Origin of the sequence: Flavobacterium sp. 40-81, assembly GCF_001898245.1 — a bacterium.
In the GTDB taxonomy this organism is placed as follows: Bacteria; Bacteroidota; Bacteroidia; order Flavobacteriales; family Flavobacteriaceae; genus Flavobacterium; species Flavobacterium inviolabile.
The window spans coordinates 115343-173013 of record NZ_MKTM01000005.1 but is presented as its reverse complement, the minus strand read 5'-3'; the positions used below and the strand labels follow the sequence as shown (position 1 = coordinate 173013).

Annotated in this window: 49 protein-coding genes and 2 tRNA genes (2 of these 51 running past the window's edge); 20 read left to right on the top strand and 31 right to left on the bottom strand. The window is 40.5% G+C overall.

Annotated elements, in window-relative coordinates:
• The 3 genes from BGO42_RS01190 to BGO42_RS01180 all read left to right on the top strand — a co-directional run.
• Positions 1-32: the end of a hypothetical protein gene (locus tag BGO42_RS01190; protein ID WP_273245002.1), read on the top strand. The gene continues 145 nt to the left of window position 1, outside the view; 32 of the gene's 177 nt are visible here — the last part of the coding sequence; the start codon falls outside the window, past its left edge; its stop codon occupies positions 30-32.
• A 20-nt stretch (positions 33-52) separates the two neighbouring features.
• Positions 53-1309, top strand: a complete 1257-nt coding sequence (locus BGO42_RS01185) for a hemolysin family protein (RefSeq protein ID WP_273245004.1) — start codon at positions 53-55, stop codon at positions 1307-1309.
• 112 nt (positions 1310-1421) lie between these two features.
• Entirely contained in the window at positions 1422-3521 is a 2100-nt protein-coding gene (locus tag BGO42_RS01180; RefSeq protein WP_177730094.1) for a peptidylprolyl isomerase, read from the top strand.
• A 60-nt stretch (positions 3522-3581) separates the two neighbouring features.
• Here the strand turns inward: BGO42_RS01180 and BGO42_RS01175 are convergent, their stop codons facing one another.
• Positions 3582-4499: a GYDIA family GHMP kinase gene (locus tag BGO42_RS01175; protein ID WP_273245006.1), complete on the bottom strand. Its 918-nt coding sequence runs from the start codon at positions 4497-4499 to the stop codon at positions 3582-3584.
• 5 nt (positions 4500-4504) lie between these two features.
• A complete protein-coding gene (locus BGO42_RS01170) occupies positions 4505-5821 on the bottom strand; it encodes a hydroxymethylglutaryl-CoA reductase, degradative (protein ID WP_273245007.1) in 1317 nt (438 codons plus the stop codon).
• A 209-nt stretch (positions 5822-6030) separates the two neighbouring features.
• Between BGO42_RS01170 and BGO42_RS01165 the strand changes: the two genes are divergently transcribed.
• From BGO42_RS01165 to BGO42_RS01135, 7 genes are read left to right on the top strand one after another with little or no spacing between them, the layout of a single operon-like run.
• Positions 6031-8202 (top strand): S9 family peptidase, encoded by a 2172-nt coding sequence (locus BGO42_RS01165; RefSeq protein ID WP_273245009.1) that lies wholly within the window; start codon positions 6031-6033, stop codon positions 8200-8202.
• Positions 8203-8237: 35 nt separating this feature from the next.
• Positions 8238-9914 (top strand): peptide MFS transporter, encoded by a 1677-nt coding sequence (locus BGO42_RS01160; protein WP_273245011.1) that lies wholly within the window; start codon positions 8238-8240, stop codon positions 9912-9914.
• Positions 9915-9937: 23 nt separating this feature from the next.
• On the top strand, positions 9938-11596 hold the full coding sequence (locus BGO42_RS01155; RefSeq protein WP_273245013.1) for a peptide MFS transporter: 1659 nt from the start codon (positions 9938-9940) through the stop codon (positions 11594-11596).
• Between the two features lie 3 nt (positions 11597-11599).
• Positions 11600-13111 carry a peptide MFS transporter gene (locus BGO42_RS01150; protein ID WP_177730088.1) on the top strand — a complete coding sequence of 504 codons (1512 nt, stop codon included), beginning with the start codon at positions 11600-11602 and terminating at the stop codon, positions 13109-13111.
• Positions 13112-13135: 24 nt separating this feature from the next.
• Positions 13136-14905, top strand: coding sequence for a peptide MFS transporter (locus BGO42_RS01145; protein WP_273245014.1), 1770 nt, complete (start codon positions 13136-13138; stop codon positions 14903-14905).
• A gap of 15 nt (positions 14906-14920) precedes the next feature.
• The gene (locus BGO42_RS01140; RefSeq protein ID WP_273245016.1) at positions 14921-15394 is read left to right on the top strand and encodes a thioredoxin family protein; all 474 of its coding nucleotides are present in this window, start codon (positions 14921-14923) and stop codon (positions 15392-15394) included.
• Positions 15395-15402: 8 nt separating this feature from the next.
• Positions 15403-15861 carry a thioredoxin family protein gene (locus BGO42_RS01135; RefSeq protein WP_177730085.1) on the top strand — a complete coding sequence of 153 codons (459 nt, stop codon included), beginning with the start codon at positions 15403-15405 and terminating at the stop codon, positions 15859-15861.
• Here the strand turns inward: BGO42_RS01135 and BGO42_RS01130 are convergent.
• The 5 genes from BGO42_RS01130 to surE are packed head-to-tail and all read right to left on the bottom strand — an operon-like array spanning position 15858 to position 20836.
• Entirely contained in the window at positions 15858-17888 is a 2031-nt protein-coding gene (locus BGO42_RS01130) for a ComEC/Rec2 family competence protein (RefSeq protein WP_273245018.1), read from the bottom strand. The two genes, BGO42_RS01135 and BGO42_RS01130, sit on opposite strands and share 4 nt — an antisense overlap.
• Before the next feature lie 42 nt (positions 17889-17930).
• Entirely contained in the window at positions 17931-18593 is a 663-nt protein-coding gene (locus tag BGO42_RS01125; RefSeq protein ID WP_273245020.1) for a C40 family peptidase, read from the bottom strand.
• Positions 18594-18637: 44 nt separating this feature from the next.
• Complete coding sequence (lpxB, locus tag BGO42_RS01120; protein WP_273245022.1) at positions 18638-19750, bottom strand: lipid-A-disaccharide synthase; 1113 nt, start codon at positions 19748-19750, stop codon at positions 18638-18640.
• Between the two features lie 23 nt (positions 19751-19773).
• Complete coding sequence (locus tag BGO42_RS01115; protein ID WP_246297018.1) at positions 19774-20049, bottom strand: hypothetical protein; 276 nt, start codon at positions 20047-20049, stop codon at positions 19774-19776.
• A 10-nt stretch (positions 20050-20059) separates the two neighbouring features.
• Entirely contained in the window at positions 20060-20836 is a 777-nt protein-coding gene (surE, locus tag BGO42_RS01110) for a 5'/3'-nucleotidase SurE (protein ID WP_177730081.1), read from the bottom strand.
• 186 nt (positions 20837-21022) lie between these two features.
• Here surE and BGO42_RS01105 point away from each other — a divergent pair, with 186 nt between their 5' ends.
• Together BGO42_RS01105 and BGO42_RS01100 are read left to right on the top strand one after the other, a co-directional pair.
• A complete protein-coding gene (locus BGO42_RS01105) occupies positions 21023-23236 on the top strand; it encodes a carboxy terminal-processing peptidase (RefSeq protein WP_177730080.1) in 2214 nt (737 codons plus the stop codon).
• On the top strand, positions 23236-24345 hold the full coding sequence (locus tag BGO42_RS01100) for an ABC transporter permease (protein ID WP_273245025.1): 1110 nt from the start codon (positions 23236-23238) through the stop codon (positions 24343-24345). Before BGO42_RS01105 ends, BGO42_RS01100 begins: the two co-directional genes overlap by 1 nt.
• A gap of 41 nt (positions 24346-24386) precedes the next feature.
• Here BGO42_RS01100 and BGO42_RS01095 read toward each other — a convergent pair whose 3' ends face one another.
• A complete protein-coding gene (locus BGO42_RS01095) occupies positions 24387-24905 on the bottom strand; it encodes a hypothetical protein (protein WP_273245027.1) in 519 nt (172 codons plus the stop codon).
• A gap of 92 nt (positions 24906-24997) precedes the next feature.
• On the opposite strand from BGO42_RS01095, the gene BGO42_RS01090 reads away from it, so the two are divergent.
• The gene (locus tag BGO42_RS01090) at positions 24998-25816 is read left to right on the top strand and encodes a DNA/RNA non-specific endonuclease (protein ID WP_273245029.1); all 819 of its coding nucleotides are present in this window, start codon (positions 24998-25000) and stop codon (positions 25814-25816) included.
• Here BGO42_RS01090 and rodA read toward each other — a convergent pair whose 3' ends face one another.
• Genes rodA through purH form a run of 6 tightly spaced genes read right to left on the bottom strand, consistent with a single transcriptional unit; the run spans position 25817 to position 32878 of the window.
• Complete coding sequence (gene rodA, locus BGO42_RS01085; RefSeq protein ID WP_177730076.1) at positions 25817-27073, bottom strand: rod shape-determining protein RodA; 1257 nt, start codon at positions 27071-27073, stop codon at positions 25817-25819.
• Positions 27073-28935, bottom strand: a complete 1863-nt coding sequence (mrdA, locus tag BGO42_RS01080; protein WP_273245032.1) for a penicillin-binding protein 2 — start codon at positions 28933-28935, stop codon at positions 27073-27075. The genes rodA and mrdA overlap by 1 nt, the downstream gene beginning before the upstream one ends.
• Positions 28932-29438: a rod shape-determining protein MreD gene (locus tag BGO42_RS01075; RefSeq protein WP_177730074.1), complete on the bottom strand. Its 507-nt coding sequence runs from the start codon at positions 29436-29438 to the stop codon at positions 28932-28934. Before BGO42_RS01075 ends, mrdA begins: the two co-directional genes overlap by 4 nt.
• Positions 29431-30258, bottom strand: coding sequence for a rod shape-determining protein MreC (gene mreC, locus BGO42_RS01070; protein ID WP_273245035.1), 828 nt, complete (start codon positions 30256-30258; stop codon positions 29431-29433). Before mreC ends, BGO42_RS01075 begins: the two co-directional genes overlap by 8 nt.
• An 11-nt stretch (positions 30259-30269) precedes the next feature.
• The gene (locus BGO42_RS01065) at positions 30270-31298 is read right to left on the bottom strand and encodes a rod shape-determining protein (protein WP_177730072.1); all 1029 of its coding nucleotides are present in this window, start codon (positions 31296-31298) and stop codon (positions 30270-30272) included.
• A 53-nt stretch (positions 31299-31351) separates the two neighbouring features.
• Positions 31352-32878: a bifunctional phosphoribosylaminoimidazolecarboxamide formyltransferase/IMP cyclohydrolase gene (purH, locus tag BGO42_RS01060; RefSeq protein ID WP_177730071.1), complete on the bottom strand. Its 1527-nt coding sequence runs from the start codon at positions 32876-32878 to the stop codon at positions 31352-31354.
• Positions 32879-33187: 309 nt separating this feature from the next.
• Here purH and BGO42_RS01055 point away from each other — a divergent pair, with 309 nt between their 5' ends.
• A complete protein-coding gene (locus BGO42_RS01055; protein WP_177730070.1) occupies positions 33188-34438 on the top strand; it encodes an ABC transporter permease in 1251 nt (416 codons plus the stop codon).
• A 67-nt stretch (positions 34439-34505) separates the two neighbouring features.
• Here BGO42_RS01055 and fabD read toward each other — a convergent pair whose 3' ends face one another.
• The 7 genes from fabD to BGO42_RS01020 all read right to left on the bottom strand — a co-directional run bounded on the left by fabD (position 34506) and on the right by BGO42_RS01020 (position 41383).
• Positions 34506-35381, bottom strand: a complete 876-nt coding sequence (gene fabD, locus BGO42_RS01050) for an ACP S-malonyltransferase (RefSeq protein ID WP_177730069.1) — start codon at positions 35379-35381, stop codon at positions 34506-34508.
• Positions 35382-35552: 171 nt separating this feature from the next.
• Entirely contained in the window at positions 35553-36083 is a 531-nt protein-coding gene (locus tag BGO42_RS01045; RefSeq protein ID WP_273245038.1) for a YceI family protein, read from the bottom strand.
• Between the two features lie 48 nt (positions 36084-36131).
• Positions 36132-36854, bottom strand: a complete 723-nt coding sequence (locus BGO42_RS01040) for a pirin family protein (protein ID WP_218618744.1) — start codon at positions 36852-36854, stop codon at positions 36132-36134.
• Positions 36855-37119: 265 nt separating this feature from the next.
• Complete coding sequence (locus BGO42_RS01035; protein ID WP_273245041.1) at positions 37120-37695, bottom strand: Crp/Fnr family transcriptional regulator; 576 nt, start codon at positions 37693-37695, stop codon at positions 37120-37122.
• A 3-nt stretch (positions 37696-37698) separates the two neighbouring features.
• Positions 37699-38865, bottom strand: coding sequence for a formate-dependent phosphoribosylglycinamide formyltransferase (purT, locus tag BGO42_RS01030; protein WP_273245043.1), 1167 nt, complete (start codon positions 38863-38865; stop codon positions 37699-37701).
• A 177-nt stretch (positions 38866-39042) separates the two neighbouring features.
• The gene (locus tag BGO42_RS01025) at positions 39043-40245 is read right to left on the bottom strand and encodes a pyridoxal phosphate-dependent aminotransferase (protein WP_177730064.1); all 1203 of its coding nucleotides are present in this window, start codon (positions 40243-40245) and stop codon (positions 39043-39045) included.
• Positions 40246-40288: 43 nt separating this feature from the next.
• A complete protein-coding gene (locus BGO42_RS01020; RefSeq protein WP_273245045.1) occupies positions 40289-41383 on the bottom strand; it encodes a fatty acid desaturase family protein in 1095 nt (364 codons plus the stop codon).
• A 116-nt stretch (positions 41384-41499) separates the two neighbouring features.
• On the opposite strand from BGO42_RS01020, the gene rsmG reads away from it, so the two are divergent.
• Positions 41500-42129, top strand: coding sequence for a 16S rRNA (guanine(527)-N(7))-methyltransferase RsmG (gene rsmG / locus BGO42_RS01015; protein ID WP_177730062.1), 630 nt, complete (start codon positions 41500-41502; stop codon positions 42127-42129).
• A 56-nt stretch (positions 42130-42185) separates the two neighbouring features.
• Here rsmG and pruA read toward each other — a convergent pair whose 3' ends face one another.
• The 5 genes from pruA to map all read right to left on the bottom strand — a co-directional run bounded on the left by pruA (position 42186) and on the right by map (position 47371).
• On the bottom strand, positions 42186-43811 hold the full coding sequence (gene pruA, locus BGO42_RS01010; RefSeq protein WP_273245047.1) for an L-glutamate gamma-semialdehyde dehydrogenase: 1626 nt from the start codon (positions 43809-43811) through the stop codon (positions 42186-42188).
• Between the two features lie 104 nt (positions 43812-43915).
• Complete coding sequence (gene apaG, locus BGO42_RS01005) at positions 43916-44302, bottom strand: Co2+/Mg2+ efflux facilitator ApaG/CorD (protein ID WP_177730060.1); 387 nt, start codon at positions 44300-44302, stop codon at positions 43916-43918.
• A gap of 78 nt (positions 44303-44380) precedes the next feature.
• A complete protein-coding gene (locus tag BGO42_RS01000) occupies positions 44381-45646 on the bottom strand; it encodes a type IX secretion system plug protein (RefSeq protein ID WP_273245049.1) in 1266 nt (421 codons plus the stop codon).
• A 79-nt stretch (positions 45647-45725) separates the two neighbouring features.
• Positions 45726-46490 carry a class I SAM-dependent methyltransferase gene (locus BGO42_RS00995; RefSeq protein WP_177730058.1) on the bottom strand — a complete coding sequence of 255 codons (765 nt, stop codon included), beginning with the start codon at positions 46488-46490 and terminating at the stop codon, positions 45726-45728.
• 62 nt (positions 46491-46552) lie between these two features.
• Entirely contained in the window at positions 46553-47371 is an 819-nt protein-coding gene (gene map / locus BGO42_RS00990; RefSeq protein WP_177730057.1) for a type I methionyl aminopeptidase, read from the bottom strand.
• Between the two features lie 125 nt (positions 47372-47496).
• Between map and BGO42_RS00985 the strand changes: the two genes are divergently transcribed.
• Positions 47497-48771 carry an acetyl-CoA hydrolase/transferase family protein gene (locus BGO42_RS00985; protein WP_177730056.1) on the top strand — a complete coding sequence of 425 codons (1275 nt, stop codon included), beginning with the start codon at positions 47497-47499 and terminating at the stop codon, positions 48769-48771.
• Between the two features lie 34 nt (positions 48772-48805).
• On the opposite strand, the gene gpmI is transcribed toward BGO42_RS00985, so the two are convergent.
• Positions 48806-50338 carry a 2,3-bisphosphoglycerate-independent phosphoglycerate mutase gene (gene gpmI, locus BGO42_RS00980; RefSeq protein ID WP_273245053.1) on the bottom strand — a complete coding sequence of 511 codons (1533 nt, stop codon included), beginning with the start codon at positions 50336-50338 and terminating at the stop codon, positions 48806-48808.
• A complete protein-coding gene (locus BGO42_RS00975; protein WP_273245055.1) occupies positions 50335-52764 on the bottom strand; it encodes a DUF5916 domain-containing protein in 2430 nt (809 codons plus the stop codon). The genes gpmI and BGO42_RS00975 overlap by 4 nt, the downstream gene beginning before the upstream one ends.
• 201 nt (positions 52765-52965) lie before the next feature.
• On the opposite strand from BGO42_RS00975, the gene BGO42_RS00970 reads away from it, so the two are divergent.
• On the top strand, positions 52966-53676 hold the full coding sequence (locus tag BGO42_RS00970; RefSeq protein ID WP_177736116.1) for a murein L,D-transpeptidase catalytic domain family protein: 711 nt from the start codon (positions 52966-52968) through the stop codon (positions 53674-53676).
• On the opposite strand, the gene BGO42_RS00965 is transcribed toward BGO42_RS00970, so the two are convergent.
• On the bottom strand, positions 53665-55257 hold the full coding sequence (locus BGO42_RS00965; protein WP_273245057.1) for a L,D-transpeptidase family protein: 1593 nt from the start codon (positions 55255-55257) through the stop codon (positions 53665-53667). The two genes, BGO42_RS00970 and BGO42_RS00965, sit on opposite strands and share 12 nt — an antisense overlap.
• 46 nt (positions 55258-55303) lie before the next feature.
• Positions 55304-55759, bottom strand: a complete 456-nt coding sequence (locus BGO42_RS00960) for a GNAT family N-acetyltransferase (protein ID WP_273245059.1) — start codon at positions 55757-55759, stop codon at positions 55304-55306.
• Positions 55760-55929: 170 nt separating this feature from the next.
• Here BGO42_RS00960 and BGO42_RS00955 point away from each other — a divergent pair.
• Both BGO42_RS00955 and BGO42_RS00950 read left to right on the top strand, forming a co-directional pair.
• A tRNA-Gly gene (locus BGO42_RS00955) sits at positions 55930-56005 on the top strand.
• Positions 56006-56037: 32 nt separating this feature from the next.
• Positions 56038-56113, top strand: a tRNA-Gly gene (locus BGO42_RS00950).
• A 43-nt stretch (positions 56114-56156) separates the two neighbouring features.
• Here the strand turns inward: BGO42_RS00950 and pepE are convergent.
• Positions 56157-56864: a dipeptidase PepE gene (gene pepE / locus BGO42_RS00945; RefSeq protein WP_273245061.1), complete on the bottom strand. Its 708-nt coding sequence runs from the start codon at positions 56862-56864 to the stop codon at positions 56157-56159.
• Positions 56865-57030: 166 nt separating this feature from the next.
• Between pepE and BGO42_RS00940 the strand changes: the two genes are divergently transcribed.
• Positions 57031-57671, top strand: the 5' portion of a protein-coding gene (locus BGO42_RS00940; protein WP_177730050.1) for a carboxypeptidase-like regulatory domain-containing protein. It continues 106 nt past the right edge of the window; 641 of the gene's 747 nt are visible here — the first part of the coding sequence; the start codon lies at positions 57031-57033; its stop codon lies off the right edge, out of view.

Below are 57671 nucleotides of genomic sequence, written 5' to 3'. Positions count from 1 at the left end.
GACGCCATTTCTCCGATAAAATGAAAAGGTAGTACCCCCAAAAAACAAGTATATGGAAATTGCGATAATCATAAGCTGTTTAATACTTTCCGCCTTCTTTTCTGGAATGGAAATCGCTTATATCGCTTCCAATAAAGTCTATCTGAGCATTGAGAAAAAACAAAATACCTTTTTCTCGAAAATACTGTCCAGACTAACCGAAAAACCGTCCCGATTCATCGCCTCGATGCTGTTGGGCAAGAGCATTGTTTTTTCTATTTATGGTTATTTTTCCAGTGCACTTGTGGTTCAGCTGCTGCGGGAGCAGGGCGTGGCATTCACTCCTTTTGTAATGCTCATAATGCAGGTGGTGATTGCAACACTGCTGATTTTGCTGACTTCCAGTTTTTTGCCCAAAGTGATCTTTCAGATTTACCCGAATACCTTAATAAAAGTACTGGCATTGCCGGCCTATGGATTTTACCTGCTTTTTTCCGGGATTTCAAAAATTATTGTCGGCATAGCCGATAAAGTAATCGTTTGTGTTTTTAAGCTGGAAAGCGATAAAGAACAGCTGTCTTTTAATAAAGGCGAACTGGGGACCTATATCAGCGAGCAGATGAATGCGGCCGAAAATCAGGAGGAAATAGATACCGAAATACAGATATTTCAGAATGCCCTCGAATTTTCCGATTTAAAAGTCCGTGATATTATGACGCCCAGAACGGAGATTTCGGCAGTAGAAATTGAAGACCCTGTTAGCGAATTAAGGGAATTGTTTATTGAAACCGGATATTCCAAGATCGTGGTCTATAACGATACCCTGGACAATGTGGTCGGATATGTGCACTCTTTTGAACTGTTTAAAAAACCGGTGGATATTAAAACCGTCATGATCCCGATAGAATATGTGCCGGAAACGGTTTTAATAAAGGAAGTTCTGGATATACTGACCAAGAAACGGAAAAGTATGGCGGTTGTAATGGACGAATATGGCGGCACGTCGGGTATCGTTACCGTGGAGGATATCATTGAGGAGCTTTTTGGTGAAATCGAAGACGAGCACGATCTGGAAGAATTGATCGAAGAAAAAAGAAAAGATAATTCCTATTTATTTTCGGCCCGGTTAAACGTAGAATACGTTAATCAGAAATACAGTCTGAAAATTCCGGAGAGCGATTCCTATGTTACCCTGGGAGGCTTTATCGTGCACGCTACAAAGGAAATCCCGCAGGAAGGACAGGAATTGAACCTGCACAATTTTAAAATACTGATTCGGGAAGCATCCAATAAAAAAATTGAACTAATTGAGGTTCGCATCCGGGAATAAAGAAATATCCCAATAAAAAAGTAAAAATAATTGAAAATATAGCGACACATCTTTTATTATTAAATAGATAATTGTATTTTCGCCCACTGAATAAAAAAAATAATCATATAAGATGGCAGTTTTATCAAAAATTAGACAACGTTCGATTCTTTTAATTGGGGTTATCGGATTTTGTTTGTTAGCATTCGTAGTTGGTGACGTTATCAACAGCGGAGGGTTTAGACAAAGTTCACGCAACGTGGGGAGTGTTAATGGAGTAGATATCTCAGCTCAGGAATTTTTGCAGAAAGTAGCAATGGCCGAAAAAAACGGTCAGGGAATTACGAATACGCAAGCTTCAAACGGAGTTTGGGATCAGGAAGTTAAGCAAATCCTTCTAGGTGCTGAATTTGAAAAATTAGGATTGAAAATCGGAAAAGACCAAATGGTTAATGTTATCAAACAAAACCCGAATTTCGCACAGGATCCAAGATTCTTAAATGCTGCCGGTCAATTTGATAATAATAAATTCAACGAATTCGTAGCGAGCATCCGTTCGTCTCAGCCGGATCAGTGGAAAAACTGGTTGGATTATGAGAAACAATTGGAGCAGATGGCAACCGAGCAAATGTACTATACCATGATCAAAGCTGGTCTTGTAGTTACTAAAAATGACGGTAAAGAAGCTTACGGAAGAGAAAATAACAAAGTTAACTTTGATTATGTAGCCGTTCCTTATACAACAATCAATGACGATCAGGTGAAAGTTTCTGATACTGAAATCATGGATTATGTTAAGAAAAACAGCAAAAAATATAAATCAGACTTTTCTCGTGAAGTAGAGTATGTTTTCTTTGAAAACAAACCTTCAAAAGAAGATGAGGCTGAAATGAAAACAACAATTACCGGATTATTATCAGGTAAAGTGGTTTACAATGAAAAAACAGGTACTAACGATACCTTACCTGGATTCAAAGGTGCTAAAAACGTAGAAGAGTTTGTAAATGCAAATTCGGATGTAAAATTCGATTCTTCTTATGTAGCTAAAAAAGACCTTCCTTTAGAAAACCAGGAGCAATTATTCAACCTTCCGGTTGGAGAAGTTTTCGGACCATACATTCATGACGGTTACTACTGTCTTTCTAAAATGATGGGAAGAAAAGGAAATGCTACGGCAAAAGCAAGCCACATTTTAGTAGGATTTGCTGGTAAAATGCCAGGTATTACAAGAACTAAAGAAGAAGCAAAAGCAAAAGCAGAAGACTTGTTAAAACAAGCTTTGGCTAATCCTGCAAACTTTGCAATGTTGGCGATGACCAATACAGATGATCCGGGTTCTAAACAAACAGGTGGTGAGTATGACAACATCAGACCGGGACAAATGGTAAAAACATTCAACGATTTCGTTTTCAACAACCCGGTTGGAAAAATCGGATTGGTTGAAACAGAATACGGATATCACGTTATCAAAATTACCGATAAATATGATGCGGTTCGTTTAGCGACAATTGCACAAAAAATCGAGCCGTCTGAGGCAACTGCTGATGCGATTTACGTAAAAGCTACAAAATTAGAAGCAGAAGCTGCTGATAAAGATTTTGACAAAGTAGCTAAAGAAATGGGATTGGCGGTAGTACCGGCTATGAACGTTAAAGCTACAGACGAAAGCTTACCGGGAATTCAAAATCAAAGACAAATCGTACTTTGGGCTTTCAATAAAGATACTAAAGAAGGTGCGGTTAAGAAATTTGACAACCTGGAAGGACACATCATTGCGAAATTGAAAACTAAAAACGAAACAGGTTTCATTGGTTTAGAAGAAGCAAAACAAGTGGTAGCGCCAATCTTAAGAAACCAGAAAAAAGCAGAATTGATCAAAGCTAAAATGACAGGTTCTACTTTAGAAGCTGTAGCTCAGAAATCGGGCGCAACTGTTGGACTGGCTACTAATGTAACACTTGATAACCCAAGTATTCCAAATATCGGTCAGGAGCCAAAAGTTGTTGGTACGGCATTTGGATTAGGAAACGGTAAAACGTCAAAATTAATTGAAGGACAAATGGCTGTTTTCATGATCAGAACAAAAGATGTAGTAAAAGCTCCGGCTTTACCAAACTACTCTTCTTATATCACTAAGATCAAGACACAAACACAGGGAGCTTCTACTTACAGAGTTACTGCTGCACTTAAAGCTGCTGCAAAAATCGAAGACGAAAGAGCGAATCTGCAATAGTCAAATAAGCATATATAAAAAAGGCATCCATTCGGATGCCTTTTTTTATGGTTTGTTTTTTTATAAAATCATTTCAGAATAAGGAATGATAACCGGAAAACCTTTGTCTTTAAAATACTCTTCCGGATTGTTTTTGGAAACCGCCAGCACAAAATCGCCGCCCCAGGCGCCAAGACTTTTAAGGATACCTTTAAAATCATAGAAGAAACGTTCTTTTACCGTTTCCATTTCTAAAATATCACTCAGCAGGATCTCGTGTTTTTCAAGCAGCGTTCCAAATTGCTGCAAATCGTTAGTGGCGGCTATAGCCGTTGTAATAGCGTCAATTTTAGGGATCATCGTGTCAATCCGGTGCTGTTTGTTGTAATAGCTCATGATAGCCGATTTACTGCTTTGCTTGTGGTTGAGATACACAAAGTACAGGTTACCGGTAAGGTCCGGATTAAAATCCAGCGCGGTAACGACCGGCGCTTTATCGGAATCCAGCCGGTATAAAATAGGCGTATTGTGCTGTGCACAGGCAATATCGTATCCGCTTCCGCCAAAACTGGCTTCCAGCAGCTTGTAAGCGTCAATGTTGAGCCATTGGGCAATATTGTTAATCAGGGTTGAAGAAGTGCCTAATCCCCACAAACGCGGAAATGTAAGCGTAGTGGTAATGGTATAGCCGTTTGCATCGTTCAGGAAATCCGGATTCAGGATGTTCGCTTCATGCAGTATGTCAATAAGCGTGTTTTTAATACCTGCTTCTGTATCGGCATGCTCTTTCCGGATAATGCTTTCAAATGAAATATCATCTTCAAACCACACGCTCGAATCGTTGTCGTAGCTTTTCCAGGAAATCGTTTGCTTTTTACCTTCTTCAATTTGAAGGTACTGCCCGAATTTTGTAGGCAAAGCAATGGCTGTTGCGCCATCGAGCACCATATATTCTGCGGTGAGCAAAAGCTTTCCGTTACTGTAAAAAGTTTTTTTCAAAGTAATTATGATCTTAGTTGTGCTAAATAATCCACTACGGCAGAATGACTAACCGTATGGTGCTCAAAATGAGCGACTACGTTTTGACGTTCTGCTTCGGTAGCATTAAACTGGTTTAAAATATTCATCAGGTGCATTTTCATGTGCCCCTGTTGGATTCCGGTAGTTGTTAAGGAACGCAAAGCGGCAAAATTTTGTGCCAGCCCGGCAACCGCTACCACCTGCATTAGTTCTTCGGCAGTAGGATTTCCTAATAATTCCAGCGCTACCTTTACTAGCGGATGTAATCCGGTTAAACCGCCAACGGTTCCCAAAGCCAGTGGAATTTCCATCCAGAAGGTAAAAATCCCGTTTTCAACTTTGGCATGCGAAAGACTGCTGTATTTTCCGTTTCGGGAAGCATACGCATGAACGCCGGCTTCCACTGCACGGAAATCGTTTCCTGTGGCAATTACAACCGCATCAATACCATTCATGATCCCTTTATTGTGGGTAACTGCACGGTAAGGCTCGATTTCGGCGATCTGTACGGCACGGATAAACTTTTCGGCAAACTCTTCCTGCGAAATGTGTTTGTCTTCTTTCAGATCCGAAACCGGGCAGGACACTTCGGCACGAACAATGCAGTTCGGTACGTAATTGGACAAGATGCTCATCACAACCTGAAGCTGTTTTTCGGTTTCCGAAAATAAAGCATACGTTAGCGCTTCTTCTTTTAAGGTTTTGGCAAACTGTTCCAGGCAGGAGTTGATAAAATTGGCTCCCATGCTGTCTTTGGTGTTAAAAGTAGCATGCAGCTGGAAATAATGTTCCAGTTCGGCTGTTTTGTCGCGCAGGACGATGTCTAAAATTCCGCCGCCCCGTTTTTGCATGTTTTTGGTAATGCTTTCGGTGTCGGAAAAGAATTTTGGTTTGATATACTGAAAGAAAGTTTTCAGTTTTTGGGTGTCACCTTTATAGATAAAATGAACCTGGCCTATTTTTTCGGTGTTCAATACCGTAGTTTTAAAACCACCGCGGTTGGACCAGAATTTTGCTGCTTTTGCAGCGGCAGCCACAACAGAACTCTCCTCGATGGCCATCGGGATCGTTGTGTTTTTCCCGTTAATCAGGAAATTTGGCGCCACGCCCAGCGGAAGATAAAAATTGGAAATGGTATTCTCGATAAATTCATCGTGAAGCTTTTGTAAAGCAGCATCGGAATTCCAATATTGGGTAATGATCTGTTTCGCATGTTCAGGATTGGCAAAATGGGTATTGGCAATCCAGTTTATTTTTTCGTCTTTCGATAACTTCGAAAATCCAGCAATAGCTTTCGTCATTTTTTCTTCTTCTTGAATTCTACTGCAAAGATATGATTTCGATAATGCAATTGAAGATAATTTTTAGAAGGCTTTTTTGAAGGAAATATAATTGTAAAATCTTAAAATATAGCACTCAAAATGGAATTGAAATTTTGCTTTTAACACAATAAGTTATGGCTAATTGATAAATTTTCACTAAAATTGGAAGTTTTTTACCATTTGACAAAATGAAACACTTTAAAAAATCGTTATTTTTGTTGTTACTGACTTCATTATCAGTAGTTGCTCAGCAAAAAATCACCTTAGAAGAGATTTGGGGTGGGGCTTTCAGGACGCAGGGAATGACTGCTTTAGAAGCCATGAAGAATACTAATCAGTATACTGTACTTAATTTTGACCGGAGTACAAAATCATCACAAATAGATTTGTATGATTTTGCGACTTTAAATAAAGTTGCGACATTAATTGATTCTAAAGACTTCAAAGAATTACAGGGAATTGACAGCTATACGTTCAATGCCGACGAAAAGAAAATTTTAATTGCAAACAATTCCGATCAGATTTTTCGTCATTCCTTCGTAGCAGATTATTTTATCTACGACACTGCTGCAAAAACACTAACCAAACTTGCCGATTATAAAGTACAGGAGCCTACTTTCTCTCCGGACGGAACTAAAATCGGATATGCTTACGGAAATAACCTGTATGTATATGACCTGGCAACTAAAAAACACACTCAGATCACAAAAGACGGAAAGAAAAATCATATCATCAACGGTATTACGGATTGGGTATATGAAGAAGAATTTTCTTTTGTACGTGCTTTCGACTGGAATGCCGGAAGTGATAAAATCGGATTTATCCGTTTTGATGAAACAGAGGTTCCGGAATTCTCGATGGATATGTACAACCAGGGATTATACCCAACGCAGGATGTTTTTAAATATCCGAAAGCAGGAGAGAAGAATGCCGTGGTTTCCTTACACATCTACGATGTAAAATCGGGAACAACTAAAAAAGTGAACTTAGATAACTATAACGATTTCTATATTGCCCGTATCAAATGGACCAATGAGGCCAATACGTTAAGTGCTCAGGTACTGAACAGACACCAGAACAATCTGGATCTTTTGTTTGTTGACGGAAATTCGGCAACGGCAAAAGTGGTGTTGAATGAGAAAGACAAAGCCTATGTGGATGTAACGGACAATTTAACGTTCTTAAAAGACAACAGTTTTATCTGGACAAGCGAAAAAGACGGATTCAACCAGATTTATCACTACGCTAAAACCGGAAAACTGATTAACCAGATAACCAAAGGAAACTGGGAAGTAACCAACTACTACGGATTTAATGAAAAAACCGGAACCATTTTCTACCAGTCTACAGAAAACGGGTCGATTAACAGAGACGTTTACAGTGTTAAACTAACCGGAAAAGACAAAAAGCGTTTAACGGAACTAACCGGAACAAACAGCGCTACTTTCAGCCCGAACTTCGAATACTTCATCAACTCTTTTTCGAGTGCTAAAAACGCGCCGAAACACACACTGCACGAAACAAAAACCGGTAAGCTTGTTAAAACGATCGTATCCAACGAAGCTTTGGAAAGCAAACTGGCGAAATATGATTTGCCAACAAAAGAATTTTTTGTTTTAACAACAGAAAAAGGAAACCAGCTGAATGCCTGGATAATCAAACCAAAAGACTTTGACCCGAATAAAAAATATCCGGTATTCATGTACCAGTATTCTGGACCGGGTTCCCAGCAGGTAAACAACGACTGGAACGGAACGGATGATTATTGGTTTATGATGTTAACCCAGCAAGGCTATATCGTGGCTTGTGTGGACGGACGCGGAACCGGTTTTAAAGGAGCAGAATTTAAAAAATGCACCTACAAAGAACTGGGTAAATTTGAAGTAGAAGATCAGATTGATGCTGCAAAAGTAATTGGAAACTATGCTTATGTAGACAAAACCAGAATCGGTATTTTTGGATGGAGCTACGGTGGATTCATGTCGTCCAACTGTATTTTTCAGGGAAGTGATACTTTCAAAATGGCTATTGCCGTTGCACCGGTTACCAGCTGGAGATATTATGACAGTGTTTATACAGAAAGATATATGCAGACGCCTCAGGAGAATGCCTCAGGATATGACAACAATTCACCTATTAACCATGTGAGCAAACTAAAAGGAAACTTCCTTTTGGTTCACGGAACTGCCGATGATAATGTGCATGTGCAAAATACCATGAAAATGGTAGAAGCTTTGGTACAGGCAAACAAACAATTTGACTGGGCAATTTATCCGGATAAAAATCACGGTATCTACGGTGGAAAAACACGTTTGCAGTTGTACACTAAAATGACCAACTTTATCAAAGAAAAGTTATAATATAAAACCAAACCAAAAAACCAAAAACAATACAAATGAGCGAAAAGACAGTAAAACAAGGACATCCAAAAGGACTTTGGGTATTATTCGGAACCGAAATGTGGGAGCGGTTCAACTTCTATGGAATGAGAGCATTGTTAACCTTATTCCTGGTTAACTCGTTAATGATGAAAGAAGAGGAAGCTTCCTTAATTTATGGTGGATTTCTTGGTTTATGCTATCTGACACCAATGTTGGGCGGTTTTATCTCCGACAGATTTTTAGGAAACAGAAACTGTATCATGCTGGGCGGGTCTTTAATGGCTATCGGACAGTTATTGCTTTTTACCAGTGCAACCGTATTCCCGTCTAACTTAGAGTTGGCAAAAACATTGATGTATGCTGCATTAGGTGTTATTATTTTCGGTAACGGATTCTTCAAACCGAATATTTCCAGTATGGTGGGAAGTTTGTATCCAAAAGAAGAAAAAAGCAAATTGGATACGGCTTTTACGATTTTCTACATGGGAATCAACATCGGAGCATTTTTAGGGCAATTTATCTGTCCTATTGTTGGTGACGTTAAGGATGCAGGCGGAATGCGGGATATCCATGCGTTTAAATGGGGATTCCTTGCGGCTGCATTAGCAATGACAATTGGTACCGCAGTATTCTTCTTCCTTAAAAACAAATATGTGGTAACGCCGGAAGGAAAACCGTTAGGAGGATTGCCTTCAGGACATAATTCGGCTGACTTTGAAGAAGGAGAAGCACAAAAAGCAGAATTCTCTTCCCTGTCATTAATCATTGCCGTTATTGCATTTGTAGGATTAGGATTTTTCTTCCATTATGTATTTGGACAAAACGTAATTTACTCGTTAATCTATTCCAGTGGTTTAACATTGGCAGGATTGATTTTATCGGATAAATCATTAACTAAAATTGAAAGAGACAGAATTTTAGTAATCTATATTGTTTCTTTCTTCGTGATCTTCTTCTGGGCTGCTTTCGAACAGGCAGGTTCTTCGTTAACCTTTATTGCCGATAACCAGACCGACAGAAACTTCTTCGGATGGCAGATGCCGCCGTCAATGGTGCAGATCTTCAACGGTTTATTCGTGGTGATGCTTGCAGTACCATTCAGTATTCTATGGGATAAATTAAGAGCAAAAGGAAATGAGCCGATTTCGCCAATGAAACAGGCTTTCGGATTAATGCTGATCGCAGTGAGTTATTTTATCATTGCTTACAATGTAAAAGATTTAGGAAACAGCGGATTGTTAGCCATCAAATGGTTAATCTTATTATACCTGATCCAGACGTGTGGGGAATTGTGTTTATCACCAATCGGACTATCATTGGTAGGGAAATTATCGCCAAAACGTTTTGCATCATTATTATACGGTGTATTCTTCCTGTCAAATGCTTCAGGATATGCTTTAGCAGGTACACTAGGATCTATTTTACCGGCTACCGGAGACAAATTCAAAAAAGCAGAGGAGCTTGGAATCGACCTTCAGGCAGTATTGGATAAAACCGTTACACCAACGGCTGAGCAGTTAAAATTATTAGCAGACAATCAAATCAGCGCACAATACCGTGTTTTTGCCGGATTTGAGATCCATAACCTATTCGAATTCTTTATGGTATTTGTGATATTGTGTGGTGCTGCATCTGTTGTTTTATTCTTATTAACTCCGGTTCTTAAGAAAATGATGCACGGAGTAAAATAATTTTAATGCTTAAATAACAATATATGTGGAATAAACATCCCAAAGCTTTACCGTTTTTATTCTTGTCAGAAATGTGGGAACGTTTCGGCTACTATTTAATGATCGGAATTTTTACATTGTATTTAAAAGATGTAGAAGCCGGCTTTGCAATGACCGAAAAAGAAGCTTCTGATTTATACGGAACTTTTATTGCTTTAGTATTTCTTACTCCATTTATAGGTGGATTAGTAGCAGACCGCTACTTAGGTTACAGAAAATCAATTATCATAGGCGGAATATTAATGGGAATAGGGTACTTCCTGATGGGAGTACACTCCATTACCGTCTTATATATAGCCATGACACTGGTTATTTTAGGGAACGGTTTCTTTAAACCGAATATCTCGACCTTATTAGGGAACTTCTATTCCAAAGAAGAATACAAAGACAAAAAGGACGAAGGCTACAATATTTTCTATATGGGAATTAATGTAGGTGCTTTTATCTGTAACTTCTTTGGTGCTGCTTTGCAGATCCTTTTAGGGTGGCATTGGGCCTTTATGGCTGCCGGAGTGGGAATGTTTATCGGAGTATTGATATTCATGTCCGGAACCAAACACTATGTAGGTTACGATCAGAAAAAAGGAGTACAGGAAGGCGACATGCCGTTCTGGAAAATTATACTGTTCATCCTGGTACCGTCTGCGGTATTTGGCGTAATCGGCTGGTTGTTGAAAGGCGTGGCTTCCGATACGAATCCGGACAGCTATATCTTCGGTTCCGACAGCACCGATGCCTTTATCTTTGCGTGTATTCCGGTTGTATTATTTTATGCCAGTTTGTATTTCAAAGCAAAAACAGAGGACAAAAGACCAATTGCAGCACTTTTAGCGATTTTTGGTGTGGTAATCCTGTTCTGGGCAGTATTCAAATTAAACGGATCGGCACTGACTACCTGGGCAGACCGTTATACCGACAGACAGACAACCGAAACAACCGCAAATGTGTTTAACGGGTTGAAACTGGCGAAGCAGGTTGAATTTAAAAAAGACTCTGTTGAATTATATGACGACCAGTTCCGACTGCAAAAAGAAAACGGCGTAGTCAAAAAAGAAGTAAATTATCCGTTATATTTTAGAAATGTAGCACCGGAAAAACTGCCTCAGGAAGGTTCCACAGTAAGCTTGTGGGCGACCAACTTAAGTCAGTCCATAAATCCGGGATGGGTTATTATTTTAACACCGTTAGTGGTTGCTTTCTTCACCTTTTTAAGAAACCGTAAAAAAGAACCGTCAACACCAACCAAAATTGCTTTCGGATTATTGATCTCCGCCTTATCGGTACTGGTAATGATTGCCGCGGTAAAAATGGGGAACAACGGAACCGAAAAAGTAAGTGTTTGGTGGCTGGTTGCCAATTATGGTATTATTACCATCGGAGAATTATTCTTAAGCCCTATGGGACTATCGGTAGTGTCCAAACTGAGTCCTACCAACATTACCTCGTTAATGATGGGCGGCTGGTTTTTGGCAACATCTATCGGAAATAAACTAAGTGGAGTATTAGCCAGTATGTGGGATACTTATGAAGATAAAACAGATTTCTTCTGGGTAAATTTCAGTCTTTTATTAGTGGCATCGTTAATGATGTTTGTACTGTTGAAATGGTTGAATGCGATTATGAAAGAAAAAGGAATTAATTAAACTATGAATACAAACTCGACTTTAGAGGAAATACAGAATTTTAAAGGCAAGTACCCCAAACAATTGTGGTACTTGTTTTTTAGTGAAATGTGGGAGCGCTTTAGCTTCTACGGAATGAGAGGGATGCTGGTTATCTTTATGGTAAACCAGTTAACAATGAATGAAACGGTAGCCAACCTGCAATATGGTGCTACCCAGGCTTTTGTTTATGCCTTTACCTTTATCGGCGGTTTGTTTGCCGATAAGATCCTGGGGTACCGCAAATCCCTTTTCTGGGGCGGACTGTTAATGATCGTGGGAAGTATTATTCTCGCGGTAGATCCCAAACAATTCTTCTTCTTCGGAATCAGCTTTACCATTGTAGGAACCGGATTCTTCAAACCGAATATCTCCACGATGGTCGGAAAACTGTACCGTGATGACGACAACAGAAGAGATGCCGGATTCTCCCTGTTTTATGCAGGAGTGAATTTAGGAGCGCTGATAGGCGGTTATATCTGTATCGCTGTGGCAAATGGAAGCATGTTAAGCTCTTTTATTCCGGAACACCTGAGATGGAATGTAGCGTTCGGATTTGCATCAATTGTGATGATTATCAGTTTGCTGACGTTTACACAAACTCAGAAAAGTCTGGGTGAAATAGGACTGTCGCCATTGCTGAATCTGGAAACGTCTAAAAGAAAAATGTATGAATATGCGACTTATATCGGTTCCTTACTGATATTGCCGATTATCATGACCATGGTTTCCAAAACAGAATACACCGATATTTTTATGTATATCATCGGACCGTGTTCTTTATTGTACCTGTTCTATGAAATGAAAAATTATTCCATAGCAGAAAATAAAAAACTTTTGGCGGCTTTGGTATTCATTATCTTTTCCATTTTCTTCTGGGCATTTTTTGAACAGAGTGGTGGTTCTTTGAGCCTTTTTGCAGCCAACAATTTAAATAATACCGTTCTGGGCGTGAAACTGGATCCGAACGGGGTAAACAACTCTTCCAACTCCTTTTTCGTAATCACGTTTGCTGCTTTAGTGGGTATGGTGTGGTTATGGATGGCTAAAAAGAAAATTGAACCGAATACCATAGTGAAATTCGGATTAGGATTCCTGTTTTTAGCCGGAGGTTTTTATGTGTTTTACTATACCAAGTTTTTTGCAGATGCTAACGGGATGACTTCTTTAGACCTGTTTACACTGGGATGGTTTGTAATTACTTTTGGAGAGCTGTGTCTGTCGCCGATTGGAATGTCGGCCATGACAAAACTTTCGCCGCAGAAACTACAGGCAGTTCTGATGGGAATGTGGTTCCTGGCGAGTGCCTACGGACAGTATTTTGCCGGATTATTAGGAGCTAATATTGCCAGCGCTTCGGAGCATGCCACCAACCTGGAAAAACTGACGATCTATGCAGACGGTTACAAACAACTGGCATTGTATGCCCTTATTGCGGGAGTTGTATTAATTGCCATTTCGCCTTTGGTGAAAAAATTAATGCAGGAAGTAAAATAATAATATTAAAATAGAATTGCTATAATGTCGACTGAATCTGCCAATCCGGATTTTTTCAAATCAAAAGTTTTAGGACATCCTTCGGGATTATTTGTACTGTTTTTTACAGAAATGTGGGAACGCTTTTCGTTTTATGGAATGCGGGTACTGCTGGTAAACTTTTTAACGATGGCTGTTGCCGGAGTGGCAATGCCGGGTTGGGGATGGAGTAGTGAAAATGCCGGAGCTTTATTCGGAACCTATGCCGGTTTGCTGTATCTGACCCCTATTCTGGGCGGAATGATCGCCGACCGTTTTATCGGGTACCGCTGGGCGGTAGTTGTCGGTGCCGGAATCATGACACTGGGACATGCCGCTATGGCCATAGAAACGGAATTCATGCTGTATTTCGGATTGGCTTTGCTGGTAATCGGAACCGGGTTTTTTAAACCGAACATGACGTCCATTATCTCCGAAATGTATAAAGACCTGCCGGAGAAAAAGGACGGTGCCTATACCATTTTTTATATGGGGGTAAATGCCGGAGCCTTCTTCGGAATGATGCTTTGTGGCTACCTGGCCGAAAAAGTAGGCTGGAGCTGGGGATTCGGACTTGCCGGAATCTTTATGCTGTTAGGAACGTTGCAGTTCTGGATGGCCAAACCGCTTTTCGGAACAATTGGTGAAGTACCAAAAAAAGAAAAACGCGAAGCCGCGGCAGCAGCTGCCGAAAAAAGAAACCCTTTTACGACTTTGGATAAAATTCTGATTCTTTTAACATCCGTTATCGGAGTTTTATTTATTTTTAATGACCCGTTATCAAAAATAGGCAATATCAATATCTTACCGCAGGAATTTATTGTTTCCAAAGAAACATTAGCCGGACCATTAGTGGTTATTCTGATCGGATTGGTCTTGTTCCTGTTCCTGATTGTGGGAAGGATTTTACGATATGACAGAATTGTAAGAGACCGGATGTTTGCGTTTATCGTATTTGCATTTTTCACGGTTTTCTTCTGGATGTCTTTTGAACAGGCAGCGACTTCTTTGGTGTTGTTTGCAAGAGATTTCACAGACAGGGCACTCGATGGAAACTCGCTGGTTATTTTCAATACGGTCAATGCCTTGCTAACGATTATTCCGTTAGGGATTATTACCTGGGTATTGGTACTGTTGTTCAAACAAACCAAATCGGTAATTTTAAAATCGAACATCACGCTTTTTGTTTGTTTCGGCTTAATGTGGGGAATTGTTTTGTGGATGCTGTACCGGGAATTTACAAGTGAAAATTCTGAAGTTACCGTTTCGTGGTTCAGTACGCTGAATTCGTTCTTTATCATTGTTTTTGCATCGTTATATACAAAATGGTGGGATAGCAAATACAACCCAAGTGCTGCCGTAAAATACGGATTGGGATTAATCATCATGGGACTTGGTTTTGCAGTGCTGGCTTACGGCTCTTCGGCTATACCGCAGGGAGCAGTGGCAGGAACGGTTAGAGTGAGCATGATCTGGCTTATCCTGGCCTATTTACTGCATACCCTTGGCGAACTGTGTCTGGCTCCTGTAGGCTTGTCCTATGTGAGTAAACTGGTTCCGGGCCGGATGATTGCTTTTATGTTCGGAATGTGGTACCTGGCGATTGCCATCGGGAATAAGCTTGCCGCAAGTGTTGGAGGAATGATTGACGATATTGTGAGAGATTATGATATGTCTACCTTCTTTTTAATTTTTACATTTGTACCGTTGGTGGCCGGTGGTATCGTGATACTGTTGAACCCGGTATTGAAAAAATTAATGCACGGCGTAAAATAAATTAAGACCTGATATATGAAAAAAATAGGATTAGTATTGGTTTTTGTTCTGGTAAGCTTTTGGGCTAATGCGCAGGAAGCGGCAACATTAGAATGGTATACCGATGTTAAAAAAGCGGTACAGTTATCGGAAAAAGAAAAGAAACCGCTGTTCTTATTTTTTACAGGAAGTGATTGGTGCGGATGGTGCATCCGCTTGCAGAAAGAAGTTTTTTTACAACCGCAGTTTGTAAGCTGGGCAAAAGAAAATGTTATTTTAGTGGAGCTGGATTTTCCAAGAAGAAAAGCACTGGCACCGGAAGTACAGCAAACAAACAACCAGTTAATGAACATGTTTGGTGTTCGCGGTTATCCTACAGTATGGTTTGTAAAAGCCACTGAAAAAGACGGGAAAATTAATTTTGAAAAATTGGGAAGCTCCGGTTATGTTGCCGGCGGTCCCGCTGTTTGGTTAGAAGGAGCAAATCAGATAATAAAGAATATTAAATAAAAAAGAACATGAAAAAAATACTATTAATGTTATTCCTTACCGTTGGAGCAATAACGGCTCAGGCACAGGAAATCAAATGGATGACATTTGACGAGGCTATTAAAGCACAAAAGAAAAATCCGAAACCGATCTTTATGGACGTGTATACCGATTGGTGCGGGCCATGTAAAATGTTAGATAAAAATACCTTTAGCGATAAAGAAGTAGCCGATTTTGTGAGCAAGAATTACTATGCTGTAAAATTTAATGCAGAAGGAAATTCGGAAGTAAACTATAAAGGTAAAAAATATGCCAATCCGGGTTTTGATCCGAACAGAAGAGGCAGAAACGGTGTTCATGAATTTACCATGTTTTTACAGGTTCAGGGCTATCCGTCTATGTTTATCTTAGATAAAAAAGGGGAGTTAAAAGCACCACTTGTTGGTTACAGAACTCCTGAAGAATTGCTAAAAGATTTAAAAGGTTAATTTGTATTAGCAATTTTATAAAATCCCTTTTTACTCGTAGCGTAAAAAGGGATTTTTGTTTTTTCGCAGCTTTTCTCCCATCGTTTTACATCCGATTTATAATTGGTACCGTCTGCAATAACCAGTTCCGGCTGTAAGGCTGCCATAACTCTTTCCAGATTGATTTTCGGAGAACCCGTCAGGATAATCACATCCGGTTTTCTGCCAACAGCATACAATCCGGAATGATCGATAATAAGGATCTTCCGGTTCCCGTAAAAAAGCAGCTGCTGTAACGGAAAGCAACGCACTTCCGGATTAAACAAACCTTTACGATACATTTTAAGATTGTAATTGTCTTCAATTAAACTGTCGTTGCTGAAAGCGCGAACGCCGCCCTTTTGTTTTACAGTAATCAAGGGATGCTTCCGGTTGTTAAAAATAACCAGTTCGTCTTTCTGCCGTATATTCGTCAGGGTCACCATATAAACTAACTGCAAAATCATCACGGTGACCAGCCACCCGGCAAACCGGGGAAAGCTCTTTTTTCGCAGCCAGAGCAAAAAGAGAATAAGGCTCAGGTACAGGCTGATCATCAGCAAAAAAGTAAATGGAATATCTTTGATAACAAAATCTTTAAAAGAGGCAACCCAGGCAATATAATCATTCATCACTTCAATTAAAAAAGAAAGCAGGCGCCCGAAAAATACCGCAACAGCAGCAGAAACAAAATTCAGGGCCAGGACGAATATTCCCAGGATCAGGATAACCGTAGAAAGCGGTATCACAACCATATTGGCCAGCAGGAAGGGTGACGGAACCTGGTTAAAGTAATACAAACACAGCGGCATCACACCAATTTGCGCGGCCAGCGAAATAAGGGCAGTGTCCGTAAAATAATGGAGGATCCGGTTTTTGCCAAACTTTATTTTCCGGTAAAATGGCTGCAGCCAGACAATAGCAAAAACGGCAATATAGCTCAGCTGAAAACCAACATCGAAAAGAAAATCCGGTTTAAACAGCAGCAACAGCAATACGGATACTGCCAGCGAATTGTAAATATTGGTTGTCCTGTTCAGGAATAGCCCGAAACTAATGATGCTGAACATCGTCACGGACCGGACAACAGATGCCGAAAGTCCGGATAGTATGGCAAAGATCCAAAGAAAAGCAAGCACGGATACTAATTGCAGGATATTGCCCTTTTTGTGCTTTTTAAGCGGTTTAATTATAAAAAGCAGCATTCCGTATAAAACGGCAATATGAAGTCCGGAAATAGCAAGGATATGCACCACGCCGGCATCGGTATAACTGCTCGATGTTTCTTTTTCCATATCCTGTCGCTGTCCGAGAAGTAGAGCGTCAATAACATGCTGCACTTCCGGCCGGAAATGATGTATGGAAAAACCGGAAAGCAGTTTGTCGCGGTAGCGGGCAGTATAAAAATCAAAATTTCTTTTTTGGCCGGTCTTTACAAAATTACCGCTATCCAGGTGCAGCTGGTGGAACACACTTTGCTTTTCCATATACGCGGCATAATCAAAATGGTAAGGATTAAAGGCTCTGGGAATGAGGGTTACAGGACCGTTAAGCAACAACACATCACCAATGGCCAGCTGTTCTATGGCAGTTGTTTTCGGGATGTTTAGCAGTAACGTTCCGAAAACCGGATGCCGGTTTATTTCGGTAATGGTAAAATAGTACTTTTCGGCAAAAGCGTTGGGTTTTAAACGTTCGGAAAGTGTTCCCCGGATTTCATTACGGTCTTCTTTCAGATAACGGGTATAATGCCGCGGGTGATTCGGTTCATAATGAACATGATGCACGAAGCTTCCGGCAGCAAAAGAAAACAGGCAGAGCGTTAAGCCGAAATAATTTTTCTGTAAAAAATCTTTTTGTGAAAAATAATAGCTCAGGCAGAAGACAAAGCCGGTAACACTGCAAAACAGCAGCAGGTTGTTTGTGTCGGGCTTCCGGTAAAAATCATAGAGTATGCCCGATACAAAAAAGAATACAATCGCTATTATGGGATATCGCAATACCTTCATAAATTCTAAGGTATTGAAAAATAGCGGTATATGAAAATTATTTTAGTTCACCATTCGGTTGGCCTGTACAAAAGAACGCTCATAATAAGGCTCTTTTGTGGAAGAAATAATGACACCGCTGGAGGTAGAAGAGTGGATAAATTTAATTTCATCTTCCACAACTTCCACAACAAGTCCTACATGGTTGATAATGCGCTTACCGTTGGTTCTGAAAAATACCAGGTCACCGCGTTTAATGTCTTTGAATTCCAGTCGTTCTCCCACTTTTGCCATATCGTTGGAACTGCGGGGCAGCGATAAGTCAAAAGAACTGAATACGGCAGTTACCAGTCCGGAACAATCCATTCCTTCACGGGTCGTTCCGCCACCGCGATAGCGAACACCCAGGTAGTCCATAGCGGTATTGGTTAACTGTTCTGCAATATAGCTGTCGCTTCCATCGCTTACAATAATATCGTTTTCCGGTTCGTCTTTTTCAACCAGTTTACGTTTTTTACGATCGGTTTTCCGGGATTCTTCTTCCGCTTTTTTGTCAGCTTTAGAAGATTTTGAAGAGGAAGCTACAGTTTTTGATCTTTCTTTCTGAGTATAGGAATAGAGTCCTTTTTTTTCGGCTTCTTTTTTAGAAGTAATAATTGTTGGTGCTGTAGACTTACAGGAAACCACTAAAAATAATAAAAAGAATACTTGTATAACCTTTCTCATGATCAATCGCTTTTGAACAAAAATAGGGAAATATTTTCGCCGGCTTATGTTAAATTATTTATAATTAACTGTGCTGTTTTCTCGCTCGCGCCTTCGCCACCAAGCTTTTCTTCCAGTAAATCATATTCTTTCAAGAGCTTAGCGCGGTGATTCGGTTCTAATAATTTAGAGAGTTCCTGTTTGATTTTTTTAGGATTGCAATCGCCCTGAATCAATTCGGTAACCACTTCTTTATCCATGATCAGGTTTACAAGCGAAATGTATTTTAAGGTAATGATACGCTTGGCAATCTGGTAGGAAATCCAGTTTCCTTTATATAAAACAACTTCGGGAACCTTAAATAAGGCAGTTTCCAGTGTTGCCGTACCGGAAGTAACCAGGGCGGCATGTGCCACGCTTAACAGATCGTAGGTTTTGTTGGAAATAAAGTGTACCCTTTTGTTGGTCAGGAATTGCTGGTAAAAAGAAAAATCCTGGCTTGGTGCCCCGGCGATCACAAACTGGTATTCCGGAAAAGCATCCACTACAGAAAGCATTTCCGAAAGCATTTTGGAAATTTCCTGCTTTCTGCTTCCGGGCAGCAGGGCAATAATCGGTTTTTCATCCAGATCGTTTTCCTGTCGGAATCGTGCCGTATCGGTTTTTTCGCGATAGTGGATAGCGTCAATCAGCGGGTGGCCTACAAAAGCTACCGGGAAATGGTGTTTCTTTTCGTAAAAATCTTTTTCAAAAGGCAGGATGACATACATTTTATCCACATCCCGTTTGATGGCATTGATGCGGTTTTCTTTCCACGCCCAGATTTGCGGGGAAATATAATAATGGGTTTTCATACCCAGCTCTTTTGCCCATTTTGCAATGCGCATGTTAAAACCGGGATAGTCAATGAATATCAGCACGTCCGGCTGAAAAGCCAGTATGTCGGCTTTGCATATTTTAATATTGTTAAGGATCGTTTTAAGATTCATAACCACTTCCGCGAATCCCATAAAAGCAAGGTCGCGATAATGTTTAACTAAAGTGCCTCCGGTTTTTTGCATCAGATCGCCACCCCAAAAACGTATTTCGGCATTCGGGTCGTGTTGGTAAAGGCGCTTCATTAAGTTCGAACCATGAAGGTCGCCTGATGCTTCTCCGGCTATAATGTAATATTTCATCGCTTGTTGATTTCTGTGTACTGTTATAGGATAACGGTTAATATTGCTAAAACGATAGTGGCTAGGATAACGCCACGTGCCATTTCTTCCTTGCGGAATTTTAATAATAAAAAGAACGAGATCAGGTTGAAAACAGCGCCAAGGGTAATGACCTTTCCGGATAAGTTTTGCTGACGGATAAATTTCAGACCCTGAATGGTGTGAATGTCCGTAAACAATAACAGGAACAGGCAGGAGCCAAGGCCTGCGGCAAGTATTCCGATTATAAATCCTATTATTAAATCTTTTGTACGCATCATCGTTTTAATCTTAATTGTTCAGATTCCAGGTGTTCAACTGCTGGATGGCATGGTGTGCGGTAAGGTCGAACTGAACCGGCACAACGGAAATATAACCATTGGCCAAAGCCCACTCGTCTGTATCTTCTCCTTTATCCTGGTTGACAAACTCACCGGTAAGCCAGTAATACTCTTTTCCCTGCGGATTTGTTCTTTTGTCAAAACGCTCTTCCCACATGGCTTTTGCCTGACGGCATATTTTGATTCCCTTGATTTCCTGAGCAGGAAGTTTCGGTAAATTCACATTCAGAATAACGCTGTCCGGCAGGCCTTTTTCCAGAACCTCCAGGGTGATTTTTTTGACAAATTCCTTTGCCGGCTCAAAATCGGCATTCCAGCTAAAATCCAGTAAAGAGAAACCAATGGCGGGAATCCCTTCAATACCGGCTTCTACAGCGGCACTCATGGTTCCGGAATAAATAATATTGATAGAAGAATTAGAACCGTGGTTGATGCCCGATACACATAAATCCGGTTTGCGCTTCAGGATTTCATGAACGGCAATTTTAACACAGTCTACCGGAGTTCCGGAGCAGCTGTATTCGGTATCCAGGTCGGCATCAATGGTAACTTTCTCTACATGCAGCGTATTGTTGATGGTGATAGCATGTCCCATAGCCGATTGCGGACTGTCCGGAGCGACTACCACAACTTCCCCGATTTCTTTCATTACACTAATCAGTGCTCTGATTCCCGGTGCCACAATACTGTCGTCATTCGTAACCAATATTAAAGGTTTCTTACTCATTTTGGGGGTATTTTTTTAGTTTCGCTAAAGTAAGCAATTTCTAAATTTGTCCTGGTACAATTTTTGATTTTTAAAGTTTTGGAATATCTGTGATAATTCCGTAATGAAAAGAAACCTTTAACAAAAAATTATCCGTATATTAAGAGAGTAACATCCTTTTTTATGTAATTTAGTTGAAAAATAGTAATGAATACTTTTTGGCAATTTATGAAGAGAAATTATAAGATTGTATTGGTGATAACCGCTTTGTCAGCAATACTTTGGAGTTTTATGCCTAACAAAAAAGCAGATCCTGAAAAAGACAAGCTTTTGCTGGAACTGTTGACATTTGTTTTAGAAAAAGGGCATTATGATCCTGTGGCGATGGATGACGCATTTTCAAAAAGTGTTTATAAAGAATATATTTCTGCCTTAGATCCTTCGAAACGATTCTTTATTCAGTCGGATCTGGATGAGTTTTCCAAATATGAAACGCAGATCGATGACATGATCAAAAATAAAGATCTGACCTTTTTTGATCTGACTTACCAACGTTTGATGGAACGTATGGCGGAATCAAAAAAAATCTATAAAGATGTACTGGACAAACCATTTGATTTCAATACAAATGAGGAGATCAGCGTGGATTATGACAAACAGCCGTTTTCTAAAAACAAATCGGAACTGAGAACCCGTTGGGAAAAACAGTTAAAACTGAATGTCTTGTCTTCGGTTACCGACAAGCTGAAATTACAGGAAAAAGAGAAAGAAGGTACAGCAGATAAAAAAGGAGCGGAAGGAACTAAAAAAGCTGCTGATTCCAAACCAAAAACAGTTGAAGAATTAGAGAAAAGTTCCCGTGAAACGACTTTAAAATCGTTAGACGAATATTTTGGATTCATTCAGGAATTAGACCGTGAAGACTGGTTCTCTGTCTATCTGAATGCTATTGTAGAGCGTTTTGACCCGCATACTTTCTACTTTGCTCCGGATGATAAAGAGAAATTCGATATCAGCATCAGCGGAAGCCTGGAAGGAATCGGAGCCCGTTTACAAAAGAAAAACGATTTCACCGAAATTACAGAACTGATCCCTGGCGGACCAGCCTGGAGAGGAAAACAACTGGAGCAGGGTGACCTGATCATGAAAGTAGCGCAGGGAAATGACGAACCGGTTGATGTGGTTGGAATGCGTCTGGACGATGTGGTGAAAAAAATTAAAGGTAAAAAAGGAACGGAAGTTCGTTTAACCGTTAAAAAAGTGGATGGAACCATTAAAGTAATTCCGATTGTCCGTGAAGTGGTTGAAATTGAAGAAACATACGCAAAATCGTCTTTAGTTAAAAAAGGGGATGCAACTTACGGCGTAATTTATTTACCGAAATTCTATATTGATTTTGAAAATAAAGATAAAAGAGATGCCTTTAAAGATGTGGCACAGGAAATCGAACGATTGAAAAAACAGAATGTTCAGGGAATCGTAATGGACTTGCGTGATAACGGCGGAGGTTCTTTGCAAACCGTTGTGGACATGGTAGGGTTGTTTATCGATCAGGGACCGGTGGTACAGATCAAATCGGCTAACGGTAAAAAAGAAGTACTGTACAACAAACAGTCAAAAGTACACTGGGATGGTCCGCTTGTGGTAATGGTGAATAACTTCTCGGCTTCGGCATCGGAGATTTTTGCAGCAGCTATCCAGGATTATAAAAGAGGTGTGATCATCGGAAGTAAACATACTTATGGTAAAGGAACCGTTCAGAATGTAATCGACCTGAATCAGTTTATCCGAAGCAATCCTTATGGTGATTTAGGTGCCTTAAAAACGACTACTCAGAAATTCTACAGAGTAAACGGTGGTTCTACACAGCGTGAAGGGGTGTTGAGTGATATCGTGATGCCGGATCGTTATTCTTATATCGATATGGGCGAACGTGATATTGACAATGCAATGCCTTGGGACAAAATTGATCCGGCAAATTACCAACCGGTAAAAGGACTTGATTTTTCAGGAACTATTGCCAAAAGTAAAGAGCGTATGGCAGATAACGAGCAGTTTAAACTGATCGATGAAAATGCGAAATGGATCAGCTCCCGTAAGGATATGAATGTGTACAGTCTGAATTTCAAAAAATTCAAAGCAGAAGAATCGGCAGTGGAAGCGACCGCTAAAAAATTCAAAGCTTTGGCAGATTATAAAAACAGTCTGACCTTTACATCATTGCCATACGAAATGGAATTGTTCAAAAACGACACCTTGTTAGCTCAGAAAAGACAGCGTTGGCACGAGAGTTTAAATAACGATGTGTATGTTGATGAAGCCTTGAATATCTTGACGGATATGAAAAGCATGAATGCCAATGTAAAAGGAACGATAACGTTAAAAGACAAAAAAAATAAAATTGTTGATAAAGTAAATTAATGAGTTTATCGAATCAATCTCTTACAGCTTTAGCGCTCCGGAAGTTTAGAAAAAACTTCTGGGGCGTTTTCAGTTTTGTGTTTATTGCAATATTAATCTTTGTAGCCGTGTTCGGCTATTTTATTGCTCCGGATAATTCCAAATATGCCAACTGGGGTGATTTGGCAATACGTTCCAAAGAACCCGGTTTTAAAGTGACCGTACTCCATATCCCGCTGGAAACACAGCCGGAAAGCCATTGGTATGATTACTTTACAGGACATCCGGATTATTTTACCAAAAAACCGGTTAACGCCTATAAAATAGCAAACGATTCCCTGTATTTTGACGAATACTCGGAAGACAAGAATATCGTTATCACCGATAAAATCCCGCTTTCCGCCTTCGGGAAAGAAAAGGATCCGGAAATGCTGAAGACAAAATACATAGTGGAGAAAACCTTTCTTTTGGGAACGGACAACCAGGGGCGGGACTTGCTGAGCCGCCTGATCATTGGTTCGAGAGTTTCAATTGCGATTGGTTTTGTCGCGGTACTGATTTCTCTGATTGTAGGGATTTTCTTTGGTGCCATTGCCGGTTATTATGGCGGTAAGGTCGATGCGTTTGTCATGTGGCTTATTAACGTGATCTGGTCTATTCCTACCTTGCTGCTGGTTATTGCGATAACACTGGCTTTAGGAAAAGGTTTCTGGCAGGTATTTGTAGCGGTCGGATTAACGATGTGGGTAGAAGTGGCCCGTGTGGTCAGAGGACAGGTTATGAGTATCCGGGAAATGCAGTATGTAACGGCAGCCCGGGCATTGGGCTATAAAAACAGCCGTATCATTTTCAACCATATTTTACCCAACAGTATGGCGCCGGTAATTGTAATTTCGGCAGCTAATTTTGCTTCGGCCATATTGGTGGAAAGCGGACTGAGCTTTTTAGGACTGGGCGCACAGGTTCCGGTTCCGAGCTGGGGTTCCATGATTAAGGATAACTATAATTATATCATATTAGGAAAGCCGTATCTGGCGATTATCCCGGGAGTAGCGATGCTGCTGCTGGTATTGGCCTTTATGATGATAGGAAATGCGCTCCGGGATGCCCTGGATGTAAAAGCATCATAAATAGCAATAATAAAAAAGCCATCGTGAAGATGGCTTTTTTATTAGGAATTAGAATTCAGGTTTTTTAATGCTAATTGCGCTTCCTGTAATTCTATTTTTCGTTCTTTATTTTTATTGGCAAGCTTTAAAAGCTTCTTTTTCCATTTGATGTCGTCTTCATCAGTAAGCTTGTTACGGTCTTTCAGATTTCGGTATTTTTCATTTTGTTTGTCCAAATCTTTCTGACTGCTCTGAACTCTGTCGGTTGCTTTATGCACATTCTTTTGTGCTTTTTCAAGATTGGCATGTGCCTTTTCGGCTTTCTTTAATTCTTTAGCCAATCTTTTTTGTTCCTTTTCGGCTATTTTTCGCTGTTTTTCGGCTTCCTTAAGTGCCAGCGCTTTTTCATTGTCGAGCTTTTCTTTTTCAATACGCTCTTTTTCTTCTTTGATTCTTTTTAATTCGTCCTGTGTTTCTTTAATATGTGTTTCAGCATTGGTTGTTGTTTCTTTAGCGATTTCCTGTCCAAAACTAAATTGTGTTGCCATAATCAACACAGCCAACATTAATTTCATTCTCATAAATTATACTTTTTTGAATTGTAAAATGCGTTATAACTATTTGCTATCTTTACAAATGTAACAAAAATTATACCATATACTGATTAATTGCGATGAAGAGTATTGTAATCCCGATAAAACTGGCTGTCCTGATTTTTTTGCTGCATTCGTGCCGTCAAAACACTGAAAATACAGTGGTAATCAGTAATGAACACCCGAAAGAGAGTATTGTATCGCCGGTAAGTCCGGTCCTGCAAAATGGATTCGATTATTATCCGACCTCTACTACCGGTGTGGTTATTACCCACAACAGTTATACGTTTTCGTATGCCGAAGATTATGAGCAATCGGAGTGGGTAGCCTATACGCTAACGAAAAACGACTTTTCAAACAGGGATTACAAACGACCTTTTTTTATTGAAGATAATGCGGTAAAAACGGGTTCTGCCAGTTGGAAAAACTATAAAAATTCCGGTTACGATAAAGGACATTTGTGTCCGGCGGGCGATCGGAAAAAGGATTATGAAATGTATCAGGAAACATTTTTAACGTCCAATATTTCGCCCCAGCGGCATGATTTTAACGATGGTGTCTGGAACAGGCTGGAGCAGAAAGTACGCTACTGGGCTACAAAATACGACGGACTTTATGTTGTGACCGGCGGTGTATTGTCGGATAACCTGAAGACTATCGGGAAGGAGCAGGTAGCGGTTCCGGACTATTTCTACAAGGTTTTAATGACTAAAAAAGGCGATAAGATGATTGGTTTCCTGGTGCCGCATGAAGCCAGCGAGAAACCGCTTTATGAATTTGTTGTGGATGTGGATACCATCGAAAAATTAACCGGTATTGACTTCTTTCCGCAATTACCGGATGCTTTAGAAAACAAATTCGAAAAATCGAGTGATTATAAAGGCTGGAGTTTTAATTAACTACCATTCGTTTACCTTATTCGCATCCATTTTCAGGAAGATAAACAGTAAAATCGTAAAGGCCCACAAGCTGGAACCACCGTACGAGAAAAAGGGCAGTGGTACTCCAATGGTCGGGAACATTTTAATTAGCATTGAAATGTTTACAAAGAAGTGGGTAAACAGGAAAGTGGCTACACAATACCCGTAGACACGGCTAAACTTTGTTTTCTGGTGTTCGGCCAAATAGATGATCCGCAGGAATAGCGTCACGAATAACGCGATAACAACTGCAGCTCCGGCAAATCCCCATTCTTCACCAACAGTGGTAAAAATATAATCCGTATGCTGTTCGGGAACGAAACCGCCTTTTGTCTGTGTTCCTTCCAGGTAGCCTTTTCCGATCCAGCTTCCGGAACCAATCGCAATCATGGACTGGTTTAGGTTGTATCCTTCTTTCTGCATGTTGACATCTTTACCCAAAAGTACATTGATCCTGTCTTTCTGGTGCGATTCCAGTACATTTTCATATACGTAGTCTACCGAGAATACAAAACCGGTAATCAGTACGAAAATGATACCGTACACGAGCGGATTCCGGTTAATTCGCCGGTTAAAGATATAGTGTATAATCATGATCATCAGCGCCAGGATTACAATGAAAACAGGCTTGATAATCAAGGCAAGGACAAAGAGTATAATCGCGATAAATCCGGTCCATAAATACCAGCTTGGCAAACCTTCCCTGTAAAGTACGAATACCAGTGAGATAAAAATCATGGCACTACCGGCATCGGGCTGGAGCATGATCAGGATAACCGGAAAGCCAAAAACGGCCAGCGCAAGTACCTGATGGCTGAATTGTTTGATGTTTATCTGGGTGTCACTCAGTAGTTTGGCGAGTAACAAGGCTGCTGCGGTTTTCACAAATTCCGAGGGCTGGAAACCGAAACCGCCAAACTGATACCAGTTGGTCTGTCCTTTAATGGTTTTACCAAAGGCGAAGAGTCCTAATAACAACACGATACCGAGGGCGTAAAAGACGACGGCATATTTCTCGAAAATCTTGGCATCCACAGATAGTATTGTGAAGATCAACGGAATTGCCAGAAGAATGAACAGCATCTGTTTTCCGTAAATCTGACTCAGGTCAAATATGGACGTTTGTTCCAATGGTAACGAAGCAGAATAGATATTCATCCATCCCATGGCAACTAATACAATATAAATAAGTATTGTAATCCAATCGATATTACTCGCTACACTTTGGTTCTTCATTATTTGTTGTTAATTGTAAAAGGTAATCCGCTGGTAACCTTGTCATATTCGTGCTGTAGGCTTCCTTCCAGCATTCTTTTTTCTAAATCTGTTCGGGTAATGGTACCTCTGAGGTATTTTTCAATCATTAAGCTGGAAATAGGTCCTGCCCAACGCGCACCCCAATATCCGTTTTCAACCAATACCGCAATAGCGATCTTAGGATCGTTTCTGGGCGCAAATGCAACGAACACGGAGTGGTCAGTAAGCTGAACACGTTTTCCGTTAATCTTGGTAAAGTTTTCGGCAGTACCGGTTTTACCGCAAATTTCAATGCCGTCTACGCGCAGGCTTCTTGCCGTTCCCATATTGTACACGTCAAAAAGACCGTCAATAACCGGACGGAAATATTGTTTGTCAATAGTAGTAACGTGTTTGGTCGTGAATTTTTTATCGATCTTATGCTTTTCAATCTTTTTAATTACGTGAGGAGTGTAATAATACCCTTCATTCGCAATGGTAGCCATCATGCTGGCTAACTGAATAGGTGTCATGGTAACCTCACCCTGACCGATAGAATTGGAAATAATGGTTGTTCCTTTCCATCCGCCGTTTGGATACCAGCGATCATAATACCTTGATGTCGGAATATGTCCTTTTCTTCCCGGAGGTAAGTCGTAGCCCATGAAGTTACCCAATCCGAAGCTTTTCAGATGGCCGCTCCAGGCATCAACTCCAAATCTCGGTTTGCTGTATTTTTCGATCGTTCTTTTGTAAACATTGGCAAAATAGGCATTACAGGATTTGTAAATACCGTTGTGAAGCTGGATGTTTCCGCCCGGGCAGTGGCATTTCATAAAAGCACCTCTACCATAAGAAAACCCGTGATGACAAACAAATGAGGTGTTTTCATCGATTACTTCTTCCTGTAAACCGATCAATCCGGTAAGTATTTTAAACGGTGATCCGGGAGGATATTCGGCCAGTAACCCCCTGTCGTATAACGGTTTTGCGATAGAATCGTTAAACAGCATGGTGTAGTTTTTTGAACGCTCGCGACCCACTAAGATAGCCGGGTCATAGGACGGAGCGGTTACCAGTGCCAGGATCTCACCGCTTTTCGGATCGATAGCCACGATACCGCCTCTTTTGTTAACCATTAAGGATTCGCCGTATTTCTGAAGCTCGGCATCAATGGTTAGTGTAATGTCTTCTCCCTGTATGGCGATCGTGTCATAGATACCGTCTTTATAAGGACCTATATCCCTGTTGAAACGGTCACGCTGGATGTATTTTACCCCTTTGGTTCCTCTCAGGATGTCTTCATACATTTGTTCGACACCCTGCATACCAATCAGGTCCCCGCTTTTATAGTACGGGTGTTTTTTGATAATGTTGTCGTTAACCTGGGTAATGTAGCCAAAAATATTGGCACCAACATTTACCTGGTAATCCCTTAGCGAACGCTTTAAAATTTCAAAACCGGAGAACTTTCTGATTTTTTCCTGAAAGGCCGCATATTCCATCTTGTTCAGCTGTGCGATGAACACAGAAGGAAGCATTGGACTGTACACACGGGCTTTCTGGATTTTTTTGATGAATTCTTCTTTCGTGATATTTAACAGGTTGCAGAATTCAAGAGTATCAATATTTTTAACGTCTTTTGGGGTAACCATAATGTCATAAGACGGCTGGTTAGCAACCAAAAGCTGTCCTTTACGGTCATAGATATAACCGCGTTCCGGATATTCATATTTAATTTTAATCGCATTGTTATCCGATTTCTGAATATACGAATCATCTAAAATTTGCAAATAGAAAAGCCTTGCCATTATCAGCAGTGCTGAAATAACAATCAAACCAGGTAATAAAAGTTTTCTCATCGTTTGCTAGGCTTAATTAAATAAATAATTATGATGCAAAGTAGTAAAGTAAATATTGTGCTTAGTAAAGTTCGTAATAAAATATCCCAAATAAAATTAAAACGGAATATTTCTAATAAATAGAGTACCAAATGGTGGGTTACCACAGCTATTAGTATAAATGAGAAACGCTCGGGGGAGAGCTTATCGGTTATTTTAACGGTTTGGTATTCGTAACTCACTCCAAATGAAAACCGGAAGAAAGCCGGTCTGAAATAAGCCAGTGTAACGCAGGCAGCCGCATGTACGCCTCCCGAATTGGAAAACATATCCATGATAAGGCCCAGGAAGAAACTGGCCATCAGCAATCCTGCTTTATTTCCGTTAACCGGATATAAAATTATAAAAAGGATATACGGATAGGGATTGATAAAACCTAGAAAATTAATGTTGTTAAAAATAACAACCTGTATGGCAAGTAGCATTACAAACCGTAAGCTATTTGTAATAAACGTGCTATTCATTTTTTGTTTCTTCTTCTAGTTTCTGGATTTCTGCTCTTTTCAAATTTTCAATTACATACACATGACCTAAGTTCGTCATGTCGTTGAATAACCGAACATTAAGGGTGTAATAATTGGTCGCCTTATCGATATATACTTTGTCAATCGTTCCGATAGGAATGTTTTCCGGGAAAATTTCCGAACGCCCACCGGTTACGATGGTGTCTCCTTTTCTAACGGAAGCCAGTCGCGGTACGTCGATTAACTGTGCAAAACCAACATTACGTCCGTTCCAGATCAGGGAACCGAAATGGTTGGACTTTTTGATTTTCGCATTGATCTGCGATTTGACGTTTAAAACACTTTGTACAGTCGAATAACTGGACGATGTCTTTTCGATAATCCCGACAACACCTAAGCTGTTCACAACGCCCATATCGGCTTTTAAACCGTCTTTTTCACCGCCCAATAACGTCAGGTAGTTTTCTTTACTGTTAAAAGTGTTGTTGATTACTTTGGCATTATACACTTTAATATTCTCCAGGCCGGACGGTTTCGGCATCGAAACGTTAGTGCCCAAAGAATCCACTCCGTTGTAAAGCAGTTTTTTCAGTTCTGCATTTTCGAAAGCCAACTGGTTGTTTTGCTCGCGAAGATTCAGGTATTCTTTTACATTATTGATTTTTTCGTAAACAAAACCGGTAAATGCATTTGCCGAACTGATATAACGGCTCCTGTGATATGAGTGCGATTGTATCGTTAAAGATAAAGAAATGCCCAAAAGCAGCAAAAACAGTAACTTGTTACTGTTTTTTAATATAAAGTTAAAAATTTGCTGCATGAATTATTTCTTTATTTGATAAGTATCCCTTTAAATTTCTGAATGTTTTTTAATGCCATTCCGGTTCCTCTAACTACTGCCCGCAATGGATCTTCAGCGATGTAAACCGGTAAATCAGTTTTTTGTGAAATTCGTTTATCAAGTCCTCTTAGCATCGATCCTCCACCGGCAAGATAAATTCCGGTATTGTAGATATCTGCTGCTAATTCCGGAGGTGTCTGCGATAAGGTTTCCATAACGGCATCCTCGATACGCTGAATGGATTTATCCAAAGCTTTTGCGATTTCACGATACGATACATCCACCTGTTTCGGTTTTCCTGTTAACAGGTCACGTCCCTGTACAGACATGTCATCCGGCGGCGTATCCAGATCTTCTGTCGCAGCTCCGATAGCAATTTTAATTTTTTCAGCCGTGCTTTCTCCAACGAAAAGGTTGTGCTGGGTTCTCATATAGTATACAATATCGTTCGTGAAAACGTCACCGGCAATTTTAACCGATTTGTCACATACAATACCGCCCAAAGCAATAACTGCAATTTCTGTTGTTCCACCACCGATGTCTACAATCATGTTTCCTTTCGGTTGCATAATGTCTACACCAATACCGATAGCCGCAGCCATAGGCTCATGGATAAGATATACTTCTTTCCCGTTTACTCTTTCGCAGGATTCTTTTACCGCACGCATTTCCACTTCGGTAATACCGGAAGGGATACAAACCACCATTCGCAAAGCCGGTGTGAACATTCTCTTTTTAAGCGCAGGAATACTTTTAATGAACAAACTGATCATTTTTTCCGACGCATCAAAATCAGCAATTACACCATCCTTTAAAGGACGTATGGTTTTAATGTTTTCATGAGTTTTACCCTGCATCTGGTTTGCTTCTTTACCAACGGCAATAATTTTCCCAGAAACACGATCACGAGCAACTATAGATGGACTATCAACGACAACTTTGTCATTGTGGATTATAAGGGTATTTGCGGTACCAAGGTCAATCGCAATATCCTCAGTCATGAAATCAAAAAATCCCATACAAAAAAGGGTTTAATATATTTATAAATAATTAGCCTACAAAAATAATAAAATTAATGTTTAAAATGACGAACACCCGTAAATACCATTGCAACTTTATTTTCATTGCAATAGTTAATGCTTAATTCGTCTTTAATAGAGCCACCAGGTTGAATTACAGCTGTAATACCAGCATTTTTCGCTAACTCAACACAATCCGGGAACGGGAAAAAAGCATCGCTTGCCATAACCGCTCCGTTTAGATCAAAATGAAATGAATTGGCTTTTTCTACTGCCTGGCGTAACGCATCAACACGTGATGTCTGACCGGTTCCGGAAGCACACAATTGTTTGTTTTTAGCAAAAACAATAGTGTTGGATTTAGTATGCTTACAAATTTTAGAAGCAAATAGTAAATCGTCAATTTCTTGCGCTGTAGGTGCTGTAAAGGTAACGGTTTTTAAGTGCTCTTTATTGTCTGTAATGTTATCTTTATCCTGAATTAACATTCCGTTAAGACATGTTCTTACCTGTTTTGTAGGTAATTCCACCTCATTCTGAATCAGGATGATTCTATTCTTCTTTTCTTCTAAAATCGCAATTGCTTTTTCGTCATAAGCCGGAGCAATTACCACTTCACAAAACAGCTTGTTGATTTCTTCGGCAGCCGCTTCGTCAATTTTTCCGTTGGCGATTAAAACCCCTCCGAAAGCAGAAGTCGGATCACCGGCTAAAGCATCCAGGTAAGCTTCTTTCATCGTGTTTCGGGTAGCAATACCGCAAGCGTTGTTGTGTTTTAAAATGGCAAATGTAGGATTGTCATTTTTAAACTCGTTCATCAGGTTTACAGCAGCATCAACATCCAACAGGTTGTTGTAAGAAAGTTCTTTACCGTGTACTTTGGTGAACATTTTATCGAATTCGCCAAAGAAATATCCTTTCTGGTGCGGGTTCTCGCCATAACGTAAAACCTGACCGTCTGTAATACTTGCTTTGTAGATGGTTTCGTCTGTATTGAAATAATTAAAGATCGCTCCGTCGTAATGCGATGATACATGGAAAGCTTTAGTGGCTAACAAACGTCTGTTTTCAAGAGTGGTAGCACCGTTTCCAATAGTGATCATTTCTAAAAATAAAGCATACTCGTTAACGGAAGGAACAATAACAGTATCCTTGAAGTTTTTTGCTGCTGCACGGATTAAGGAAATTCCGCCGATATCGATTTTTTCAATGATATCCGCTTCACCGGCTCCGGAAGCAACCGTTTTTTCAAAAGGATATAAATCTACAATTACCAAATCAATTTGAGGGATTTTGTATTCCTCCATCTGCTGCACGTCACCTTCGTGATCCTGACGGTTTAAAATTCCGCCAAAGATTTTTGGGTGAAGCGTTTTTACACGTCCGCCTAAAATAGAAGGATAAGAAGTAACATCTTCTACAGGAACTACAGGAATACCCAGGTTTTTGATAAAATCTTCGGTTCCGCCCGTTGAATAAATGGTTACGTTATGGTCGTGTAATTTTCTAACGATAGGTTCTAATCCGTCTTTATCAAATACTGAAATTAAAGCAGATTGAATGGTTTTTGTAGTGTTCATTGTGTTGTTGTGTTTTTAAAGGTGCAAAAGTAGTTATTGTTACTTTAACATTCAAGATAATAGGGGTTAGATTTTGATGTTTTTTTATTTTTTTTCATTGTTTTCGTTACGATTAACAGCTTTATTTAGAGTGCTACTTTAGGCTTTGGAGTTTACTTGTGCCGCTGCCGGTAAAAGTGTGATTTTCGTTCTGTTAATGCCTGTGGATATTTGTCTTGTTTTTCTGTAACATTTCCGGTGTTTTAGGTACTAATTGTTTAGGATATTATTGAAAAAATAAAGAATTTTACAAAAGTCAAAACAGACACTATGCTTTTATATTTAAGACTGTTAAAAGAAAGCCTGAGTTTTGCACTCAATGCTTTGCGAAATAATAAGTTGAGAACCTTATTGTCCCTGTTAGGGGTGACCATAGGGATTTTCTCGATTATTGCAGTTTTGGCGGCTGTGGATTCTATGGACCGGAAAATTAAGAACGATTTAAGCGGTTTGGATAAGAACACGGTTTATTTAATGCGTTTTTCTTTCGGGCCTACAGATATCCCGCAATGGAAACGCGAGCAGTTTCCGGATGTTACCTACGAAGAATTTGATTATTTAAAGCGTTCGCTGAAAGAGATGGACAAAATTTCGTTCAATCTTTTTACCCGTGCCGAAAATATTAAATATGAATCGAACACCGTTAGCGGCATCAGTATTAATCCGTGTACAAACGAGTTTGTCGATATTGAAAAATTAAAATTTGCCAAAGGAAGGTTTTTTACCGAATCGGAATCCAACTCCGGAACACCGGTCATCATTATCGGAAGTGAAGTGGCAGCAGGTTTGTTTAACGGTATCGATCCTTTGGGTAAAAAGATCCGCTTATACGGACAGCGGTTCACGGTAATCGGAGTTCTGGATAAAGAAGGAGCCAGTACGTTCGGGAAAAGTAAAGACATTTCCGCTTTTTTACCGGTAAACTTCCTGAGAAGGCTGTATGGCGATAACAGCGATATGCTAACGCCCGCCATTCTTATCCGTCCTAAAAAAGGAGTGGATATCGATGCGTTTAAAGGAGAGCTTACGCAGAAGCTGCGAACATTCCGCGGTTTAAAAACCAGTGAAATTGACAATTTCTTTATCAATGTATTGTCCGGTTTCACGGATTTTATTGACAGTATTGTCGGGCAGATGAATGTCGTGGGCTGGATTATCAGCGGATTCTCATTATTGGTTGGCGGTTTCGGAATTGCGAATATCATGTTTGTTTCCGTAAAAGAACGAACGAACCTGATCGGGATTCAAAAAGCATTGGGCGCTAAAAACCGTTTTATATTATTCCAGTTTTTGTTTGAAGCCATTATCCTTTCCGTTATCGGGGGATTGGTAGGGATGCTGTTGGTCTGGATAATCGCAATGGTGATGTCCAAGGTCCTGGATTTTGAATTTGTCCTGGGATTCTGGAATATTCTCATCGGAACCTCCTTAGCCGCTTTTATCGGTTTGATCTCCGGGATTATTCCGGCTATTTCCGCATCAAAATTAGATCCGGTAGAAGCCATCAGAAGTGGAATGTAATAAAAAATACAGCTATAAAAAATCCGGAAGCATTGCTTCCGGATTTTTGTTTTATATAAGGTGCAGACTATGCAGAAGCGGTAGCCACCTCTTTATTGATTTTATTCACCAATCCGATCAATACTTTTCCGGGACCTACTTCTGTAAAAGAAGTGGCACCGTCAGCAATCATCTGTTGTACGGACTGTGTCCATTTTACCGGAGCGGTTAACTGAATGATCAGGTTCTTTTTAATTTCGTCCGGATTTGATACGGCATTGGCAGGAACGTTTTGATAAACCGGGCAAATCGGATTTGAAAACGTTGTCGCTTCAATCGCTGCAGCCAGTTCTTCACGGGCCGGTTCCATCATTGGCGAGTGGAAAGCACCACCAACCGGTAAGATCAATGCGCGTTTTGCGCCGGCTTCTTTCATTGCCTCACAGGCTTTTTCAACCGCTTTTAATTCTCCTGAAATAACTAACTGCCCCGGACAGTTATAGTTGGCAGCCACTACGATACCGTCAATAGCCGCACAAACATCTTCCACAACTTTATCTTCAAGACCTAAAACAGCAGCCATAGTAGATGGTGTGATCTCGCAGGCTTTTTGCATGGCTAAAGCACGTTGGGAAACTAATTTCAGGCCATCTTCAAAAGAAAGCGCTCCGTTAGCGACCAAAGCAGAAAATTCACCAAGAGAATGTCCGGCAACCATTTCCGGTTTAAAATCGGCTCCTAATGTTTTTGCTAAGATAACCGAATGTAAAAAAACTGCCGGCTGTGTTACTTTGGTTTCTTTTAATTCTTCGGCAGTTCCTTCAAACATAATGTCGGTAATGCGGAAGCCTAATATCTCGTTTGCTTTTTCAAATAATTCCTTTGCTAATGCTGAATTTTCATATAAATCTTTACCCATTCCGGTGAATTGGGCACCCTGACCCGGAAATACATATGCTTTCATATACTATTCTTTGTTGGTTTTGTTTGTTTATTGTCCGGACAAAAATAGTACTTTTTAGATTAAGATAATGCGGGTTGCTTTGCTGACTGCCGGTTTGTAAAAAAAATATCCCTGGAATTCATTGGAATTCCAGGGATAACTTACTTAACCAAAAAAATAATGATTACCAGATTATTGTTTTAATAATTGTAATTCTATATTCAAACGAACATCGTCGCTCACTAAAACACCACCGGTTTCCAGTGCAGAGTTCCAGTTTAGCCCCCAATCTTTACGGCTTATTTTTCCGCTAATGTTTAAACCGGCTTTTGTATTGCCCCATGGATCTTTCATCAATCCGCTGAATTCTACCGGAAGGGTCACAAATTTTGTAACGCCTCTTAAGCTTAAATCACCGGATAATTCATAGTTCTCATCATCAACTTTTGAAAAAGAAGAGGCTTTGAACGTTAATTTCGGGTGGTTTTCCGCATCGAAAAAGTCAGCACTTTTCAGGTGGTTGTCTCTGTCGGTGTTACGGGTGTCTATAGAATTAACATCTGCTGTAAAGCTAATGTTTGCATTTTCAAAATTGTCGTCTTCAGTAGTGATGGTTGCCTCATAGTTTTCGAATTTTCCGGAGACATTTGTAAACATCATGTGTTTAACTTTAAAACCAATTTCGGAGTGTGTCGGGTCAATTGCCCATTTTGTTGTTGCCATAATAATGTTTTTTTAAATTATTGAAATAATATGTTGTTTTTGTTTTATTTACAGGTTCATGTTCATCGGAACGTCCATCAATAAGAATTCAGCATCGGTGGCAGCCTTAATGTTAACGCTGTCAATATCCCAGATACCAAAACCGTCTCTGGTGTTTAGTTCCTGTCCGTTTACGGTAAGGCTTCCTTTCAGTACAAAAACATATAAACCGTTGCCTTCTTTTTTTATACGGTATTGGGCTTCGGTATTCTGGTCAAATTTTCCCATGTGAAACCAGGCATCCTGGTGGATCCATACACCGGCATCGTCAGGGTTAGGCGAAAGGATCTGCTGTAATTTATTGTGTCTTTCTTCTTCGTTTAAAGCAATCTGGTCATAGCGCGGACTAACATTCTTTTTGTTCGGGAATACCCAGATCTGTAAAAATTTTACTTCTTTATCGCTGTTTTTATTGTATTCGCTGTGTTTTACACCGGTTCCGGCACTCATGACCTGGATATCACCTTTTTTAATAACGGTTTTGTTACCCATGCTGTCCTGATGTTCCAGGTCGCCTTCCAGTGGGATACTGATAATTTCCATATTGTCATGCGGATGCGTCCCAAAGCCCATTCCGGCTGCAACAGTATCGTCATTCAATACTCTCAGTACTCCGAAGTTTACTCTTTCGGGATTGAAATAATTCGCGAAGCTAAAAGTGTGATAACTTTGTAGCCATCCGTGATTAGCGTTGCCACGGGTATCTGCTTTGTGTAATACTATATTTTCCATGATCTTTGAGTTTGTGTTTTGAATATGATTGAATCCTATTGTTTCTTCTGTATTTGAAAGGGCTTCTTTTGCCAGTGCCGATCCGGTGATAACTGCTCCGGTACCTAATAAACTTTTTCTGATAAAATCTTTTCTATTCATAACGGTTATTTTGATATGTCAAAGATACAACCACTTGAAACAGAATGTGCTTAACCTAGATTAAGAAATAATTATCCCCGTTAGTGTTTGAAAACTAACGGGGATATATGTAGTAAGCGAGGTGTTATTTTTTGAGCATCCGGGCTTTCATTTTACTGAAAAATTCCGGCGTTACTCCTATATAGGATGCAATTTGCTTTTGCGGCAGGCAGTGGATCAGGTCGGGATGCTTTTTAGTGAACTTGTCATAACGGGCCTCGGCTGTATAGCTGAGGTTGTCAATGAGTCGCTGCTGGTTTGCCACAAGTGAGTTCCCGATCAGGATTCTGAAAAAGCGCTCTATTTTAGGGACTTTATCGTAAAGAAGTTCCTGGTTTTCTTTGGATAGCAGTATTACTTCGGCATCTTCATTGGTTTCAATAAACAGCTGTCCGGGACGCTGTGATAAAAAACTGTACATGTCGGCTATCCACCAGCCCGGTGAGGCAAAACTCACCACGTGTTCCACGCCGTTTTCATCCACGGTATAACTGCGCAGGATGCCATGGGTCACAAAATAGGAATACAGGCATACTTCCCCTTCTTTTAATAAGACCGTTTTTGCTTTATAGCTTTTCGATTCGGTTAACGACAACAGCAATTCCTGCTCTTCCGGTGATAGCGAAACATGTTTGGCAATATTGGTAAGGAGAAGATTCATTATTTAGGCATTTACGGTTACTAATGCGGCTGTTTTTTTAGCTCTGTCGGTAATTTCCTCTATAGCGGTACCGGTAGTGTCACTGGTGAGTACAACTCCCATTCTCCGGTAGGGTCTTGAGGTTGGTTTGCCAAAGATTCGGAAATCGGTTTTGGGTAAAGCAGCAACCTGTTCAATTCCGGTGTAACCGGGTTTTTCAGAATTTTCGGTTGCTAAAATTACGGCACTGGCACCATTTTTTTCCAAAATGATTTCGGCAATCGGTAAGCTTAAAATAGCGCGCAAATGAAGTTCGAATTCATTGAAGTTTTGCGTTCCGGCTAAAGTTACCATTCCGGTATCGTGCGGACGAGGGGAAAGTTCTGAGAAATATACGCCTTCGTCGGTCAGGAAAAATTCCACACCAAATAATCCGGCGCCGCCCAAAGCTGCGGTCACTTTTCCGGCCATATCCTGTGCTTCGGCTATGTCTTTATCGGAAACACGTGCCGGCTGCCAGCTTTCCTGATAGTCGCCGCGTTCCTGACGGTGCCCGATTGGTGCACAGAATAGCGTAGGGTTGTTGTTCTGGGTTACGGTTAATAAGGTAATTTCCGAATGGAAGTTTACAAAAGCTTCTACAATTACTTCAACCACATCACCACGGGAACCTTCCACGGCATATTGCCAGGCTTTTTCAATATCTGCTTCCGATTTGATGGTGGACTGTCCTTTGCCGGATGACGACATTAAGGGTTTTACCACACATGGGATTCCGACTTCTGAAACGGCTTTTTGCAATGTTTCGGCTGAGGTTGCATAACGGTAGTTGGCGGTTCGCAGTCCCAGGTCTTTAGCGGCCAAATCACGGATCGCTTTTCTGTTCATCGTAAAGTTTGCTGCTTTGGCAGACGGAACAACCTGTATACCCTGTTTTTCATAATCGTAAAAACGTTCGGTACGGATGGCTTCAATTTCCGGAACAATAAAATCCGGATTGTGTTTGGCAACGATACGATCTAAAGCGTCACCGTCCAGCATGTTGATCACTTCAAAACCGTGGGCTACCTGCATAGCGGGGGCGTTTTCATAACTGTCTACTGCAATTACGGTCTGGCCGATGCGCTGTGCGGCGATAACAAATTCTTTTCCTAATTCTCCGGAACCGAGTAATAATATTTTCTTATTCATTGTGTTGTGTTATGGTTTTAATAGTTTGTTTTCGGGTTAGTCCGGCAGCCACCGGCCGGGTGAAGGCGGTGCCTGTATTGCAAAGGTGAAAAATACGATAATTATCACGAATTTAAAAAGCAGGACCGGACTACAGGGATAGTAAAAAAAAGCCCCAGGAAAACCTGAGGCGTACATTTATGCTAAAACTTCGGAAGATGCTACCGCCTCTTTAATTCGGCGCAGCGCTTCTTTTAGTAAATCTTCACTTGTTGCGTAAGAGAAACGGATGCAGTTCGGGTTTCCGAAAGCATCACCGGTTACCGTTGCCACATTGGCTTCCGATAAAAGGTACATGGAGAAATCATCGGCATTATTGATCTGGATTCCTTTTAATGTTTTTCCGAAAAATGCGGAAACATCAGGGAAAACATAAAAAGCCCCTTCCGGAACATTGATTTTCATTCCCGGAATTTCTTTAATCAGCCCTACTACTAAATCTCTTCTGCTGTGGAAAGCCTGTACCATGTGTTTTAGTACGGAAGGATCGGCATCTACTGCTGCGATGGTAGCGCGTTGTGCAATAGTATTGGCACCGCTGGTTACCTGGCCTTGCATTTTGGTGCAGGCTTTGGCAATGAATTCCGGTGCTCCGATATAACCGATTCTCCATCCGGTCATGGCAAATGCTTTGGCCACACCGTTAACGGTTATGGTTCTGTCTAACATACCCGGGATAGAAGCAATACTGCAATAGGTTCCTGTAAAATTGATGTGCTCGTAAATTTCATCGGCAACAACATAAATGGAAGGATGTTTTTCCAATACCGCTGCTAATGCGGTAAGTTCTTCTCTGCTGTAAACGGAACCGCTTGGGTTGCAGGGAGAGCTGTACCATACCATTTTTGTAGCAGGTGTGATCGCCGCTTCCAGTTGCTCCGGAGTAATTTTGAAATCGTTTTCAATACTTGTAGGAACTTCTACCGGAATACCTCCGGACATTTTGATGATCTCATAATAGCTAACCCAGTAAGGAGCCGGAAGGATGATTTCATCACCCGGATTGATCATTACCTGGGCAATATTGTATAACGATTGTTTTGCTCCGGTTGAAACTACAATTTGTGACGGTTTATAGTCTAAATTATTATCTCTTTTGAATTTTCTACAAATGGCTTCTTTTAAGTCTAAATAACCTTCCACCGGAGGGTAATTGCTGTAATTGTCGTGAATAGCCTGAATGGCAGCTTCTTTAATAAAATCAGGAGTATTGAAATCGGGTTCACCCAAACTTAAACTGATAATATCTTTTCCTTCAGCTTTTAATTCTCTGGCTTTTGCAGCCATAGCTAAAGTTTGTGAGGTCGATAAATTATTAATTCTATCTGAAAGCGGATTCATAAAAAAAGGTTTGTTGTTAAAAATTGTGTTTTAGTAGTATCGTTTAAGCGGTAACGGGTTTTTGCCCCATTTCTTTTAAATGTCTGAAGTGGGAAACAATCGCCATGCGCATGCTTTTAAATTCATAATAAGGTAAGTTGCATTCCTCGGCCGTTTGTTTTACAATTTCACCAATCTTGCTGTAATGAATGTGACTGATGTTTGGAAAAATATGGTGTTCAATCTGGTGGTTCAATCCACCGGTGTACCAGTTTACAATTCTGTTTTTAGGTGCAAAGTTAGCGGTAGTGTACAATTGGTGCACAGCCCAGGTGTTTTCCAATTCTCCGTTTTCGTCCGGTTGCGGATGCTGGGTATCTTCTACTACGTGTGCCAGCTGGAATACCACACTAAGGATTAATCCGGCGGTATAGTGCATGATGAAAAAGCCAAGCAGTACTTCCCACCATACAATGCCTAAAATAATAGGCAGGATGATCCAGATGGAAAAGTAAATGATTTTTGTAATTACCAGAGTTGTCCACAATTTAAAAGGACTTGGGAATTCGCCATAAGACAGTTTTCTTTTGATATAACGTCTCATTTGTTTGAAATCGGTAGTAATGGCCCAGTTAAACGTTAGTAATCCGTAAAGGAAAATAGAGTAGTAGTGCTGGAATTTATGTGCCGGTGACCATTCTGCGTGTTTGGTAAAACGAATGATTCTTCCCGCTTCCAGGTCTTCATCGTGTCCGTGGATGTTGGTGTACGTGTGGTGCAATACATTGTGCTGTACCTGCCAGTTGTAAACATTTCCGGCAAGGATATACATACTGCCGCCCATTATTTTATTCAGCCAAGGTTTGGAAGAATAGGAACCGTGATTCCCGTCGTGCATCACATTCATTCCAACGCCTGCCATCCCGATGCCCATTACAATGGTCATTAAAAGATGGATCCATAGCGGCATGCTTATGGTTAAAATCAGGAAATACGGAGCAAAGAAAAGACTGAACATGATCAGTGTTTTTAAATGCAGCTTCCAGTTGCCTGTTTTTTTGATATTATTTTCCTTAAAATAATCATTAACTCTCTTATTTAGTGTCCTGAAAAATTTTAAACTATCGGTTTTGGAAAAAAGCGGAGTCTGTTTTATCATAAGTTTATTAAAATGCAAAATTTTCGCTCAAAGGTAATTATTAATCAATTTGCAATAGGTTAAAAATGCAAAAAAAACTACCATAAAATGTTTACTTTTGCATAAAATTTAGAATAATGCAGGATATTGTAAAGTATTTTCCTAACCTTACCGAAAATCAGGTATTTCAGTTTCAGCAATTGGAAGGATTGTATCAGGATTGGAATGCCAAAATTAACGTGATTTCCAGAAAAGATATTGAAGAACTCTATGTAAAACATGTTCTTCATTCTTTAGGGATCGCTAAGATTCAGGAGTTTAAGCCGGGTTCAAAGATTATGGATGTGGGAACCGGAGGCGGATTTCCGGGGATTCCTCTGGCGATATTGTATCCGGAAGTAGATTTCTATCTGATCGATGTAATTGCCAAAAAAATCCGTGTGGTTAATGAAGTTGCGGCAGCCCTGGGATTGAAAAATGTGAAAGCAGAACAAAAGCGTGCAGAGCTGGTAAATGAAGACTTCGATTTTATTGTGAGCCGTGCGGTGACCAATATGCCTGATTTTGTAAAATGGGTAAAAGATAAGATTGCTAAAAAGCAGCAGCACGAGCTGAAAAACGGCATCCTTTATTTAAAAGGAGGCGATCTGACCGAAGAGCTGCAGGATTTTCCAAAAGCGACACAATATGATTTGTCGGACTTTTTTGAAGATCCGTTTTTTGAAACGAAAAAGGTGGTTCACCTTCCGTTGAAGTATAAAGTGTAATACCATCAGTAATAAAAAAGGTCCGTTATATAACGGACCTTTTTTGTTGTATGCTGTTATCCTAAGAACGGATATTTATAATCTGTTGGCGGAACAAATGTTTCCTTGATTGTTCTTGGTGATACCCAACGAATCAGGTTCAATACCGAACCGGCTTTGTCGTTGGTTCCCGAACCTCTTGCACCTCCAAACGGTTGTTGTCCTACAACAGCTCCGGTTGGTTTGTCGTTGATATAGAAGTTTCCGGCTGCATTTTCCAATGCTTTGGTTGCTTCTTCAATAGCATAACGATCCTGGCTGAAAATAGCTCCTGTTAAAGCATATTCAGAAGTTCCGTCTACTAAAGCAAGTGTTTCTTCCCATTTAGCGTCTTCGTAAACGTAGATGGTTAAAACAGGTCCGAATAATTCGGTTTCCATGGTTTTGTATTTCGGGTTGGTTGTTACGATAACGGTTGGCTCAATGAAGTACCCTATAGATTTGTCATAATTACCTCCTGCAATAATTTCAGCATCGCTGTCTTTTTTAGCCTGGTCAATAAAACCGGCTAATTTATCGAAAGAGCTTTCAGAAATAACAGCAGAAACGAAGTTGGAAGGATCTTCCGGCGATCCCATTTTCATGGACGCTAAATCGGCTACTAAAACTTCTTTGATGGCCGGCCATAACGATTTTGGTAAGTAAGCTCTTGAAGCAGCAGAACATTTTTGTCCCTGGTATTCGAAAGCACCTCTTGATAAAGCGGTAGCCACTTGTGCCGGAATAGCAGAAGGGTGTGCCAGAACGAAATCTTTTCCTCCGGTTTCTCCTACGATTCTTGGATATGTTTTGTATTTGCTGATGTTTTGTCCGATCTTAGCCCACATGTCGTTGAATACGCCTGTAGAACCTGTAAAGTGAATACCGGCAAAATCAGGACTTGCCAATAATGTGTCGGAAATCATCGCTGAGTTTCCATACACTACGTTGATAACACCATCCGGTAAACCAGCTTGTTTGAATACCTCAACAATTACATTTGCCGAGTAGATTTGTGTTGCACTTGGTTTCCAAACCACAACGTTCCCCATTAATGCCGGAGAAGCAGGAAGGTTACCGGCGATAGCCGTAAAGTTAAACGGAGTGATCGCATATACGAATCCTTCTAACGGACGGTGCTCCAAACGGTTCCAGATACCTTCAGAAGAGATAGGCTGTTCTGCATATACCTGCGTCATAAACTGAACGTTGAAACGTAAAAAGTCGATTAATTCGCAGGCAGAATCAATTTCTGCCTGGTGAACCGTTTTTGCCTGAGCAATCATGGTTGCTGCATTGATTTTTGCACGGTAAGGACCTGCTAATAAATCGGCAGCTTTTAAGAAAATAGACGCTCTGTGTTCCCATGAAAGGGCAGCCCATTTTTTCTTAGCTTCCAAAGCAGTTGTAATTGCTTTTTCAATATGCTCTTTTTCTGCTTCGTGGTATTGTCCTACGATATGTTTGTGGTCGAATGGAGGCGTTAGGTTTTTTGTTTTTCCTGTACGGATTTCTTCTCCGCCAATATATAAAGGTACATCAACATTTGCGCTGTACATCTTTTTGAAAGTAGCTAAAACTGCCTCTCTTTCCGGAGTACCGGGAGCATAAGATTTAACGGGTTCGTTAACTGCTTTTGGTACATTGTATATTCCTTTTGGCATAATAATCTGTATTTTGTATTGATCAAATTTTTCGCGTAGCGAAGATACAAAATATTCACTAAAAAGGATTTTTTTGTTGTGTTAATGCTTTGATAAATTATCGGTTAGTTCAGCGCGAAAGGGGCACTCAACCGGAATGTAGGAATAATGACACGGAAACTTCTGGTCGTTGTAAAGTTGACCATATTAAAATAACCGCGCATCGCGCCAAATGGCGATGAAAGCAGGCAGCCGGAGCTGTAAGTGTGTTTTTCTCCCGGTTTTAAAACCGGTTTTTTACCAATAACACCTTCGCCGTCTACAATTTCAATATCGTTTAACGAATCGTATATTTCCCAGTGGCGGGAGTTTAACTGTACGGAGTCTTTGCTCTGGTTTTCAATCGTGATCTCATAACTAAAGGCAAAGTGAATTTTGTAGTTTTTGAAGTATGTACCTTCAAAACTAGTCAAGACGGAAATTTTTATGCCTCTCGTTATTTGTGAAACCATATTTTCGATTGCTTTTTAAAAGAAATAAGTCCAAAAATAATAAATATTTGTATCTATTATGTTAAATTTAAAACTTTTTTAGTTAGTGATATTTTCTGAAGTAGCAAATCCACGCCCGATGATTTTGTCATAACGGTCGTTGTTTCCGCGGTAATATACAATTACAAAGTAGTTGTTTTCGGTTTGGTAAAAATTGCCGTCAAAAGCATTTTCATTGTCTACTTTTCCTTTGGCATCTACCGTTACATACTGGTAGTTGACAAACCCCTGCTTGAGCAGTATGGCTTTTTCATAAACCCCTTTTTCGGTGTTAAAATCCATTTTGTTTTCTGAAGACAGGGCATAGTTGTTAAACATACCGTTTACATAAATATCTTTTCTGGTCAATGTGGTTTGCGGTATCAGGGTGAAATATACCCAGGCATAATCCGCTTCCGTTTCCCCATTGTCTGAATTGATGTTGCGAATGTAAAAGCTGCCGTTAATATCCGGATTATAGGTATACGGCCTGTCGGCTCTCGAAGAATTGGCATACAAAAGAGAATTGTAAATTTCTCCGGAAGTTACTTTGCCCACATTGTTTCCGGGATTTCGGATGTCTTTGTTGTCAAAATATAAAAACTCATTTCCGCCCCAGAATTGTGTTTCCTTGTTATAACGGTAAATCAGGTCGGAACCTAAAGTGTATTGCGGTTTGATATTCATGATGGCATTGTCCCATCTTCCGTTTTGCAATAGCGCCACTTTGACATTCTGTATCGGATTTTGCAGGTTGTTATCGCCCATTTTAATGGTGAAATCCATATTCTGTTTTTTCTCAATTGTCGCCAGGTCACGGGAACGTTTTATTTGCAGCGGTACGCTCACGGTTTCTTCATAAATGATAAAGCGTCTTGAAAAAACCAGTTCCTGGTTGTCGTTAAAAATCTTAACCATATAGTTACCGGTTAGTAAAATACGGTTAAAACGGTTGGGGAATGCCTGTTTGTAATGGGAATAGATCTGTAAGGTATTAAAGGAGTTCTGATAGGTCATAATCCTTTGGTTGTCCATGCCCTGCAAATATTCAGACTTTGCCAGTATCGTAGGCGTCCAGTCGTAATTGTATTGCGTGATGGTGTAATAATAGTCGGCTTCATTGCCAAACAAATCGTCAAACTGGAGTTCAAAAGTATCGCCCAGACGAAACATCGGAATCGTGTTGGCGCCGCTTTGTACAAAGGAAATCGTTTTAATGTTGAATGGCGGATTTACTTCGGTTTCAACCTGTGAAAAAGCAGAAACAGTACTTAGAAATACACAATATAGCAGCGTTAAGATTCGTAGTTTTGTATGAAATAGCATAGTCTGTTGAAATTGTCTGAGAGGTAAAGATAATCAATTCTCCTAAAACAATTCATACAACTATTGATCCAAAAAGCTTTTATTTATAGCAAACCGGAATAATTTCACCTTTGGCCAGGCAATAGCGTTCTACTAGATCGGGTGCGATTTTTTGGGTGTAATCTTCTTCCACAACGGTAAAACCAATGTTTCTTAACTTGTCGAAATAATCCCTTCCGTAAACGCGAACGTGGTCGTACTGTCCGAAGATACGGGCGCGTTCTTTAGGATCGGTAATGGAGTCATCTTCAAAAGTTTCGGCTCTCGACAAATCCTGCGGGATTTGAAAAATGCCCATGCCGCCCGGTTTTAAAACACGGTATAATTCCTGCATGGCTTTGGTGTCGTCCGGAATGTGTTCCAAAACGTGATTGCACAATATCAGATCATAGGAATTGTCTGCAAAAGGCAGGTTGCAGATGTCGGCCTTTACATCGGCTAACGGCGATAATAAATCGGTAGTGGTATATTCCAGGTTTTTCTGGTTCCGGAATAATTTGTAGAAAGCCTGCTCCGGAGCAAAGTGCAGTACTTTTTTGGGAGCGGTAAAGAAATCGGTTTCATTTTTTAAATACAACCACAATAAACGGTGTCTTTCCAGTGAAAGCGTACTGGGAGAAAGAACATTGTTGCGCTGCGTGCCGTAACCGTACGGAAGGAACGTTCTGAAACTTTTCCCGTCTATAGGATCGGTAAACGCATTTCCTTTTAAGGCTAAAGCCAAAACAGGTCGTGCAACATAACTCAACCTTATTAATAAAGGTCTTGGGATGGTATTCAGGATAAATTTGAAAGCGGATTTCATTTACAGATTTTTGAAATACAAACGCTGCAATTTTTAGGGATTACAGCGTTTGCACTTTATATTTAGAGTACTAAAGCTTCTTTTCTAAATTCTTTTTCTTCATCAGATTGAATGCCTAAAACCTGATAAATATATTCGAAAGTGGATAATAATTCCGGTTTCCCGTCCACGATAGCCACATTGTGTTCAAAGTGAGCACTTGGTTTTCCATCGCGGGTAACAATCGTCCATCCGTCTTTTAAATGTTTGATGTTTTTGGTACCCATGTTAATCATCGGTTCAATAGCTACAACCATTCCTTCTATAAAAAGTTTACCGCGGCCTCTTTTTCCGTAGTTTGGCATTTCCGGTTCTTCGTGCATTTTTTTGCCTAAACCGTGACCTACCAATTCACGAACTACTCCGTAGCCGTGTGCTTCGGTGTATTTCTGAATGGCATTTCCAACGTCTTCCACGCGGTTCCCGATTTTGAATTCACGGATACCAACATATAAAGATTCTTTGGTTACCTGAAGTAACTTTTTCGTTTCGGGAGCTACCTCGCCAATCTCGAAAGTATAGGCATGGTCACCATAAAATTCATTTTTAATAGCACCACAATCTACCGAAACAATGTCGCCTTCCTGGATTGGTCTGTCGGTTGGTAAACCGTGAACAATCTGGTCGTTAACACTTGTCAGTAAGGTGGAAGGACAGCCGTATAATCCCAGAAATCCGGGAATCCCCTGATGGTCTCTGATGAATGTTTCGGCTAATTTATCAAGTTGAAGCGTGGTAATACCAGGTTTGATTTCACTGGCAATCATTCCTAAGGTCTTAGAAACCAATAGGGCACTCTCTCGCATTAATTCTATTTCTTCTCTTGTTTTGGGAATAATCATAACATTGAATTTCAAACCGCAAAAGTACAACATTCTGTTGATTATTCATTAATTGAAATTTCCACATGAGTTTCGTCATATTTTCGTAACTTATGTGGGTTTAATTTTACATAAAAATTAGAGGTATGAGTAAATATGTTTCTGCAGCAGAAGCTGTAAAGATTATAAGGTCGAATGACAGAATTTATGTACAGGCAGCGGCCGCAACGCCCACTGTTTTAACAAAGGCGCTGGCCGAAAGAGCCTCCGAACTGAAAAACGTTGAAGTATGCCATTTGCATACGGAAGGGGAAGCCCCTTATGCAAATCCGGAACTGGCAGAAAGTTTTCATGTGAATTCCTTTTTTATCGGTCAGAATGTACGGCACACTTTGGCGGCCGGAAACGGTTCCTATACACCGGTTTTTTTAAGTGAACTGCCGCATTTATTCCGTAAAAAGGTGATTCACCTGGATGTGGCTTTTATCCATGTATCGCCACCGGACAGTCACGGTTATTGCTCTTTGGGTGTTTCGGTAGAAGCGACTATGGCGGCAATTGAAAACTCCAAAACGGTTATCGCACAGGTCAACCCGAACATGCCGAGAACTTTTGGCGACGGAATCCTGCATATTTCCGAAATTGATTACCTGGTTGAGGTAAATGAGGTGATTCACGGGCACGGTTCGAAAGAGATCAGCCCGGTGGAAGCAAAAATCGGGGAATTGGTTGCCGGATTGATCGAAGATGAAAGTACGCTTCAAATGGGAATCGGTTCCATTCCGAATGCCGTTTTAGCGAAACTCGTAAACCATAAAAATTTAGGATTGCACACCGAAATGTTTTCCGACGGGGTAATTGACCTGATCGAAAATGATGTGATCAATTGTAATTATAAAGGAGTAAACCGCGGAAGGGCTCTGGCTACTTTTTTAATCGGTTCCCAGCGTTTGTATGATTTTGTAGATGACAATCCGTTTATTGAAATGCGGGAATCGTCTTATGTAAATGACACGTCTGTTATTCGCAGAAATCCCAAAATGATAGCGATTAACTCGGCGATAGAAGTGGATGCTACCGGTCAGGTTTGTGCCGATTCGATCGGGGCGAAAATGTATTCCGGTGTGGGCGGACAGATGGACTTTGTGCGGGGAGCCTCTTTAAGTAAAGGCGGAAAAGCCATTATTGCGCTGCCATCGGTTACCAAAAGAGGAGAAAGCCGTATTGTGCCGTATCTGAAACAGGGTGCGGGAGTGGTAACAACACGTTCCCATGTACAGTATATCGTAACGGAATACGGAATTGCCGATCTATATGGGAAAACATTAAAGCAGCGTGTTCAGGAACTGCTTCGGATTGCGCATCCGGATCATCAGGAATGGATCGAGAAATCGTATTATGACATCAGTCGTTTTAAATAAAAAAAGCTCCGGATAAGGAGCTTTTTTTATGGGTTTATTTTTCAAAAGGTCTTAAAAGAGAGTGCTGTGTCATGACAGCCGGTTTTTCAATACCCATTAATTCTAAAATAGTAGGAGCCAGGTCGCCTAAAATTCCGTTATCGATATATTTCAGGTCTTTGTCCACTAAAATAATCGGAACCGGATTTGTTGTATGGGCGGTGTTTGGCGTGCCGTCCGGGTTGATCATGGTTTCACAATTTCCGTGGTCGGCAATAACAATAGTGGTATAATTGTTTTCCAAAGCGGTCTCAATAACTTCTTTTACGCAAATGTCAACGGCTTCACAGGCTTTGATTGCCGCTTCCATAACGCCGGTGTGGCCTACCATATCGCCGTTGGCAAAGTTTAGGCAAACAAAATCCACGTCGCCTTTTTTAAGTTCCGGAATCAGGGCATCTTTTAAGTCAAAAGCGCTCATTTCGGGTTTTAAATCATAGGTGGCTACCTTTGGCGACGGACATAACAGGCGGCTTTCTCCAACAAAAGGAGCTTCGCGTCCGCCGGAAAAGAAGAAGGTAACGTGCGGGTATTTTTCGGTTTCGGCGATACGAATCTGTTTTTTACCGTTTTTCTCCAGTACTTCTCCCAGTGTTTCGGTGATGTTGTCTTTGTCGTAAATCACATGAACATTCTGGTAGGTATCATCATAGTTTGTCATGGTTACATAATACAGATCCAGTTTGTGCATGTTTTGCTCGTGCAGGTCTTTCTGCGATAAAGCTTCGGTTAGCTGACGGCCTCTGTCGGTTCTGAAATTAAAGAAAATCACAACATCGCCGTTTGCTATCGTGGCAACCGGCTGCTGATTGTTGTCCACCACAACTATCGGTTCAATAAATTCATCGGTGATATTGTTGTGGTAACTGGCCAGTACACTCGAAACAGGATTTTGGGTAGGAACACCTTTTCCGTTTACGATCAGGTCATAGGCAAGTTTAATGCGTTCCCATCTTTTGTCACGATCCATGGCGTAGTAACGGCCAACAACCGAAGCCAGACGTGCCGATGATTTGTGAAGGTAGTTTTCCAGGTCTTCTATATAGGGTACCCCTGATTTTGGATCGACGTCACGTCCGTCTGTAAAAGCATGTACAAAAACATCTTTCAGTCCGAAATCCTGAGCCGCATCCAATAAGCCTTTCAGGTGTGAAGTGTGGGAATGCACCCCGCCATCAGAGAGCAGTCCTAAAAAATGTACTTTTTTAGTGTTGTTTCTGGCATATTCAAAAGCATCCCGTAAAGCCTTTTCGTTGTTTAATGTTTTGTTTTGTACCGCCAGGTTAATTTTTGCCAGGTCCTGGTAAATGATCCTTCCGGCACCCAGATTCATGTGGCCCACTTCGGAGTTGCCCATTTGTCCTTCAGGTAAACCTACATTTAAGCCGTCCGTTCGCAGGGAAGCATTTGGATATTGGGTATAAAGACTATCTATAAAAGGAGTATTGGCATTGTCAATTGCAGAAACTTTTGGGTCGGGAGATTTTCCCCAACCGTCCAAAATCATTAAAATTACTTTCTTTTTCATGTTTTAAACCATTTTTTTGCATTGTTGTAATCAATATAGTAACGAAAACTAATTGAAAATGTGTTGTTTAGATTATTGCTTAAAGTGTTGTCTAAATTATCAATAATATTTTTATTTAAGTGCTTTTCGTTGTGAATTGCATTATTCCGGTAAAGAACCGAAAGCTGGCTGCCGGGTGCGAACCACCAGGAGTAGGATAAATCGAAATTCCAGATTTTAAAATTGGAGTTTTTGTCCTCGTTATAACCGGGATTGGGCGTGAAATGTCCGTCGTTTGTCAGTGAAAGAAAATTCAGGTTTTCGGCATACGACCAATAGTAACGGGCTTTCAGGTTGAAGGTCATTTTGTTGTTAAGCGAAAATTTCCCAACGATGGTATTTTCAATGGTATTCCGGTTTCTGTTGGCAAAAATAATCGCATCCTCATCAAAATCTACCCAGCCTTTATCGTCATTCTGACGGGTCCAGTCAATAGCGTACACTAAGGTTAGCTTGTCGTTAAAACGATAACGCGGACTCAGGCGGATGCCATAGGTATGCCTTTTGTCCTGATCGAAAAGATCGAGGTAAATATTGGCATCCAGGGCAAAAGGGTAGTTGTAATTGGAAGAAATATCAAGCCACATACTGAAATATCTGGGATTGTACACAAAACGACCTTCCCGGCGCGGCTGGTAAAAATCGTAGGTTTCAAAAGGAGATAAGCCTAGGCCTCCGCCGATATAATGATTTTTTTTACTGTCGGAATCCAGGGTCAGCTCAAACGTAGCTTCCTGCAAACGGCCGGTGGTATTCTGGATTTCGATATAATTAATCGTGCTTATCTTGAAGGAATTAAAGGTGGTGTTCGGGTTCAGGATACGGTAATTCCCATTCACATAAAAGTTGTGGTAATTGGTTTCAAAAATGATTCCCATATCATTAATGTCGTAGTCTTTCGAGATATAGGTAGTGTTGGCACTAAAACGGTATTTGCCGCTGGTTTTGCTAAAGTTCAGATAGGTGGTATATCCGTTTTGCGGTTTTTCGGCAGTGTTGAGATGGCTGTATTTTGCGTTTCCGGCAAGGTTGTAAGTATTGGCTTTAGTGTTGAGGTCGAACAGTACTGCCGATACATTTGCATCCCGGAAATTTCCGTTGCGAAGCACGCTGGTATTCACCAGGGATACAGAGGAGTTTTTCCGGAATCGCTGGTCCAGTACCAGGATATTATAGTTCGTTAACGGTTCGACAACTTCAGTCCGGGTAGTCCCGGTAACGGTATTCCGGACGGTGGCTTCGGTTTTTTCGGTAATGGCATTCATCACGCCTATGCCCAGTCCTTTGGATGTTCTTCCGGAAAGTTTTAAGGCATTCAGTAAATTAACCCTGCCCGGAAAATGGGTGACTTCTTCGTCTTCAGTAGTGGTTGGAGTAGTGGAAGGCTCGCCTCCGATTCTGCGGGAATACAGGAGTTTTCCTTTGTTGAAAAGATCGGTACCTTCCGTAAAGAAAGGGCGGTTTTCGTTGAATTCCTGTTCAAAAGGCCCCAGGTTCAGGATGACATTGTCGAAAGCCGTCTGGCCGAAATCGGGTACCAGAATGGCGTCCAGTGTAAAAGAATCACTAAGCCCGTATTTGATATCCATTCCGGCTTTGAACTCTGTTTTGGTACCGTCATCATTATGGTTCAGATATACGGAAGAATAAGGAATCAGGAACAACCGGGTAGGCGGTTTTATATTGGCAATGCCCTTTAAAATACCGGCCTGCGTGATGGTGGCGCCAATTTTATTGTCAATATGGTTCCAGGTATATTTTTGGCGGTCACGCCGGATTTCCCTGAAAAAGTTCACACCCCAGATCTGGTCTTTCTGTTCGGAAAACCGTATGGCGGCATAAGGAATTTTCATTTCAACTGTCCAGCCAAAGTCGGTAATGCTGACGCTGCTGTGCCAGATGCCGTCCCAGGTATAATCTTCACCGCTTGCGGTGGCAATGCAGTCCAGCTGCGTGCCGGCAGTAGTTACAAAAAAGCGGAAATCCTGCTGCCCGTCGTTATAGCCGTTAATAAAAATACCAAAGAAATCGGAGGTTCCGAATTTGTCCCGTTCGGTAATTTCTTTTACAATTTTGGCAGGATCATCATAAAGCATGGCGCCAATATAGATACCGTCATCGTCATACAATACACGGACTTCGGTGCGTTTTTCCGGACTAACAAGGCTTCCGTTATCGGGCTGATAGGTGATAAAACCGGATGCTGTTTCCGCTTGTTCCCATGCTGTTTCCTGCAACTTTCCGTCAATCGTTACAGCGGAAGAAGACAGCCGTGCATTGAGTATTTTTTTACGGATTGCAATTTTTTCAATTTCATTATTTATTTCCTGACCGGAGAGAAAAGTTGTGTTCAGGATAATAAAAATGAATAAAACTGCGTTTTTCATATAGTTTTTCGCATTAAAATTAACAAATGTACTTTTTTGAAGTGTTTTTTGTAAGAATTAGCAAGGTATTAAATGTTAAAATTTAATAAAAAGCGATTAAAATGTTAAAGTTAGCCGATTAATGTCAAAAAAAATTTGGTCGTTTAAAATTTATATATATTTTTGGACTCAACACACAGTAATATAATGAATAGATTATCAATGGTTTACAGAATTTTCCCGGTTTTGTTTCTTTTTTTATTGTCTTTTAAGCCAGTTTCAATCAAGGAAACAGACCCGCCAAAGTTAGTAGCAGCCAATGCGAAAGCCTCATTTGAATTAAAAGTTAAAAGCTTATATACAACCCTGAATACCAAATCCTACTCGATGCCGAAACTGGAAAGTTTTACAAAAGCTTTGGAAGGTTTCTATCAGTTAAAAGAACAAGGCGTTATCAAAAAAGATATTTTGACTTTAATAGATTTTAGTCTGTCCTCCACTCAAAAAAGACTTTGGGTGATTGATATGGCTACGAACACTATCTTACTTCAGTCTGTGGTTTCCCACGGGAAAAACAGCGGAGATGAATTTGCCAACCAGTTTTCCAATGAAACCAATTCGTTCAAAAGTAGTTTAGGATTCTATGCTACCGGAGAAGTTTATCAGGGTAAACACGGAATGTCCCTACGTTTGGACGGACTGGAATATGGCATCAATGACAATGCAAGAAACAGAGCAGTTGTGATGCATGGTGCTGATTATGCTAATGAAAGTTTTATTTCTTCACAAGGAAGACTGGGAAGAAGTCAGGGTTGTCCTGCTGTTCCGGTTGCACTTCACAAGGAAATCATTAACCTGATAAAAGACCAGTCGTGTCTTTTTATCTATCATCCATCACGCAATTACGAAATGAAATCAAAATTAATCTCGTAATTTGCTGTAGAGCTCTAAATCAAGATCGTAAATATCGTTTCTGAATACCAGCCCGTCTTTGTCCATCCATGCTGTCCAGTACAGCTGATGTACAAAGGTGGGCTTTTTCAATACAATGCTCTGCGTTTTATTGGTCGCAATCATTTTATCTACTTTTTCCTTAGTCCAGTTGTTTTCTTCATTATCCAGAATATAGCCGGATAATTTAAAAGGATCCTCCACCCTGATACAGCCCGAACTTAAGGCGCGATTGTTCAGTTTGAAATAATCGCGGTGGTTTGTATCATGCAGATATACCAAATGCTTATTGCTGAAATTAAATTTGATTAATCCCAGGGAGTTGTTGCTGCCTGGTTTTTGTACATAACGGTAGTTGTTCGACTTGTTGGCATTCCAGTCTCCCGGACTCACCACATTGCCTTTCATGTCATATATAGTAATCCCGGTATTGGCAAAATAGTTTCTGTTTTTGCTGGCAGAAGGCGTCAGGTCCTCTTTTAAAATTGTTGGCGGAACGGTCCAGGTAGGATTAATGATCAGATTGCTGAATCGGGACGAAAGTACCGGCGTTCTTCTTTTGGCACGGCCAACGACTACGCGGTGATTCTGAACCGTGTCGTTATCTTTGACTACATACAGGTTAAAATCGGGAATGTTGATAATCACATAGCTTTCGCCCAGATCTCTCGGGAACCATCTCCAGCGTTCTAAATTGGCAATAATCTGTTTTTTCCGGGTCGCTTTGGAAAAGTTTAAAGCGCTAACGGTACCTTTTCCAATAACGCCATCGGCTGTTAAACCATGTCGCTTCTGAAATTTTTTGACTGCGCCGGCTGTTTTTTCATCATATACCGATGTAAGTGAATCCTCTTTTTTATAATCACCCCAGTAAGCCAGTCGTTTTTTTATCGTGACCATGGCCGCATTGGTGTCATTCAGCACAATTTTGTCACTCACTACGATGTCTTTAACATTGTCTTTCGGCATGTTTTCAATCTTTTGCAAAGCATCTTTTAAACGCTTGTAAACAATGTGATCGGGCTTTAAAGAATCCAGACTTTCCTCAATAGTATGGTGCTTTAACGCATTTTGCAGTTTGGTGTTAAGATTGATCTCTTTCGGATACAAATCCCAGTCGCTGTATAATTTGGTCGGGACAACTTTTCCGTTGTATAAATGATTTGCCAGCTTGTAAAAAACAGCCGTTTGCAGAATATCATTCGTGATCAGCTCTTTTTCAGAAAGGGTTTTGTGACCGGCTTCCTGTTTTTCAATGGAACCAATGGAATAATCGTCCGGATTGAGGCCGTCAAATTCACTGTTTTTAATTGCTGCTGTCAGCGCCTTCCGGTCTTTTTCGATGGTCCAGACCGTTTTGTACAGGTTGTTTTTGTAAAACTGTTTTACTTCTTCAGGATAATCTGCAAAGTAAGCGGTGTCAATAGCGATAGCTTCCGGAAAAGCAAGGGGAGTTACTTTTATGGTATCTTTCTGAATGATTTGTTCGGCAATAACCGCCTTTTCTTTTTTACAGCCGAAAAGGAACATGGGAACCAGTAATAAATAGTAACGATGTAGCATAATTTGTAAAAAATTAATAGTAAGGTACAAAAAATAAACAGCGTTTTTAATCCTGTTTAACGTTTTGTACACATTTTCGCATTACAAAATGCGTGCCGATTGTTGGAATCTCAAATTTTTCTCCCATAACTTCGTAACCCATTTTTTTGTAAAAGGCAACAGCAATTTCCCGTGCATTAAACCAGATAACAGTACCGTCCTGTTCTTTAATATATCTTTCGGCTTCATTTACAAGGCGTTCGCCATATCCTTTCTTTTGAAAATCTTCTAAAACCGCCATTCCGCGAAGCTGATATTGCTCTTTTTCCGGAAAAGCGGCGTTGCTTGTCCTGAATATGGAAACGATTCCGGCTAAAATACTGTTGTTATACAAGCCTAAATGTGTTGTAGTTTCCAAATCATCGCCGTCAAAAAAACAACTTTCAACAGGTTTTCCGGGTCTTAAAACCGGCTGACGAACTGAAAAAGTTGTTTTGGTGTCAATCTTTTTTATAAAAACCATAAATTTTCGGTAATCAAAGTATTCCTGAAATAAAACCTAACGTTTTAATAATAAATAATTTATACTATAGATGCAGTAAAACGGGAATAGTTGCTTCAAAAAAACTACTTTTTTTTCAATAAAAAATTTGCATGTAAGGAAATTTATTAGCTATATTTGCACTCACAAATGCGGAAGTAGCTCAGTTGGTAGAGCTCCAGCCTTCCAAGCTGGTTGTCGCGAGTTCGAGCCTCGTCTTCCGCTCCAAAAACTTGATGGAGTTTTAAAAAACCATTCCTGCGGAAGTAGCTCAGTTGGTAGAGCTCCAGCCTTCCAAGCTGGTTGTCGCGAGTTCGAGCCTCGTCTTCCGCTCCAAAAGAAAACCCGAAACTTAGTTTCGGGTTTTTTGTTTTATAGCCTATCGTAAATGGCTTAAATCACTTCCTGTTGCCATTTCTTCCGGCTGCTGGTTGCGTCGGAACAAACGAGCCGTTAAGTTACCTTTTAATGTAATGGTGTCGTTGTTTACAACAAGCCAGCTTCCTTCTCTTAATCCCAGTACCGGCTGGGTATTGAAATGATGAAATTCATTAATCCGGGTTTCGCGGGTTTCACCCATATGTGTGGAATTTACATCCGGATCGAGATAATGCGGATTGATGTTAAACGGAACAAAACCCAGTGTTTTGAAACTTGGCGGATAAACAATAGGCATGTCATTAGTGGTTCCCATTGTTAAACCGCAGATATTGCTTCCTGCCGAAGTGCCTAAATAGGGTGTGCCGTTTTTTACGGCTGTCTCAAGAGCGCCGATAACTTTGGTCTGGTATAATTGGCTTACCAGTAAAAAGGTATTGCCGCCACCGGTAAAAATTCCTTCTGCTTTTGCTACAGCTTCGATGGGATCTTCAAATTCGTGTAGGCCTTTTACCGCTATATTGATTTTTGAAAAAGCCTCGCTTACTTTTTGGGTATAATCTTCGTGAGAAATACCGCCCGGCCTTGCGTAAGGGATGAAAAGCAGTGTTTTTACGGCTGTAAAATGCGATTGAAGCGCAGGAAGCAGGTATTCTAAATAGCTTCCGCTGTGCAGCGTTGAGGTGCTTGCAATTATTATTTTCTTCATTGTTGTGAGTTCTAATCATTCAAAGATACGTTTTATTAGAAATCGGTGCGAATTCGAAATTCGTATAATTAACATAATTTTACCAAGTTGTTGGCAATAAATTTTGAGAATAAGCCGATACTTTTACCCTGTTAACCGCTATTTATTGCATATTATAAGAATCTGAATGAAGCAACCATTACTCCTTTTTTTACTGTCCTGTTCATCTTTAGTCTTTTCTCAGAATGAAAAGGCGCTTAAAGGAAAATTAACTGCCGGGAAAGCAGGCGAACTCGAAGGAATTACGATTGCGAATAAACAGACTAAAAAAACGGTTATGTCCGATAAGAACGGCTCTTTTACGATTCGTGGAAATGTAGGGGATACCCTGTATATTTCTGCTGTTCAATACCAGGATCAGCGGTTGGTCCTGCAGGCAATAGACTTTGAAACAATACCCTTTATAGTGCCCTTGACTGTGAAAGTCAGAGCGCTCGATGAGGTAGTGGTAGCAAAGCAGACCATTACCTCGGAAAGCCTGGGGCTGGTTTCGCCGGGGCAAAAAAAATATACTACGGCGGAAAGAAGGCTGAAAACGGCCGGCGATTTTAAACCAATACAGCTGTTGGGGCTTTTGGGTGGACAGCTGCCTTTTGATCCTATTTTGAATGCTATCTCGGGTAAAACAACAAGGCTTAAAAAAGAGCTGGAAGTGGAAAGGCGGGAACTCCTGACTTTAAAACTGCAGTATTGGTTTAAAGAAGATTATCTGGTTGAAGAACTGAAAATTCCAAAAGAAAATATCGATGGTTTCTGGATATACACCCT

Bases quoted from the DNA above. Each gene is read 5' to 3' on its own strand.
- BGO42_RS01185 (WP_273245004.1), top strand. From the start codon at position 53: ATGGAAATTGCGATAATCATAAGCTGTTTAATACTTTCCGCCTTCTTT.
- BGO42_RS01180 (WP_177730094.1), top strand. From the start codon at position 1,422: ATGGCAGTTTTATCAAAAATTAGACAACGTTCGATTCTTTTAATTGGG.
- BGO42_RS01170 (WP_273245007.1), bottom strand. From the start codon at position 5,821: ATGACGAAAGCTATTGCTGGATTTTCGAAGTTATCGAAAGACGAAAAA.
- BGO42_RS01165 (WP_273245009.1), top strand. From the start codon at position 6,031: ATGAAACACTTTAAAAAATCGTTATTTTTGTTGTTACTGACTTCATTA.
- BGO42_RS01160 (WP_273245011.1), top strand. From the start codon at position 8,238: ATGAGCGAAAAGACAGTAAAACAAGGACATCCAAAAGGACTTTGGGTA.
- BGO42_RS01155 (WP_273245013.1), top strand. From the start codon at position 9,938: ATGTGGAATAAACATCCCAAAGCTTTACCGTTTTTATTCTTGTCAGAA.
- BGO42_RS01150 (WP_177730088.1), top strand. From the start codon at position 11,600: ATGAATACAAACTCGACTTTAGAGGAAATACAGAATTTTAAAGGCAAG.
- BGO42_RS01145 (WP_273245014.1), top strand. From the start codon at position 13,136: ATGTCGACTGAATCTGCCAATCCGGATTTTTTCAAATCAAAAGTTTTA.
- BGO42_RS01140 (WP_273245016.1), top strand. From the start codon at position 14,921: ATGAAAAAAATAGGATTAGTATTGGTTTTTGTTCTGGTAAGCTTTTGG.
- BGO42_RS01135 (WP_177730085.1), top strand. From the start codon at position 15,403: ATGAAAAAAATACTATTAATGTTATTCCTTACCGTTGGAGCAATAACG.
- BGO42_RS01130 (WP_273245018.1), bottom strand. From the start codon at position 17,888: ATGAAGGTATTGCGATATCCCATAATAGCGATTGTATTCTTTTTTGTA.
- BGO42_RS01125 (WP_273245020.1), bottom strand. From the start codon at position 18,593: ATGAGAAAGGTTATACAAGTATTCTTTTTATTATTTTTAGTGGTTTCC.
- lpxB (WP_273245022.1), bottom strand. From the start codon at position 19,750: ATGAAATATTACATTATAGCCGGAGAAGCATCAGGCGACCTTCATGGT.
- BGO42_RS01115 (WP_246297018.1), bottom strand. From the start codon at position 20,049: ATGATGCGTACAAAAGATTTAATAATAGGATTTATAATCGGAATACTT.
- surE (WP_177730081.1), bottom strand. From the start codon at position 20,836: ATGAGTAAGAAACCTTTAATATTGGTTACGAATGACGACAGTATTGTG.
- BGO42_RS01105 (WP_177730080.1), top strand. From the start codon at position 21,023: ATGAATACTTTTTGGCAATTTATGAAGAGAAATTATAAGATTGTATTG.
- BGO42_RS01100 (WP_273245025.1), top strand. From the start codon at position 23,236: ATGAGTTTATCGAATCAATCTCTTACAGCTTTAGCGCTCCGGAAGTTT.
- BGO42_RS01095 (WP_273245027.1), bottom strand. From the start codon at position 24,905: ATGAGAATGAAATTAATGTTGGCTGTGTTGATTATGGCAACACAATTT.
- BGO42_RS01090 (WP_273245029.1), top strand. From the start codon at position 24,998: ATGAAGAGTATTGTAATCCCGATAAAACTGGCTGTCCTGATTTTTTTG.
- rodA (WP_177730076.1), bottom strand. From the start codon at position 27,073: ATGAAGAACCAAAGTGTAGCGAGTAATATCGATTGGATTACAATACTT.
- mrdA (WP_273245032.1), bottom strand. From the start codon at position 28,935: ATGAGAAAACTTTTATTACCTGGTTTGATTGTTATTTCAGCACTGCTG.
- BGO42_RS01075 (WP_177730074.1), bottom strand. From the start codon at position 29,438: ATGAATAGCACGTTTATTACAAATAGCTTACGGTTTGTAATGCTACTT.
- mreC (WP_273245035.1), bottom strand. From the start codon at position 30,258: ATGCAGCAAATTTTTAACTTTATATTAAAAAACAGTAACAAGTTACTG.
- BGO42_RS01065 (WP_177730072.1), bottom strand. From the start codon at position 31,298: ATGGGATTTTTTGATTTCATGACTGAGGATATTGCGATTGACCTTGGT.
- purH (WP_177730071.1), bottom strand. From the start codon at position 32,878: ATGAACACTACAAAAACCATTCAATCTGCTTTAATTTCAGTATTTGAT.
- BGO42_RS01055 (WP_177730070.1), top strand. From the start codon at position 33,188: ATGCTTTTATATTTAAGACTGTTAAAAGAAAGCCTGAGTTTTGCACTC.
- fabD (WP_177730069.1), bottom strand. From the start codon at position 35,381: ATGAAAGCATATGTATTTCCGGGTCAGGGTGCCCAATTCACCGGAATG.
- BGO42_RS01045 (WP_273245038.1), bottom strand. From the start codon at position 36,083: ATGGCAACAACAAAATGGGCAATTGACCCGACACACTCCGAAATTGGT.
- BGO42_RS01040 (WP_218618744.1), bottom strand. From the start codon at position 36,854: ATGGAAAATATAGTATTACACAAAGCAGATACCCGTGGCAACGCTAAT.
- BGO42_RS01035 (WP_273245041.1), bottom strand. From the start codon at position 37,695: ATGAATCTTCTCCTTACCAATATTGCCAAACATGTTTCGCTATCACCG.
- purT (WP_273245043.1), bottom strand. From the start codon at position 38,865: ATGAATAAGAAAATATTATTACTCGGTTCCGGAGAATTAGGAAAAGAA.
- BGO42_RS01025 (WP_177730064.1), bottom strand. From the start codon at position 40,245: ATGAATCCGCTTTCAGATAGAATTAATAATTTATCGACCTCACAAACT.
- BGO42_RS01020 (WP_273245045.1), bottom strand. From the start codon at position 41,383: ATGATAAAACAGACTCCGCTTTTTTCCAAAACCGATAGTTTAAAATTT.
- rsmG (WP_177730062.1), top strand. From the start codon at position 41,500: ATGCAGGATATTGTAAAGTATTTTCCTAACCTTACCGAAAATCAGGTA.
- pruA (WP_273245047.1), bottom strand. From the start codon at position 43,811: ATGCCAAAAGGAATATACAATGTACCAAAAGCAGTTAACGAACCCGTT.
- apaG (WP_177730060.1), bottom strand. From the start codon at position 44,302: ATGGTTTCACAAATAACGAGAGGCATAAAAATTTCCGTCTTGACTAGT.
- BGO42_RS01000 (WP_273245049.1), bottom strand. From the start codon at position 45,646: ATGCTATTTCATACAAAACTACGAATCTTAACGCTGCTATATTGTGTA.
- BGO42_RS00995 (WP_177730058.1), bottom strand. From the start codon at position 46,490: ATGAAATCCGCTTTCAAATTTATCCTGAATACCATCCCAAGACCTTTA.
- map (WP_177730057.1), bottom strand. From the start codon at position 47,371: ATGATTATTCCCAAAACAAGAGAAGAAATAGAATTAATGCGAGAGAGT.
- BGO42_RS00985 (WP_177730056.1), top strand. From the start codon at position 47,497: ATGAGTAAATATGTTTCTGCAGCAGAAGCTGTAAAGATTATAAGGTCG.
- gpmI (WP_273245053.1), bottom strand. From the start codon at position 50,338: ATGAAAAAGAAAGTAATTTTAATGATTTTGGACGGTTGGGGAAAATCT.
- BGO42_RS00975 (WP_273245055.1), bottom strand. From the start codon at position 52,764: ATGAAAAACGCAGTTTTATTCATTTTTATTATCCTGAACACAACTTTT.
- BGO42_RS00970 (WP_177736116.1), top strand. From the start codon at position 52,966: ATGGTTTACAGAATTTTCCCGGTTTTGTTTCTTTTTTTATTGTCTTTT.
- BGO42_RS00965 (WP_273245057.1), bottom strand. From the start codon at position 55,257: ATGCTACATCGTTACTATTTATTACTGGTTCCCATGTTCCTTTTCGGC.
- BGO42_RS00960 (WP_273245059.1), bottom strand. From the start codon at position 55,759: ATGGTTTTTATAAAAAAGATTGACACCAAAACAACTTTTTCAGTTCGT.
- pepE (WP_273245061.1), bottom strand. From the start codon at position 56,864: ATGAAGAAAATAATAATTGCAAGCACCTCAACGCTGCACAGCGGAAGC.